Consider the following 56644-nt stretch of genomic DNA (forward strand, 5'->3'; position numbering starts at 1 on the left):
CTCTCATCTTCGGTGTCTGGTGTCTGGTCGTCGTCGCCGTGGCTCACATGGTACCCGTACCAAGACCGGCCACAGGGGAGTTTTTCAACGGCCTGTTAAAGGCTTCGAGCTGTGCCGTGTTGTCTTTGTAAATCTTGAACGTGATGCGGTCGAAATTGAACATCCCCCGCCGCACGTTGAGGTCTTGCGCCCACCAGTTCGGATCCCGCACATAGGTGATGTCGCGCCCAAAGTTCACTCGCCCGATCCGATAAGGCCCCGAGGTGATGGGCTCGTCGAGCACGATCTGGTCGAACGGCTTGCGCTGGCCATTGACCACCCCCCACTGACGGCTGAACACCGGCAGGCTGCCCACGATCAGGGGGAGTTCGGCATTGGCGCGATGGAAGTCGAAACGCACGACGCGCTCTCCCAGCACCCGCACGCCCTTGACCTCGCTGAAATAAGTGCGAAACTGCGGCGCGGCCTGCGGGCTGATGAGCGTCTCGAAAGAATGGCGCACATCCTCGGCCAGCACCGGGTCACCATTGTGAAACCGGGCCTTGGGGTTGAGCCGGAAAGTGACCGAGAGGCCATCGGCCGCCACACTCACGTCCTCGGCCAGCAGGCCATAAGCGGTGGTGGGCTCGTCCATGGTTCCCGTCAGCAAGGTCTCGAACATGAGGCCCGTGATGTTGGGCGGCGCGGTGCCCTTCAGGGTGAAGGGGTTGTATTTGTCGAAGTTGCTGATGCGGGTGGGCGAGACCAGCGAAATCTCCCCACCCTTGGGCGCATCCGGGTTGACATAGGCGAAGTGGGCAAAGCCGGGCGGGTACTTGATGTCACCGAACTGGGCATAGGCGTGCGCGGCCCAGGCCGAGGGCCCTGCCAGAGCCAGCCCGCACAGCATCCCGATCCGCCACAGGAATGACAGCCAACGCATGCGACAATTCTGCACGACATTCACAGGAGAAATGACCCATGGGATTTCTGGCAGGCAAAAAGTTGCTCATCACCGGCGTGCTGTCCAACCGCTCCATCGCCTACGGCATTGCCAAGGCTTGCCGCGCGCAAGGCGCGGAGTTGGCCTTCAGCTACGTGGGGGAGCGCTTCAAGGACCGCATCACCGAATTTGCCGCCGACTTCAACTCCAATCTCGTTTTCGAATGCGATGTCAGCGATGATGCGCAAATCGAGCGATTGTTCCGCGAGCTCTCGGCCCATTGGCCCACGTTCGACGGCTTCGTGCACAGCATCGGCTATGCGCCGCGCGAAGCCATTGCTGGCGATTTCCTCGATGGCCTCAGCCGCGAGGCGTTCCGCATCGCTCACGACATCAGCGCCTACAGCTTCCCGGCCATGGCCAAGGCGGCCCTGCCCTACCTCAACGACAACGCCTCCCTGCTGACGCTGACCTACCTCGGCGCCGTGCGCACCGTGCCCAACTACAACACCATGGGGCTGGCCAAAGCATCGCTGGAAGCCTCGGTGCGCTACCTGGCCGAATCCCTCGGCAGCAAGCAGCGCGGCCTGCGCGTCAACGGCATCTCCGCCGGCCCCATCAAGACGCTGGCCGCCAGCGGCATCAAGGGCTTCGGCAAAATCCTCAGCGTGGTGGCGGAAAACTCCCCCATCCGCCGCAACGTCACCATCGATGACGTGGGCAACGTGGCCGCCTTTCTGCTGAGCGATCTGGCCGCGGGCGTCAGCGCCGAAATCACCTATGTGGACGGGGGCTTCAGCCAGGTGGTCGGCGGCATTGCCGAGCCGGCCGAGGCTTGAGCAGCCGAACAGGCCCGCGCCACGCCTCACAGGGGGGCCAGGTACATCTTGGCCTTCTCTAGCCGGTAAGTCCAGGGCAGCTTCGCATTCTTCCAGCCATTGACGACCCTCTGCCCCTTGTGCTCGCCGTCTCGGGCCACATCGCCCTCGAAGCCGTCGATCACGGTATAGGCCTGGGCAAAGCCCATGTCTGCCAGCAAGCCGCTGGCCGCGTTGCTGCGCACGCCAGAGCGGCAGATCAGGATCACGGGGTCGTTCTTGGTGAGCCCTTTGGCCTGTAGGCGCTCCTCGATGTCGCGGACGAAACGGGGATTGGCCTGCAAGACGTATTCATTGTTCTGGTCGCTCCACTCCCAAAACTCCGGGAAGTCCAGCAAAGGCACCAAAAAGTCCACGGCGCTGGCCATGCCGACGAACATGGCTTCGGCGCGGCTTCGGATGTCGATCATCAGCACCCGATCGCCCAATTGCGCCTTCATGGCCGCGGCTTCCACGGCCGTGAGGTGCAGGCCCGAGGAAGACCGCTTGTTGGCGGGCACCTGATCCACGTCGATGCCCCAGGCCCCGGCGGCCATGACCAGCGCAACGGCCACGCCCCCGATGCAGCGCCCTGCGCTCAGCCAGCGTCGGCGTTTCATTTCAGCCCTCCGAGATAGGTGGCGACGGCCTGCAACTCCATGTCCGACACGCGGCTGGCCACCAAATGCATGATGGTGTTGTCGTTGGCCCGCTCCCCGCTGCGGAAGGCCATCACTTGCTTGATGAGGTACTGCGGATGCTGGCCGGCCAAGCGGGGCAGTTCTGCCGTGCCGCGGGCGCCGGTCCCGTGGCAGGTCACACACGCGGGCAAGGCGGTATGCGGGTTGCCCCGGTCGTAAACGAATTGCCCCACTTGCGCCAGTTGGGCATCGGTCACCAGGGTCACGCTCGGCGTGAGGCTCTGGTAGTACAAGCCCAGGGCATACATCTGCTCTGCCGTCAAGGCTTGGGCTTTATCCCCCATCACAGTGCTTTTGCGCTTGCCTTCGGAAAAGTCCTTGAGTTGCTTGAACAGGTAGCTGGCATTCTGTCCTGCCAGGCGGGGAAAGTCAGGGGCCACGCTTTGGCCTTGATCGCCATGGCAAACGGCGCACCGCTGCTGCGCGATGGCCTCGGCGGCGGCCACCTGAGCGGCCCACATCGGAGGCACGGCGGCTTGAGCCCAGGCCGACATGCTGCTGAAAAACAGCACATGCAGGGCCAGCAAAGGCCGCGTGCATGTGCGCAGGGTAAACCGCAGGAGCGTGAACATCGGGACTCCACGAATACAACCCGATCGATTCTGACCAAGTACCCCAATGGGTATGTTGATCTGCATCAACCTTGTTGCATCCCGGGGGCGCAGGCGCGCGCATCGTCGGTTCGCGGCTAACGTCGCCAGAAACCTTGGTGCGGCTCGCTGGCTTCGTCGATGAGCGCCGGCCCCACGCACTCGATCGGGTGCGGGGAGGCGGCAAACACGTCTCGGCAGGAGAGTTCAGCGTCACGCTGCTCCGGACGTTCGCCACGGAACACCCGCAGCCGCTGGGCATCGATGCCGAAAACGACGCGCCCGATATGGCTCCAGAAAATCGCGCCAGCGCACATCACGCAGGGCTCTGCCGATGAATAGAGCGTCGCGGTGGCCAGCGCTTCGCGGCTGTGGTGCGGGCTCACCACCCGGATGGCGTTGACCTCTGCATGCGCGGTGCAGTCCCCGGTCTCGCCGTTGCTATTGGCCACGGCGGCCAAGACCTGCCCAGTAGCCGACACGATCACCGCGCCAAAGGGCCGATTGCCACGCGCTCTGGCCACGCGGGACATGTCAATGGCCATGCGCAGATAGCGGCCATCCTCCGCAGACAGCGGGACTTGAGGGGGCAGCGCCACCGCGTTCATGCGCTCACCTTGCGGCTGGCAGCAGCGGGCAAGTGGCTGCGGTCAAACAAGGTATCTGCACTCGGCCGGCTCTTGAGTCCGAACATCTCCACCACCTGCTCCACCTGCTGTTCCAACGTGGTGCGCACCACATCGCCCAACCCGTGCGCGGCGGTGTCACGCGCGGCCACGTATTCGGCCGTCAGGCGCCAGCGCTCCAGTTCGATGCGCTCATCCAGAATGGGCTCGCGCTGGCGTGTGGCCGCAATCGCTGGCAGCGGGTCGGCCAGGGTATCCACAATCGCCCGGTTGGTGGCCCGCAAGAAAGCGGCCACCACCTGCGGCTGCTGTGTGAGCAGGGCTTGACTGGCCAAAATGGCATTGCCATAGAGGTTGACGCCGGCATCGGTGTAGCGCAGCACGCTGAGCAACTGGGGATTCATGCGGGCAAAGAGCGAGACGGCCGAATCGTGGAAATAAGTGGCCGCGTCCACATCGCCACGCACCATCACGTTGTCGCGCGCGCTGAAATCGGTCGTTACCCACTGGAAGAAGTCCGGACCCACCCGCAGTTGGTTGGCCACGATCGGCCAAGCCCGGCGCGTGGCTTCGACCGCCGCTGCGGCCACCCGCTTGCCTTGGAGGCTGGCAAAGTCCTGGGTGATGCCGCGGTCCTTGCGGCCGATGATGGCAAATGGCGCGCGGTTGTAATACTGATACACCGCTTGCACCACAGGTGGGTTGGCGGACTGGAACTCAATGAGTGAATTGATGTCACCCAACCCCATCTGGTACACGCCACTGGCAATCCGCGTGATCGACGCCACTGAGCCGGCGCCCACATCGATGCTCACGTCCAGTCCCTCTTCACGGTAGTAGCCGCGCTGCAGCGCCAGAAAGAAGGGGGAGGTCTGGCCGGTCACGCGAAAGTCCAGCGTGAATTTCAGGGGCGTGAGGCGCCCGCTGGCATGCGCGTGAACACCCGGCAGCGCCAGGGCGGCGGCCGTTGCAGCCAGGGAGGAAGACAACAGGAATTGACGGCGTTGCATGGATAAGCTCCGGAAGAGAAAACACTCGGCGAATGCCCATGCAACCCATAGGCTGCACAGGGCCCTCAGAGCAATTTCCGGGCTGCCGTGATGACGGCGGCTGAACGCTTCTACTCCGTGTCCTCACCATTCAAGAACCGTGCCAACCCTTGCCGCACGCCAGCCACTGCGCCCTCAGCCTACGCCATGGCATAGGGTTTGCTAGGATTATGGTGAGAGTAGAAGCGTTCAGCCGTCGTACCGATGGCGGGAAATTGCTCTTGCGATGTGTCTTTCCACCATTTCAGGAGCATTTCCATGCATGCCGCGAACGACTACACCCTTGAAGAACTGCGCAAAGAGGCCCGGCTGGGCCAGGCCGGCACCGAAACGCTGGCACGCACCGTGCCCGTGATCGATCTGTCGGACTTTGAGGCCCGCCGCGCCGAAATCACCGATCAACTCTGGCGCGCTGCCGTCGAGGTGGGGTTTTTCCAGCTGCGCAACCACGGCATTCCCTTGGCACAAGTGCGCCACGCATTTGCCATGAGCGAGCGCTTCTTCGCCCTCCCGCAGGCCGTCAAGGCCCAATACCCCTTGCGCCGCAATGCCGGCTGGGAAAGCCTGACGCAGGTGCGCCCTTCGGCGGGGGTGCCCGATCAGAAAGAAAGCTACCAGATCACGCGCCCGCGCATGGCCGGCCTGTATCCCTCCGAGGACGAACTGCCCGGCTTCGTGGACACCATGCTGGCTTTCGAGCAGGCCAGTTGGCAGGTGGGCATGCAGGTGCTGTCCTGCTTTGCCGAGCGGCTGGGCCTGGGGCGGGACTTTTTCACCCAGGCCCACCACCCCGCCAGCGACACCTACCAGTGCACTTTGCGGCTGCTGCACTACTACGCCATCCCCGAATCGGTGCAAGACCGCCTCGATTATGTGCGGGGCGGTGCGCACACCGATTTCAACTGCCTGACGCTGCTGTACCAGCGCGAAGGTCAGGGCGGGCTTCAGGTCTGTCCGGGCAAAGATTACGACGCCCCCGAATGGACGCCCGTGCCCCCCGATGAAGGCCTGATCACCTGCAACATCGGTGACATGCTCATGCGATGGAGCGATGACCGGCTGCTGAGCAACTTCCACCGGGTTCGCAACCCGCTGCCTGGGGAATACATGGGCCCGCGCTTCAGCATCGCCTTTTTCTGCCAGGCCAACACCGATGTGGTCATCGAATCGCCCGAAGGCAAATACCCGCCCATCACCGCCGGCGATTATGTGGCCGAGCGCATGAAGGCCAATTACGCCAGCCACGGGCGCTAAACGCCACGCCGGGGGGCTGAGAGACAGGCGCTTCCATCCCCACTGGAGTGGAGCGCCCCAAGCCCCCGGACCGTTGCCCATCCGGGGGCCAGACCCTCCCTCGTCGGGCGGTCAGCGCTTTTGCGGCGGCAAGTCCGTGCAAGACCCGTGCGCCACCTCCGCCGCCATGCCGATGCTCTCGCCCAGCGTGGGGTGCGGGTGGATGGTCTTGCCGATGTCCACCGCGTCGGCGCCCATCTCGATGGCCAGCGCGATCTCGCCAATCATGTCGCCGGCGTGGGTACCCACGATGCCGCCGCCCAGGATCTTGCCGTAGCCATGTGCCTCGGGGCGATCGTCGAACAGCAGCTTGGTAAAGCCTTCGTCGCGGCCATTGGCAATGGCGCGGCCCGAAGCGGTCCAGGGGAACAGGCCTTTCTTGACCTTGATGCCCTGCGCCTTGGCTTGCTCCTCGGTCAGGCCCACCCAGGCCACCTCGGGGTCGGTGTAGGCCACACTGGGAATGACCCGCGCATTGAACGCACTGCGGGCCAGGGTGGCATCCCCCAGCAGCTCGCCAGCGATCACCTCGGCCGCCACGTGCGCCTCGTGCACCGCTTTGTGCGCCAGCATGGGCTGGCCGACGATGTCGCCGATGGCAAAGATGTGCGGCACGTTGGTGCGCATCTGCACATCGACGTCGATGAATCCCCGGTCGGTCACGGCCACGCCGGCTTTTTCCGCAGCGATCTTCTTGCCGTTGGGCGTGCGGCCTACGGCTTGCAGCACCAGGTCGTACAGGCCTTCGCTCTTGGTGCCATCCAGCCCCTCGAACTGCACCTTGATGCCTTCGGGCGTGGCCTGCGCACCCACGGTCTTGGTCTTGAGCATGATGTTGTCGAAGCGGCCCTTGTTCATCTTCTCCCAGACCTTGACCAGATCGCGGTCGGCGCCCTGCATCAGGCCGTCCATCATTTCCACCACGTCCAGGCGTGCGCCCAGCGTGGAGTACACGGTGCCCATCTCCAGCCCGATGATGCCGCCGCCGATGATGAGCATTTTCTTCGGCACGCTCGGCAGCGCCAGGGCGCCCGTGCTGTCCACGATGCGCGGATCGTCGGGCAGAAACGGCAGCCGCACGGCCTGCGAGCCCGCCGCGATGATGCACCGCTTGAACGCCACCACTGTCTTGCTGCCGGTCTTGTCCTGGCCGGTGCCGGTGGTTTCCTCCACTTCGACGTGGTTGGGGCCCACGAAGGCCCCGTAACCACGCACCACCGTGACCTTGCGCATCTTGGCCATGGCGGCCAGCCCGCCCGTGAGCTTGCCGATGACCTTTTCCTTGTGGCCGCGCAGCTTGTCGATGTTGACGCTGGGAGCGCCAAAATCGACACCCAGATCGGCCATGTGGCTGACCTCGTCCATCACGGCGGCCACGTGCAGCAGCGCCTTGGAGGGGATGCAGCCCACGTTCAGGCACACGCCGCCCAGCGTGGCGTAGCGCTCCACGATCACCACCTTCAGGCCCAGATCGGCGGCGCGGAAAGCGGCGGAGTAGCCGCCCGGCCCCCCGCCCAGCACCAGCACATCGCACTCCAGGTCGGCGCTGCCGCTGAAGCTGGCCGCCGCCGGCGCCATCGGGGACGCCACCACGGGCGCAGCGGACGAGTCCGGGGCCGCCACCGGAGCCACGGCGGGCGCGGAAGCCGGGGCCGCAGTGGCCGGTGCCGAGGAGGGAGCCGCCGCAGCCGACTCACCGGCCACTTCCAGCGACAGAATCACCGACCCCTCGCTGACCTTGTCGCCCAGCTTGACTTTGAGTTCCTTCACCACACCCGCGTGGCTGGACGGGATCTCCATCGACGCCTTGTCGGACTCCACCGTGATGAGCGACTGATCCACCTGGACCGTGTCGCCCGGCTTGACCAGCAGTTCGATGACCGCCACGTCCTTGAAGTCGCCAATGTCGGGAACCTGGATGTCCATCAGTGCCATGTTCATGCCCCCTTCACAGCAACACGCGGCGGAAGTCCGCCAGAATCTGGCCCAGATAGGCGTTGAAGCGCGCAGCGGCCGCGCCGTCGATCACGCGGTGGTCCCACGTCAGCGACAACGGCAACATCAGGCGCGGCACGAACTGCTTGCCGTCCCACTTGGGCTCCATCTGGCTCTTGCACACCCCCAGAATGGCCACCTCCGGCGCGTTGATGATGGGCGTGAAATAACGCCCGCCAATGCCGCCCAGGCTGGAAATGGTGAAGGTCGCGCCGCTCATGTCGGCGGGGCCCAGCTTGCCTTCGCGCGCCTTCTTGGCCAGTTCGGCCATCTCCTGGCTGATCTGCAGGATGCCCTTCTGGTCGGCATGCTTGATCACGGGCACCACCAGGCCATTGGGCGTGTCGGCGGCAAAGCCGATGTGCCAGTAGTGCTTGACAATCAGCGCATCGCCGTCCAGCGAGCTGTTGAACTCCGGGAATTTCTTGAGCGCGGCCACACAGGCTTTGATGAGGAAGGCCAGCATCGTGACCTTGATGCCGCTTTTCTCGTGCTCCTTGTTGAGTTGCACCCGGAAGGCTTCGAGCTCGGTGATGTCGGCATCGTCGTGGTTGGTGACGGCCGGAATCATCACGGCGTTGCGCATCAGGTTGGCACCGCTGATCTTCTTGATGCGGCCCAGTTCCTTGCGCTCGATGGGGCCGAACTTGGCAAAGTCCACCTTGGGCCAGGGCAGCAGATCCAGCCCAACGCCGGTGCCGGCGGCAGGCGCCGGCGCTTGGGCGGCCTGGGCCTGCGTCTGCAAGGTGCCCGCCATGACGGCTTTGGTGAAGGCCTGCACATCCTCCAGCGTGATGCGCCCCTTGGGCCCCGAGCCTTTGACCTCGGCCAGCGGCACGCCCAGTTCCCGGGCGAATTTGCGCACCGACGGAGAAGCATGCGGCAGACCGAGCGCCGGGGCCGATGCGGGCTGATGCGGCGCGGCCGGCGACGAGGCAGCGGCAGGCGCCACCATGGGTACCGGCGCTTCAGCCGGTGTGGGCGCAGGCGCAGGAGCAGGCACCGCAGCGGCCACCGGTTCGGCCACGACGGGGGCCGCCACCGGCGCGGGAGCGGGCTCGGGGGCAGCTGCTGTGGCGGCACCTTCGGCCTCCAGCGTCAGCACCACCGAACCCTCGCTGACCTTGTCGCCGAGTTGCACTTTCAACTCCTTGACCACGCCGGCATGGCTGGAGGGAATCTCCATCGACGCCTTGTCGCTTTCCACCGTGATCAGCGACTGATCCACCGCCACCCGGTCGCCGGGCTTGACCAGCAACTCGATCACCGCCACGTCTTTGAAATCCCCGATGTCCGGGACCTTCACATCGATCAATGCCATTTATCGTCTCCAGGCCATCAGGCGTACAAGGGGTTGAGCTTTTCGGTGTCGATGCCGTACTTGGCGATGGCCTCGGCCACCTTGGCCACCGGCACGGTGCCTTCTTCGGCCAGGGCCTTGAGCGCGGCGACCACAATGTAGTGGCGGTTGACCTCGAAGTGCTGGCGCAACTTGCTGCGGAAGTCGCTGCGGCCAAAACCGTCGGTGCCCAACACCTTGTAGCTGCGCCCCTTGGGGATGAAGGCGCGAATCTGATCGGCATAGGCCTTCATGTAGTCGGTCGAGGCCACCACAGGGCCGGCGTGCTTGTCCAACTGCTGGGTGACGAAGGGCACACGCGGCGGCTCGGTCGGGTGCAGCAGGTTCCAGCGCTCACAGTCCTGCCCCTCGCGGGCCAGCTCGTTGAAGCTCGGGCAGCTCCACACATTGGCGGCCACGCCCCAGTCTTTCTCCAGCAGTTCCTGCGCAAACAGGCTTTCGCGCAGGATGGAGCCGGAGCCGAGCAACTGCACCCGCGGCGTGAGCTTCGCGCCTTCCTTGAACAGGTACATCCCTTTGATGATCTGCTCCTCCGTGCCCGGGGTCAGGCCCGGCATGGCGTAGTTCTCGTTGAGCAGGGTGATGTAGAAGAAGACGTTGTCCTGCTTTTCCACCATGCGCTTCAAGCCATGGTGGATGATGACCGCCACCTCGTGCGCGAAGGTGGGGTCGTAGCTGATGCAGTTGGGAATGGTGCCCGCCAGGATGTGGCTGTGGCCGTCCTCGTGCTGCAGCCCCTCGCCGTTGAGCGTGGTGCGGCCACTCGTGCCGCCCAGCAAAAAGCCGCGCGCCTGCATGTCGCCCGCCGCCCAGGCCAAATCCCCGATGCGCTGGAAGCCGAACATCGAGTAGTAGATGTAGAACGGCACCATGATGCGGTTGTTGGTGCTGTACGACGTGGCCGCCGCGATCCAACTGGCCATGCCGCCCGCCTCGTTGATGCCCTCTTGCAGAATCTGGCCGGCCTTGTCCTCGCGGTAGTACATCACCTGGTCTTTGTCCACCGGGGTATAGAGCTGGCCTTTCGGGTTGTAGATGCCGATCTGGCGGAACAGTCCCTCCATGCCGAAGGTGCGGGCCTCGTCCACCAGGATGGGCACGACGCGCGGGCCCAGGGCCTGGTCGCGCAGCAGTTGCGTCAGGAAGCGCACATAAGCCTGGGTGGTGGAGATTTCGCGCCCTTCGGGCGTCGGCTCCAGCACGGCCTTGAACGTTTCCAGCGACGGCACGGTGAACTGCTCGTCGCTCTTGACCCGGCGCTTGGGCAAATAGCCACCCAACGCCTTGCGCCGCTCGTGCAGGTACTTCATCTCCGGCGTGTCATCGGCCGGCTTATAGAACGGGATCTTCGGCAGCTCGCTGTCGGGGATGGGGATGTTGAAGCGGTCGCGGAAGTAGCGGATGTCCTCGTCGGAGAGCTTTTTGGTCTGGTGCGCGGTGTTCTTGCCTTCGCCCGCGCGGCCCATGCCATAGCCCTTGACCGTCTTGACCAGCAGCACCGTCGGCTGGCCGGTGGTGTTGTGGTGCGCGCGGTGGAAGGCGGCATACACCTTCTGCGCATCGTGGCCACCGCGGCGCAGCGCCCAGATGTCCTCGTCGCTCATCTTGGCCACCAGTTCCAGGGCTTTGGGGTCGCGGCCAAAGAAATGCTTGCGCACGAAAGCGCCATCGTTGGCTTTGAACGCCTGATAGTCGCCATCGAGCGTGTCGAGCATGATCTTGCGCAGAGCGCCGTCCTTGTCACGGGCCAGCAGCGGGTCCCAGTTGCTGCCCCACAGCAGTTTGATCACGTTCCAGCCGGAACCGCGGAACTCGCCCTCCAGTTCCTGGATGATCTTGCCGTTGCCGCGCACCGGGCCGTCGAGCCGCTGCAGGTTGCAGTTGACGACGAAGATCAGGTTGTCCAACCCCTCTCGCGCCGCCAGGCCGATGGCACCCAGGCTCTCAGGCTCGTCCATCTCGCCGTCGCCGCAGAACACCCACACCTTGCGCTGGCTGGTGTCGGCGATCCCACGCGCGTGCAGATACTTCAGAAAGCGCGCCTGATAGATGGCCATCAGCGGCCCCAGCCCCATCGACACGGTGGGGAACTGCCAGAACTCCGGCATCAGCTTGGGGTGCGGATAGCTGGACAAGCCCTTGCCGTCCACCTCCTGGCGGAAGTGGAGCAACTGCTCCTCGCTCAGCCGCCCTTCTAGAAAGGCGCGGGCGTAGATGCCCGGAGCACTGTGGCCTTGGATGTAGATCAAGTCCCCGCCATGCGTGCCGCCCTGGTCGGTGTCGTCGGCGTGCCAAAAGTGGTTGAAGCCACAGGCAAACATGTGCGCCAGCGACTGGAAGGAGCTGATGTGCCCGCCCAGGTCGCCACCGTCGGGCGGGTTGAGCCGGTTGGCCTTGACCACCATGGCCATCGCGTTCCAGCGCATGTAGGCGCGCAGGCGGCCTTCGATTTCCAGGTTGCCGGGGCTGCGCTCCTCCTCATCGGGCTCCAGCGTGTTCACGTAGCCCGTGGTGGCGGAAAACGGCATGTCGATGCTGTGCTCGCGGGCTTCTTCCAGCAACTGTTCGAGCAGGTAATGGGCCCGTTGCGGCCCTTCTTTTTCGATCACCGCAATGAGGGCATCCAGCCACTCACGGGTTTCCTGATGGTCGATGTCGGGCGCGCTGAGCACGTTGTTGACAGTGGGCTGCATGGACATGCGATGTCTCCTCGATGGTGGAACGAAGGTTAAAGCGACTGCGCCGCTGTGTCAGCAAGTTTCGCACAGAAATTCCTCATTTTCAACATACAGTTTTTAATTTCTTAATATGAAATAAAAGAGAGGCGAAAAATCAGGGTTATCCCATAGACTTGCAAGCATGAATGCCCCCTCTTCTTCCGCGCCTCGTCGCGGCTTTGTGACGCCCTTGCAATGGTGGCGACGCTGGTGGCGCGGTTTGAGCCCGAGCCGCCAGGACCGGCTCGTCAGCATCGGGCCGCTGCTGTCGGTGTTGCTGTTTCTGGCCGCCATCGTCGCCGCGTTGACCTACTTCACCCTGGAGGAAGCCGACCGCGAACAAGAGGCCGTGACCCGCGACGTGGAATACGCCCAGCAGCGCCTGCGTCTGCGCCTGATCGAGCGGCAGGAACAACTGATGCGCATCGCGCGCGACATCTCCAACCTCGACATCGAGGAGATGGAGTTCAATTTCCAGGCCGAAACCCTGGTCGTGCAATACCCGGAGTTGCTGGCCATCACCTGGCTCAACGCCCGCCGGGAAGTCGTCACCGCCTACGCCTCGCCCAGCGCGCCCGAGGCGCTGAACCGCCCCAGCGGCCAGACCCTGCCGGCCGATACCGCCGACGGCCTGTTCGAGCTGGTCCGCGACCTGCGCCAGCCGCTGTACAGCCGCCCGCAATCCATCGACGGCCGGGAAAAAACCGTCGTGTTGTTGGTGCCGCTCAATGAACAAGGCCGCTTCAGTGGCGCGGTGATGGCCGAATATTCGATCGATGGGCTGCTGCGCTTTGGCGTGCCGACGGAGGTGATGGCACGTTATGCCGTGGCATTGCTGGACGAGCAGCAGCAGGTGCTGGCCGGCTCGGTTCACGTCCCCCAGGCCACCGGCCTGCGCCGCTTGCCATGGGCCGCCAAGCCGCATCGCTACGCCATGCCCGTGGCCCCCATCGGCAACAGCCTCATCATTCAGGCCGTGGGCTACCGCACCAGCCGCGACAGCATGGGCGAAGCCTTCTTCTGGGTGGTGGGGGCCCTGAGCGCGCTGACGGTGTGGATGCTGCTGGCCAATCTTCGGCACAGCCGGCGGCGCCTGCAGGCGCAACGCGCCCTCCAGGTGGAGACCAACTTTCGTCGCGCCATGGAGAACTCCATGCTGACGGGCATGCGCGCCCTCGACATGCAAGGCCGCATCACCTATGTCAATCCTGCTTTTTGCTCGATGACCGGCTGGACCGAGGAAGATCTGATCGGCGCCGTGGCCCCCTTCCCTTACTGGCCCGAATCCGACATCGACACCCTTTCCGCCCGACTGGAGGACGAACTGCACGGACGCACCACGCCGGGCGGATTCGAGGTGCCCGTCAAGCGCAAAAACGGCAGCATCTTCTATGCGCGGATGTATGTCTCGCCGCTGATCGACGGTCAAGGCAAGCAAACCGGCTGGATGACCTCGATGACCGACATCACCGAGCCCAAGCGCATCCGCGAGGAACTGACCGCCTCCTACGAACGTTTCACCACCGTGCTCGACAGCCTGGACGAAGCGATTTCCGTGGCCCCCTTGAGCAGCGCGGAACTGCTGTTTGCCAACCGGATGTACCAGACTTGGTTCGGCAGCAGCGGGCGCGGCCACCGCAAGCTGGTGGAATTGTCGTCCTCCCTACCGGCCAGCCCACTGAGCACCGATAACCAGGACCAGGTGGACGTATTGGCGGGCCTGCCCACCGATGCTTTGTTCGAAGCCGCCGCCGACAGCGCCGAAGTGTATGTGCCCGAACTCCACAAATGGCTGGAGGTGCGCACCCGCTACCTGACCTGGGTGGACGGACGCCTGGCGCAGATGGTGATTGCCACCGACATCACCGTGCGGCGCCAGGCCGAAGAACAAGCCGCCCTGCAACAGGAACGCGCCGAAGCCGCCAGCCGGCTCATCACCATGGGAGAAATGGCCTCCAGCGTGGCGCACGAACTCAACCAGCCGCTGACAGCGATCAGCAACTACAGCAGCGGCATGATCTCGCGCCTCAAGCGCCAGCAGATCACGCCAGAAGAACTGCTTGGTGCGCTGGAAAAAACCGCTCGACAGGCCCAACGCGCCGGCCAGATCATCCAGCGCATCCGGGCCTTCGTCAAACGCAGCGAGCCCAACCCCACGCTGTCGGACGTGGCGCAGATGGTCAACAACGCCACCGAACTGGCCGACATCGAACTGCGCCGCCACATGATCCGCCTCAACACCTACGTGGCCGCGCGCCTGCCCAAGCTGATGGTGGATCCCATCCTCATCGAGCAGGTGCTCATCAACCTCCTCAAAAACGCGGGCGAAGCCATCGTGCAGGCACAGCGCCCCTCCACCCAGCGCCATGTCGAACTGACGGTGACCCCCCGCAAAATCGAAGGCAACGACGCCGTCGAATTCACCGTGAAGGACACGGGGCTGGGCATCCCCCCGGAAAAGCTCGAGCGCATCTACGAAGCGTTCTACAGCACCAAGGCCGAGGGCATGGGCATCGGCCTGAAGCTGTGTCGATCCATCGTCGAATCCCATCACGGCAGGCTGCAGGCGCGAAACCTCTACAATGGGACCGAAATCACGGGATGCGAATTCAGTTTCTGGATTCCCGTGAGCACCGTGGTCAATACGTGACAACCCGTAGGCCCCTGCCCTGGGGCCAGACAACGAGAAAGAGTGAGATGAGCCTGATTCCGAAACGTGGCACGGTTTATGTGGTGGATGACGACGAGGCAGTGCGGGACTCGCTGCAATGGCTCCTCGAAGGCAAGGACTACCGGGTGCGATGCTTCGAATCGGCCGAAGCCTTCCTCAGCCGCTACGACCCGCGGGAGGTGGCCTGCCTGATTGCCGACATCCGCATGGGCGGCATGAGCGGCATGGATCTGCAAGACCGGCTCATCGAGCGCCACTCCCCACTGCCCATCGTCTTCATCACCGGCCACGGCGATGTGCCCATGGCGGTGGCCTCCATGAAGAAAGGGGCGTTGGACTTCATCCAGAAGCCCTTCAAGGAAGAGCAGCTCGTTCAACTCGTCGAGCGTATGCTCGAAACCGCGCGTGAAGTCTTTGCCGAACACCAGCAAGCTGCCACCCGTGAGGCGCTGCTGAGCAAGCTCACCACCCGTGAATCCCAAGTGCTGGAGCGCATCGTCGCTGGCCGGCTGAACAAGCAAATCGCCGACGACCTGGGCATCAGCATCAAAACGGTGGAAGCCCACCGCGCCAACATCATGGAAAAACTGGGGGCCAACACCGTGGCCGATCTGCTCAAGATCGCCCTGGCCCCCACGGCCAAAGCCTGACCCCTACCCCGACGCTCCGTTTCTACGCCATGTCCGCCCAACTCATCGACGGCAACGCGCTGTCGCGCCAACTGCGCACCGAACTTTCCCAACGTGTCTCGGCCCTCAAGGTGCGCGGCGTCACGCCCGGTCTGGCCGTCATCCTGGTGGGCGACGACCCGGCCAGCCAAGTCTATGTGCGCAACAAGGTCAAAGCGTGCGAAGACATCGGCATGCACTCCGTGCTGGAACGCTACGCGGCCAGCTACACCGAAGCCGCTTTGCTGCAACGCATCGCCGCCCTCAATCAAGACCCGAGCATCCACGGCATTCTGGTGCAGCTGCCCCTGCCGCCCCACATCGACGCGCACAAAGTCATCGAGGCCATCAGCCCCGCGAAAGACGTGGACGGCTTTCACGTGGCCAGCGCCGGCGCGCTGATGGTGGGCCAGCCGGGCTTTTGGCCCTGCACGCCCCACGGGTGCATGAAGATGCTGGAGCACATCGGCTACGACCTGCGTGGCAAGCACGCCACGGTCATTGGCCGCAGCAACATCGTGGGCAAGCCCATGGCGCTGATGCTGCTGCACAAAGACGCCACCGTCACCATCTGCCACTCGCGCACGGCCAACCTCAAAGCCCTGACCCTGCAAGCCGACGTCATCGTCGCTGCCGTGGGCAAGCGCAACGTCCTGACGGCCGACATGGTCAAGCCAGGCGCGGTGGTCATCGACGTGGGCATGAACCGCAATGAGGCTGGCAAGCTCTGCGGCGATGTGGACTTCGAGGGCGTCAAGCAGGTGGCCGGCTGGATCACGCCGGTGCCGGGTGGCGTCGGCCCCATGACCATCACCATGCTGCTGGTCAATACCGTGGAGTCCGCCGAGCGGGTGACTGGCTGAACGTGGCCAGTCCCGCCGCTCAGGCGGCCGGCGGCTCGGTGCGGCGGGCAAACCACCACAGCACCCGCAGGGCGCACACCCACTGCAGCAGCACCAGCAGGCTACCCAGGCTGTGCCACAGGCGCAGATCGGCCCCCGTGCTGCGCGCGGTGAGGATGCGCTCTGCCACCCCGTGCTCCTGCACCATGGCCGCGAGCGCGGCCAGCAACAGCCAAGGCAGCAACGCCCAACGGGCCGTGACTTCGGCGCTTTTGAGGCGCTGCAAGCGCCCCCACATCAGCAGACTCAGCGCCAGCACCACGGTGGCCCAGGCCTGCACCTGAAACAGCTTGGCCGCATACGGCCCGGCCAGCGCCGGGTTGCCGATCACCCCAAACGCCATGGGAACGGCCAAAAAGCTCAGCGCGCTCATGCCGCCCCACCACAGGGCGGCCAAGAACAGCGGCCAGCGCTCGAAAAACGCCTGCATCGCCCAGCCCGGCTCACTCGTAGCGCACGGCCACGATCTCGAAGCGCTTGACCCCGCCCGGAGCCTGCACTTCGGCCACGTCACCCTCTTCCTTGCCGATCAGGGCACGGGCAATCGGGCTGGAAATGTTGATCAGGCCCAGCTTGAGATCGGCCTCGTCCTCGCCCACGATCTGGTAAGTCACGCTTTCGCCGGTGGTTTCTTCCTCCAGCTCGACCGTGGCGCCAAACACCACCTTGCCACCGGCATCCACCTCGGCCGGGTCGATGATCTGGGCCACCGAGAGCTTGCTCTCGATCTCAGCGATGCGGCCCTCGATGAAGCCCTGGCGTTCCTTGGCGGCGTCGTAGTCGGCGTTTTCGCTCAGGTCGCCTTGCGCGCGGGCTTCGGCAATCGCGTTGATGACGGCCGGGCGATCGACGGTTTTGAGACGGTGCAGTTCCTCCTTCAGTTTGTCGGCACCGCGCTTGGTCACGGGAATGGTGGGCATTTGTCCTTCTCCAAAAGCAAACCGCCGATCGTTCCCAATCGGCGGCGTCTGTGGGTGATTATGCCTCAATCGAGGCCACCCCTGTCTGCGTCGCAGACCGGGGAAAGCCCCGATTGAAATCCGCTTCAGGCGAGCAGTTCGGCGTGCATCTCTTGCACCGACATCACGCCCAGCTGATCGAGGCATTTCATGCCCTCGACCGCGGCCTCGGCGCCCGAAATGGTGGTGAAGGTCGTCACGCGGTTGAGCAGCGCCGAGGTGCGGATGTAACGCGAGTCGGCAATGGCGTTGCGGCGCTCTTCCACCGTGTTGATGACCATGGCAATCTCGCCGTTCTTGATCATGTCCACGATGTTGGGGCGCCCCTCGGCCACTTTGTTGACCACTTCACAGGGCACGCCAGCGGCTTCGATGGCCGCGGCGGTGCCACGGGTGGCCACCAGGTCGAAGCCCATGGCCACCAAATCGCGGGCCACGACCACCGCACGGGCTTTGTCGGATGGCTTGACCGAGAGAAACACTTTTTTCACCGGGTCGCTCGGGCGCGGCAGGCGGGTGCCCGCGCCCAGTTGGCTCTTGACAAACGCCTCGCCGAAGGTGCGGCCCACGCCCATCACTTCGCCGGTGGACTTCATCTCGGGCCCCAGGATGGTGTCCACACCCGGGAACTTGACGAAGGGGAACACCGCCTCCTTCACGCTGAAATACGGTGGCGTGACTTCGCGGGTGATGCCCTGCTGCGCCAGCGTCTGGCCCGCCATGCAGCGGGCGGCCACCTTGGCCAGCTGGATGCCGGTGGCCTTGGACACGAAGGGCACGGTGCGGCTGGCGCGGGGGTTGACCTCCAGCACGTAGATGACGTCTTTCTTGACGCCGTCCTCCTCCACCTCCTGGATGGCGAACTGCACGTTCATCAGCCCCACCACATTGAGTGCCTGGGCCATGGCGGCGGCCTGCCGCTTGAGTTCATCCACCGTGGCTTGGCCGAGGTAGTACGGCGGCAGGGAGCACGCCGAATCGCCCGAGTGCACGCCGGCCTGCTCGATGTGTTCCATGACGCCGCCAATGAGCACTTGACCGGCGGCATCGCGGATGCAATCGACGTCGCATTCGATGGCGTCATTGAGGAAGCGATCCAGCAGCACCGGCGAGTCGTTGCTCACCTTCACGGCTTCGCGCATGTAGCGCTCCAAGTCGCGCGGCTCATGCACGATTTCCATGGCGCGGCCGCCCAACACATAGCTGGGCCGCACCACCAGCGGGTAGCCCAGCTCGGCGGCTTTGTCCATGGCCTCGGCTTCGGTGCGGGCGGTGGCATTGGGCGGCTGGCGCAGCCCCAGTTCGTGCAGCAGTTTTTGGAAGCGCTCGCGGTCTTCGGCGGCATCGATCATGTCGGGGCTGGTGCCGATGATGGGCACGCCGTTGGCCTCCAAACCCAACGCCAGCTTCAGCGGCGTCTGGCCGCCGTATTGCACGATCACGCCCAGCGGTTTTTCCACCGCGACGATTTCCAGCACGTCCTCCAGCGTCAGAGGCTCGAAGTATAGGCGGTCGGAGGTGTCGTAGTCGGTGGAGACCGTCTCGGGGTTGCAGTTGACCATGATGGTCTCGAAGCCGTCCTCGCGCATGGCCAGGGCCGCATGCACGCAGCAGTAGTCGAATTCGATGCCTTGGCCAATGCGGTTGGGGCCGCCGCCGAGGACCATGATCTTTTGCCGGTCGGACGGCTGGGCCTCGCACTCCTCCTCGTAGGTGGAGTACATGTAGGCGGTGTGGGTGGCGAATTCGGCCGCGCACGTGTCCACCCGTTTGTACACCGGTCGCACGCCCAAGGCGTGGCGGCGCTGGCGCACGGCCTGCTCCGTGGTTTTGAGCAGCTTGGCCAGGCGCCGGTCGGAAAAGCCCTTGCGCTTGAGGGTGCGCAGTTCTTCGGCGCTGAGCGCCAACAGGGCCGCGTCGCCACCCTGGGGCGCTTTGTCCGCAGTGAGCTTGTCCAGTTCCAACTCGATCTTGACGATGTCTTCGATCTGCACCAAGAACCACTTGTCGATCTTGGTGAAATGATGCACCTCATCGACCGTCCAGCCCGCGGCAAAGGCGTCGCCCACGTACCAGATGCGCTCGGGGCCCGGCTCACCCAGCTCGCGCTCCAGGGTCTCGCGGTCCTGGGTTTTCTCGTTCATGCCATCGACGCCGACTTCCAGCCCGCGCAGCGCCTTCTGGAAGCTTTCCTGGAAGGTGCGCCCCATGGCCATGACTTCGCCGACGGACTTCATCTGCGTGGTCAGCCGGTTGTCGGCAGCGGGGAACTTCTCGAACGCGAAGCGCGGAATCTTGGTGACGACGTAGTCGATGCTGGGCTCGAAGCTGGCCGGCGTGGCCCCGCCGGTGATCTCGTTCTTGAGCTCATCGAGCGTGTAGCCCACGGCCAGCTTGGCCGCCACCTTGGCGATGGGAAAGCCCGTGGCCTTGGAGGCCAGCGCCGAAGAGCGGCTCACACGCGGGTTCATCTCGATGACGATCATGCGCCCGTCTTTCGGGTTGATCGCGAACTGCACGTTGGAGCCGCCGGTGTCCACCCCGATCTCGCGCAGCACGGCCAAGCTGGCGTTGCGCATGATCTGGTATTCCTTGTCGGTCAGCGTCTGCGCCGGCGCCACGGTGATGGAGTCGCCGGTGTGCACGCCCATGGGGTCGAGGTTTTCGATCGAGCAGACGATGATGCAGTTGTCCTTGCGGTCGCGCACCACCTCCATCTCGAACTCTTTCCAGCCCACGAGCGATTCTTCGATCAGCAGCTCGTTGGTGGGCGAGGCCTCCAGACCGCGCTTGCAGATGGTCTCGAACTCCTCCGGGTTATAGGCAATGCCGCCGCCCGTGCCGCCCAGCGTGAAGCTGGGGCGGATCACCGTGGGAAAACCCACGTGCTTCTGCACCGCCCAGGCCTCTTCCATGCTGTGGGCAATGCCCGATCGGGCCGAGCCCAGACCAATGCGGGTCATGGCCTCTTTGAACTTTTGCCGGTCCTCGGCCTTGTCGATCGCCTCGGGCGTGGCGCCGATGAGTTCGCACTTGTATTTGTGCAGCACGCCGTTGCGCCACAGATCGAGGGCGCAGTTCAGGGCCGTCTGGCCGCCCATGGTCGGCAGGATGGCGTCGGGCCGTTCCTTGGCAATGATTTTTTCCACCGTCTGCCAGGTGATGGGCTCGATGTAGGTCACATCGGCGGTGGCCGGGTCGGTCATGATCGTCGCCGGGTTGCTGTTGATCAGAATGACCTTGTAGCCCTCTTCGCGCAGGGCCTTGCAGGCCTGCACGCCGGAATAGTCGAACTCGCACGCCTGGCCGATGACGATGGGCCCGGCGCCGATGATGAGGATGCTCTTGATGTCAGTACGCTTAGGCATTAGTGTTTACCTTCCATCAAGGCGATGAAACGGTCGAACAGATAGGCGATGTCGTGCGGCCCGGGCGACGCCTCCGGGTGCCCCTGAAAGCAAAACGCCGGGCGATCGGTGCGCTCCAACCCCTGCAAAGTGCCGTCGAACAGGCTGACGTGCGTGGGACGCAGATTCGCGGGCAGCGATGCCATGTCCACCGCAAAGCCGTGGTTCTGGCTGGTGATGCTCACCCGCCCCGTGTCCAGGTCTTTGACCGGGTGGTTGGCCCCATGGTGGCCATGAGCCATCTTGAAGGTTTTGGCGCCACTGGCCAGCGCCATGATCTGGTGCCCCAGGCAAATGCCGAACACCGGCTTGCCACTTTCGATCAGCGCGCGGGCGGCGGCAATCGCGTAATCGCAAGGCTGCGGATCGCCCGGCCCGTTGGACAGGAAAATGCCATCCGGCTCATAGGCCAGCGCCTCGGCGGCGGGTGTCTGCGCCGGCACCACCGTGACTTTGCAGCCCCGCTCGGCCAGCATGCGCAAGATGTTTTTCTTCACCCCGAAGTCGTAGGCCACCACATGAAAACGCGGCGCGGTCTGCTCGCCATAGCCAGGAGTGCCGTCTTCGCGGGCCAGTTTCCACTCGGTTTGCGTCCAGACATAGGGCTGGCGCGTGCTGACGACCTTGGCCAAGTCCTGTCCGGCCATGCTGGGAGCATTGCGCGCGGCTTGCAGCGCCTGCGCCTTGACCGCCTCCGTGACCGCCTGCCCCAACGGCAGGGCGACGATGGCGCCGTTTTGCGAACCCTTCTCGCGCAGCAGCCGGGTGAGCTTGCGGGTATCGATGCCGGCAATGGCCACCGTGCCTTCGCGCTGGAGGTATTCGCTCAGCGTCATCTGGGCACGGAAGTTGGAGGCGATCAGAGGCAGGTCTTTGATGATCAGGCCAGCGGCGTGGACGGCATCGGCCTCCACGTCCTCGTCATTGACGCCGTAGTTGCCGATGTGCGGATACGTGAGGGTCACGATCTGCTGACGGTAACTGGGGTCGGTGAGGATTTCCTGGTAACCGGTGATGGCGGTATTGAACACCACCTCGCCGACGGTCTGACCCGCGGCGCCGATGGACACACCGGTAAAGACCGTGCCGTCTGCGAGAGCGAGGATGGCTTTTGCAAAGACGGGAAACACGGGTGCACTCCAGTTGTGGACGCACCTGCCCCCAGACAGAAAAGGGGGTTTCAACGGGGAACCGGCCTGAGGCCAGCGGCAGATGCGTTTGGTTAGGGTAAACCTTCGCATTATAGCCGAGGCACCCTCACCCCAGGCGCCCCAGCCCCTCGACCCGGACGATCATCCATCGCCGCAGGGCATTCACACACGACCAGGCAATTGCAATCAGACCACTCGCCGATGCTTCGGCCCCTGAAAGCAAAAAACCTGCAAGCCGGCTGACTTGCAGGTGATGAATGTGGTGGGTGATACATGGATCGAACATGTGACCCCTGCCGTGTGAAGGCAGTGCTCTACCGCTGAGCTAATCACCCTGAACGGAAGCTGGCATTATATACTGGATTTTCGCCACAGCCGCCCACCCACCCCGGTCAAGGACGGGAGGCGTTTTCCGGGGCGCCGAAGGCGCTGACGGCACTGGCGTGCAGGCAAATGGCGGCAGCGGCGGCCACGTTGAGCGACTCCTCCCCGCCTGGCTGGACGATGCGAATCAGACCATGCGCACGCGCCATCAATGCCTCGGCCACACCCTGCCCTTCGTGCCCCATGAGCCAGGCACAGGGCCAGGGCAACGGGGCCTGATGCAGCCATTGCCCTTGGTGGGAGCTGGTGGCCAGCAGGGGCACTTGCAGGTCATCCAGCGCAGCCACATCCACGCCTTCGACCAGATGCAGCGCGAAATGCGCCCCCATGCCCGCACGCAGGACTTTGGGGGCCCACAGGGCCGCCGTGCCGCGCAAGGCCAGCACCTGCCGAAAACCGAAAGCCGCGGCACTGCGCAAAATGGAGCCCACATTGCCGGGATCTTGCACGCGATCCAGCACCACGGTGGGCAAGTCGGGCTGCACGCTCCGCGTGGCGGGCAGGCGGTACAGACAGGCCACGAGCGGCGGGGATTCCAACCCGCTGATCCAGGCCATCAGGCGCGCAGGCACCACGACGCGGCGCACGCCAGGGGCCAGCGCCCAACCTTCGGCCAGGGACTGGTGGCCTTCTGTCAGCACCACCGCCTCGGGCTGCTGCCCGCGGGTCAACAAGGCACGGCACAAATGGTCCCCCTCCAACCACACTTGGCCGGTCTTACGGTACGCGGTGCTGTCTTGGGCCAGTGCCCGGCACTGCCGGGTCCAGGGGTTGTCACGGGAGGCAATGAAGTCTTCGCGCATGGCGGCAAGGAATAATCATGCCGCGCCAGCAGCCCATCCGGCGGCAGGCTCGGGCGTCGCGGCTGCGGCGGCTTGGGTCACTGGCGCAAAGCTGCGGCGGTGGGCAGGACAAGGCCCCCAGCGGTGCAAGGCCGCCAGGTGCTGGGCGGTGCCGTAGCCTTTGTGTCGGTCGAAGCCATAGTCGGGATATTGCGCGTGCAGTTCGTCCATGAGCCGATCGCGCGTCACTTTGGCCAGAATGGACGCGGCCGAAATCGCCTGCACCCGGGCATCGCCTTGCACGATGGCCTCCGCCCTCATGGGCAGGACGGGCAGCCGGTTGCCATCGACCAGCACCAGTTGCGGCTTCAGACGCAGCCCCTCGACCGCACGACGCATGGCCAGCAGAGTGGCTTGCAGGATGTTGAGGCGATCGATCTCCTCCACCGACGCCTGGGCCACGCAGCAGCACAGGGCCTGGGCCCGGATCTGGTCAAACAGCTGCTCGCGCCGGACCGCGCTGAGTTTTTTGGAATCGGCCAGCCCCGGGATGGGTTGGGCGTCGTCGAGCATCACGGCCGCGGCCACCACCGGGCCAGCCAGCGGCCCGCGGCCGGCCTCGTCCACGCCAGCCACCAGGGTGGCGCACACTGGGGGCAACCAGTCGAGCGGCTGCTGAACGAACATGGGGCGCTCAGCCAAGGACTTGGGCAATCGCATCGGTGGCCAGTTGGGCGGTGGGGCGGTTGAGGGTGTCGTGCAAAGCCGCAAAGCGTTGTTGCAAGGATTGCACCCGCTGCGCGGTCGCGTCATCGTCTGCCAGCCAGGCCAGGGTGGCCTCGGCCAGAGCCGCGGGCGTGGCCGCGTCCTGCAGCAGTTCGGGCACCACGAATTCTTGCGCCAGGATGTTGGGCAGCCCGACCCAGGGCTGGAGCATCTTGCGCTGGTGCAGCTTCCACGACAGCCAGTTCATGTGATAGGCAATCACCATGGGGCGCTTGAACAGGGCCGCCTCCAGGGTGGCGGTGCCACTGGCAATCAACGTCACGTCGCACGCCGCCAGCGCGGCATGCGATTGGCCTTGCAGCACGCGGACCACATCGCTGAGCGCGGCTTGGCGCACGTGGCGCTCGATCTCGGCCTGCAAAGCCGGCACCGCCGGCAGCACGAAGGCCAGCTCGGGCCGGGCTTGGCGCATGCGCTGCACCGCCGCCAGGAAGCGCGGCAACACATGCGCGATTTCCGCCCGACGGCTGCCGGGCAGCACGGCCACGACGGGCCCGTCGGCCGGCAAGTCGAGCGCGGCACGGGCGGCCGCCTGGTCGGGGTGGCGGGGAATCAGCGGGGCCAGCGGATGCCCCACGTAAGTGGCGGCGATGCCATGACGCTGAAACAGGGCCGGCTCGAAAGGAAAGATGCACAACACGTGATCCACGTGGCGGCGAATGACCTCGATGCGCTCAGGCCGCCAGGCCCATACCGCGGGCGCGACGAAGTGCACGGTGGCCACGCCGGCGGCACGCAAATCGCCTTCGAGGCTGAGGTTGAAATCCGGCGCGTCCACTCCCACGAACACCCGCGGCGGGGCAGCCAGCAGCCGGTCGCGCAGCTGCCGCCGGATGCCGACGATCTCGCGGTAGTGCCGCAACACCTCGACGTAGCCGCGCACCGCCAGCTTGTCGCTGGGCCACCAGGCGTCAAAACCTTGGGCCTGCATGTGTGGGCCGCCAATGCCGGCCGCTTGCCAGTCGGGCCAGCGCTGCCGCAAGCCCGCCAGCAACTGGGCGGCCAGCATGTCGCCCGAGGCCTCGCCCGCCACCATGGCCACGTCACACCGGGCGCCAGACATGGAGGCCGGCGGCATCACCGCACGATGCCCCGCTCGGGGTGAGCGCTTTGCAGGAAGTCCAGCATCAGGGCCACATCCGGCTGCGCCTGCGGGAAGCGCTGCGGCAACTCGGCAATGCGCTGCTGGGCTTGGGCCAAAGTCAGGTTGTCGCGGTACAGCGCTTTGTGCATGGCCTTGACGGCGGCCACGCGCTCGGCCGCGAAACCGCGTCGGCGCAACCCCTCGAAGTTCATCGAACGGGCCTGCGCAGGCTGGCCTTGAGCCATCACGAAAGGGGGCACGTCGGCAAACAGCAGAGAGCACATGGCCGTCATGGCATGGGCGCCAATGCGCACGAACTGGTGCACCACGGTGTACCCGCCCAAGATGACCCAATCCCCCACCTGCACGTGCCCGGCCAGCTGGGCATTGTTGGCAAAGATGGTGTGGTCGCCCACCAGGCAATCATGCGCCAGGTGGGTGTAGGCCATCATCCAGTTGTCGTTGCCCAACCGGGTCACGCCGCCGCCTTGCACGGTTCCGATGTGGTAGGTGCTGTATTCGCGGATGGTGTTGCGGTCGCCAATGATGAGCTCGCAAGGCTCGCCCCGGTATTTTTTGTCCTGGCTGGCCAAGCCCAACGAGACAAACGGGTAGATGTGGTTGTCGCGCCCGATGGTGGTGTGCCCCTCGATGACGCAGTGCGCTGCGATGCGCGTGCCCTCGCCCACCCGGACGTGAGGGCCGATCACGGTATAGGGCCCCACGCTGACGGCGTCACCCAGTTCGGCCCGAGGGTCCACCAAGGCGGTGGGATGAATGTCTGCCATGCCCGTGAGCGCCTTCAGGCGATGGTACGCATGGTGCACATGAGCTCGGCTTCGCAAGCCACCTCGTCGCCCACGCGGGTCACGCCTTTGAACTTGAAGATGCCGGCCTTCATGCGCTCCAGCGTCACGTCCATGACCAGTTGGTCCCCCGGCTCCACCGGACGCTTGAACCGCGCGCCGTCGATGCCGGCAAAGTAGTACACCGTCTTGTCATCGGGCGTCACGCCCAGGGTGTCGAAGGCCAGCAACGCCGCCGTCTGCGCCATGGCTTCGAGCATCAGCACGCCCGGAAACACCGGCCGATGCGGAAAGTGCCCCGTGAACTGCGGCTCGTTCATGCTGACGTTTTTCAGCGCCTTGATGGACTTGCCTTTGTCTACCTCAAGCACCCGATCCACCAGCAGGAAGGGGTAACGGTGCGGCAGTTGTTTGAGAATTTGGTGAATGTCCATCATGATCGGTTTTCCAAAGCTTTGAGCCGTTCGCGCAGCCGGTGCAACTGGCGCAGCGTGGCCGCGTTCTTTTCCCAGCTCTTATTGTCGTCGATGGGGAAAACGCCGCTGTACTGCCCCGGCTGCAGGATCGAGCGCATCACCACCGACGCGGCAGAGATGTGGACATGATCGGCCAGCGTCAAATGGCCCAGGATGACCGCGCCGCCCCCCACCGTGCAATGCGCGCCGATGCGAGCGCTGCCGGCCACGCCCACGCAACCAGCCATGGCCGTGTGGCGCCCGATGTGGACGTTGTGGCCGATCTGGATCAGGTTGTCGAGCTTGACGCCGTCCTCGATGACGGTGTCGTCCAGGGCGCCGCGGTCGATGCAGGTGTTGGCGCCGATTTCCACATCGTCGCCGATCTGGACCGCGCCCAACTGCTCGATTTTCACCCACTGCCCTTGGTGTGGGGCAAAGCCAAAGCCGTCGGCGCCAATCACCACCCCGGCATGCACAATGCAGCGCCGCCCCAGCACACAGTCATGGCCCAGCACGACATGGGCCGCCAGGCGGGTGCCCGCCCCGACACGCGCACGGCGCTGCACCACGCCGTGGGCCCCGATGACGGCGCCGTCACCGATCTCGGCCTCGGCCTCGATCACGGCGAAAGGCCCCACCTCCACCCCGACGCCCAGACGGGCACGCGGATCCACCCAGGCCGAGGGATGAATGGCCGGCGCATCGACGGCTTGGCGCTGCCGCGCCCGCCACCATTGGGTCAGGCGGGCGAAATAGAGATAAGGGTCATCGGCCACGATGCAGGCCCCGCGGGCCCGAGCCGGCTCCGCCAGGGCCGGCGGCACGATCAACGCGCCCGCCTGGGTGCTGGCCAACTGGCTGGCATAGCGGGCATGCGAGATGAAGGACACGTCCTGCGGACCCGCTTTCGCCAACGACGCAATGCGGTGTATCGGCAGGGCAGCATCACCATGCAAAACGCCGCCCAAGGCGGCGTGGATGTCGGCCAGCGTGGTGGTCACGAGCGCAGTCAGAGCCTTTTAGCGGCCATTGTTCAAGCCGTTGATCACGCGGTCGGTGATGTCGTGCTTGGGATTGATGTACACCGCTTCCTGGATGATGAGGTCGTACTTTTCGGCTTCGGCAATCTGTCGAATGACCCGGTTGGCACGCTCCAGCACCTGCTGAAGCTCCTCGTTCTTGCGCAGGTTCAGATCCTCCTGGAACTCGCGGCTGCGGCGCTGGAAGTCACGGTCCATGTCCACGAGCTGGCGCTGGCGCTGCGTGCGCTGCGACTCAGACAGGGTGGGCGCCTCGCGCTCGAATTTTTCCGAAGCGGCCCGCAACTGGTTGCGTAGATTTTCGAGTTCCCGCTCGCGCCGGGAAAACTCCTGTTCCAGCTTGGCTTGGGCCGCCTTGGCCGCGGCGGAGTCGCGGAAAATGCGATCGGTATTGACAAACCCGATCTTGAATTCCTGCGCCATGGCGGTGGCTGCCGCCACGCTCAGCACCAGCACCGTCAGACCACGGCGAATCACATCACGAGAAATCGATTTCATCAGAAAGAAGTTCCAATCTGGAATTGAATGCTTTGAGGCTTGTCGTTGGCGAACTTGCGCACCGGCCGGGCATAGGCGATTCTAAGCGGCCCCACGGGCGAAATCCAACTGATGCCGATGCCGGCCGAGGCCCGCAGGTCGGACAGCTTGCTGCTGTTCTGGAAGTCGTCAGAGACGTTGCCGATGTCGAAGAAACCGAACATGCGCAATGTGCGGTCGTTGCCCGCGCCGGGGAAGGGGGTGATGATTTCGGTGTTGAGCAGCACCATGCGCGAGCCACCGATGTAGGAAATGGTGTTCGGGTCGTTCACCAATCCGCTGCGCCCACCCAGCGTGCCTTGCTCGAAGCCGCGCACCGAGCCCAAGCCACCGCCGTAGAAGTTCTTGAACAGCGGGAACGGCTTGCCGCCCAGCCCCTTGCCCCAGCCCGCCTCGGCATTGAAGGCCAGAGTGTATTGCTTGGACAAGGGGATGTACTGCTGGAACTGCCCGCTGAACTTGGTGTAACGGGTGTCGCCAGCCACGCCGAGTTCGCCATTGAAGCGCATCAGGCGGCCCTGGGTGGGCACGAGCGCGCTGTCGCGCGTATCGCGGGCCCAGCCCACGGTCAGGGGGATGGAAGTGGCCGAACGGCCAAAATCATCGATGAACTGCTGGTAAGCCAGCGGCAGCCCATTGCCGGGCTCGATGCGGGTCTGCTCGGCACCGATGCCGAAGAAAACGGTATCCGTCTCGGTGAACGGCACGCCGAAACGGATGCTGGCCCCCGGCGTGACGAGGCGGTAATCCCCTTCCTGTTCCGACAGCGGCCGGGTGGTGCGGTAATACAGGTCGAGCGAGCGGGAGATCCCGTCGGCGGTGAAGTACGGATTCACCGTGCTGAGCACGAACTGCTTGTTGAACTTGCTGGTGTTGAGGTTGAGGCCCAGGTAGTTCCCGCTGCCGAACACGTTTTCCTGCTGGATGCCGGCGACGAACGAGAGCTTTTCGGACTGGGAGTAGCCGGCGCCGATGGACAGGTTGCCGGTGGGCTTTTCCTCTACCCGCACGACCAGATCCACCTGATCGGGAGCGTCGGGCACTTCCTGGGTATCGATGGTGACTTGGGTGAAAAAGCCCAGACGGTCCACCCGGTCGCGGGACAGGCGGATGCGGTCACTGTCGTACCAGGAGGCTTCCAGCTGACGGAATTCGCGCCGGATCACTTCGTCGCGGGTGCGGTTGTTGCCCTCGACGTTGATGCGGCGCACATAGGCCCGCCGCGACGGCTCAGCCCGCAGCACCAGCGCCACCTGCGATTGCTCGCGGTCGATCTCGGGCTGAACGTCCACCCGGGCGAAGGCAAAGCCGAAGCTGCCAAAGTAGTCGGTGAAGGCGCGAACGGTCTCGGCCACATCCTCGGCGTTGTAGGCCTGCCCGGCGCGGATGCGCACGAGCGACTGGAACTCCTCCTCCTTGCCCAGGAAATCCCCTTCCAGTCGCACCCCCGAGACCACGTAGCGCTTGCCTTCGGTGATGTTGATGGTGATGGCCATCTCGTCCTTGCCGGGAGTGATGGACACCTGGGTGGAGTCGATGCTGAACTCCAGAAAGCCGCGGGTGAGGTAGAACGAGCGCAGCGTCTCCAGGTCGGCGTTGAGCTTGGCGCGGGAGTAGCGGTCGGACTTGGTGTACCAGCTCAGCCAACCGCCGGTGTTGAGGTCGAACAGGCCGCGCAGCGTGGACTCGCTGAACGCTTGATTGCCGACGATGCGGATGTCCCGGATCTTGGCCACATCGCCTTCGACCACGCTGAAGTTCAGATTCACGCGGTTGCGCTCGATCGGCGTGACCGTGGTGGTGACGGTGGCCGCATACATGCTGCGGTTGAGGTACTGGCGCTTGAGTTCCTGCTCGGCCCGGTCGGCCAGGGCGCGGTCGAAGGGCCGGCCTTCGGTCAGGCCCACATCGCGCAGGGCGCGGCGCAGCACGTCGTTGTCGAACTCGCGCACCCCCGAGAAGGTGATGTCGGCCACGGTGGGGCGCTCTTCCACGATCACCACCAGCACATCGCCATCGATTTGCAGGCGCACATCGGAAAACAGGCCCAGCCCGAACAGGGCGCGGATGGCGGCCGAGCCTTGCTCATCGGAATACGTGTCGCCCACGCGGAACGGCAAGGAGGCAAACACCGTGCCCGGCTCGACCCGTTGCAGGCCCTCGACGCGGATGTCCCGCAGCGTGAACGGATCGACGGCCCAGGCCGGCAGCGCCGCCAGTGTGGAGATCAGCACGCCCCAGGCGACGCGGCGCAAGCGCGAATGCTTGTGTTTCATGAAAAGCAGGAATTTCAGCCCAGCAAGCGGGCGACGTCGTTGAACATGGCCAGTGACATGAGCCCCAGCAACACCACCATTCCGCCGCGTTGCAGGCGCTCCATCCACACGTCCGACACGGGACGCCCGGTCACTGCCTCCCACAGATAATACATCAGGTGCCCACCGTCGAGGACGGGCAGCGGCAGCAGGTTGAGCACCCCGAGGCTGACGCTGATGAGCGCCAGAAACAGGATGTAGGCGGTCAGCCCCATGCTGGCCGACTTGCCAGCGTAGTCGGCAATCGTCAACGGCCCGCTCAGGTTCTTCAGCGACGCCTCCCCCACCAGCATGCGGTAGAGCATGCGCAGCGACAGCGCCGCGACCTCCCAGGTGCGCTCGACGCCTTTCCACAGCCCCTCCCACACGCCGGATGAGACGGTGACCATCTCTGGCGCCGCGCCGATATAGGCCCCCACGCGCCCGACCCAGGCATCGCCCACCCGCTCGGGGCGCGGCGTCACCTCGATCTCCAGCAGGCGGCCTTCGCGCTCGACCTGCCAACGCTGCGTTTGGGCCTGACCTTGCGCGCTCACCGCCTCGCGGATGCGCATGCGCAAATCCTGGCCGTCCGGCACCGGCCGGTCATCCACGCGCAGCACCAGGTCGCCCGGGCGCAGCCCTGCGGCTTCGGCCGCACCGCCTGGCAACAACTCCCCCACGACCGGCGCCGTCCAGGGCGCGACCACCCCGATGCGTTGCAACAACGCCGCGTCCGCATCGCGCACCGACAATTCGGTCAGCGGCAGCCACACTTCGCGGGAAGGCTGGTCGGGTCCATCGGCCACCCAGAGGCGCACGTCCTGCTGGGTCAAGGCCGCGCGAGTGAGTTGCCAGCGCAGCGTCTCGAAAGACGCCACCGTCACCGGTGCCTGGGCCCCGACGCCCATCGACAGCACCCACTCGCCCCCGCGCACCCCGGCCCGCTCGGCCAGCGAGGCCGGCGGCGGGCTGGACAGCACGGCGCGGGGCTCTTGCACCCCTATCCAAGACACCAGCGCATACAGCAGCACCGCCAAAAGCAGGTTGGCCAGCGGCCCGGCCGCCACGATGGCGGTGCGTGCCCATAGCGGTTGGTGGTTGAAAGCCCGGTGCCGCTCCTCGGCGGCCACAGGACCTTCGCGCTCGTCGAGCATGCGCACGTAGCCGCCCAGCGGCAACGCGCCGATGACGAACTCCGTGCCGCTGCGCGGAGACTGCCAGCGCCACAGCGGCTTGCCAAAGCCGATGGAAAAGCGCAGCACCTTCACGCCGCAAGCCACCGCCACGCGATAGTGGCCGTACTCGTGCACCGCGATCAGCAGCCCCAGGGCCACCACAAAGGCCAGCACCGTCATCATGGATCGACACTCATCTCATTGCTGCCACCGCCGGACCTGCTGCGCTGCCTGCGCACGCGCCTCGGCGTCCAGCGCCATCAGGTCTTCCAGACCATCGAGCTTTGGAGGGCGCAGTCGGCTCAAAGTTGCCTCATTGACGGCGTGAATGCGGTCAAAGCGCAAGCGTCCCTCCAGAAACGCCTCCACCGCCACCTCGTTGGCGGCATTGAGCACGGCCGTGGCACCGGGCGCCTCGCCCAGCGCCTGCCAGGCCAGGAACAGGCCGGGAAAGCGCGCGCGCTCCGGGGCCTCGAACGTCAGCGCCCCCAAGGTCCGGAAATCGAGCGGCTCGGCGCCGGAGGCCATACGGTCTGGCCAGCTCAGCCCGTAGGCAATGGGCACCCGCATGTCGGGCGTGCCCAGTTGCGCCACCACGGAGCGGTCGCGGTATTGCACCATCGAATGGATGACGCTTTGCGGATGGATCACCACCTCGATGCATTCGGGCGCGAAGCCAAACAGGTAATGCGCCTCGATGACCTCCAGCGCCTTGTTCATCATGGTGGCCGAATCCACGGAAATCTTGCGCCCCATCACCCAGTTGGGGTGCGCGCACGCTTGCTGCGGCGTCACGGCCGACAGGTGCTCAGGCGCCCAGGTGCGAAAGGGGCCGCCGGATGCGGTCAGAATCAGCTTTTCCACCCGATCTGGCCAGGTCTGGGCATCTTCGGGCAGCGACTGGAAAACGGCGGAGTGCTCGCTGTCGATGGGCAGCAATCGGCCGCCGCCTTGGTGGACGGCCCGCATGAACCAGTCGCCCCCGACCACCAGCGCTTCTTTATTGGCCAGCAGCAGTTTTTTGCCCGCGCGGGCAGCCGCGGCGCAAGGCGCCAGACCGGCAGCGCCCACGATGGCGGCCATCACAGCGTCCACCTCGGGGGCGGTGGCCACGTCGCACAAAGCCTGCGGCCCGCTCAACACTTCGGTCTCCTGGACCCCGAGGGCATGGAGCGCCTCGCGTAAGGCCTGCTCGTGGGCCGGGCCAATCACCGCATAGCGGGGCCGGAATTGCCGACACTGCCGTGCCAGCACATCCACTTGGCGCGAGGCCGTCAGCGCAAACACGCGAAACCGCTGTGGATGGCGAGCCACCACATCCAGCGTGTTGGTACCGATGGAGCCGGTGGACCCCAGCACGGTCAGCCACTGCACAGTCATCCCCAGATCCTCAAGCCGTCACGACCCACATGGCCAAGGGCAACACGGGAAGCAAAGCATCCACCCGGTCGAGCACGCCGCCATGCCCGGGCAGCAACCGGCTGGAATCCTTCGCGCCGGCGCTGCGCTTGACCAGGGACTCCACCAAATCCCCCACCACGCTCATCGCCACCAGCAGCACCAACAACACCGGGGCCAGCACCGGCCCCCAGCGCCACAAGGCCGTATAGAGGTGGGCCGGCCCATCGGCCGGGGCCAACGCCAGCCAGGCCACAGCCAGAAGCAGCACCCCCACCGCGCCGCTGTATGCGCCTTCCCAGCTCTTGCCCGGGCTGATGGCCGGCGCCAGCTTGCGGCGCCCGAAGGCTTTGCCGCCGAAATACGCCGCGATGTCGGCCACCCAAACCAGCAGCAGTATGCTCAGCAGCATGGCCACACCAGCCACCCGCGCCTGAGCCATCGCCCACCAGGCCACGCCAATCAGCACCCAGCCCAGCCCCAGGCGCAAGGCGCGCGGCACCTGCGGCCAGCCTGCCACACCACGGTACAGCAACCACGGTGCCAGCAGCAGCCACAGCCCGGCTGCCCAGGGCCACAGCCAGCGGCTGTCGGCATCCAGCCCAAAATGCCACCAGATCAGCGCCAGCACGCCGCCCAGCAACGCACCGGCCACACGCGCTTGTCCCTCGGCGCAGCCATTGAGCCGCCCCCATTCCCAGCCCGCGCCCACGATCAACAGCAGCGTCAGGGCGCAAAACGGCTCGGGCGAAGGATAGAACAGCGCCGGCAGCAACAGCGCCAGCAGCACCACGGCGGTGATCACACGTTGCTTGAGCATCGCCGCGGCCTCAGACCGTCTCCTGGCGGGCAGACGCCACCTGTTCGGCCGTGCGCCCAAACCGCCGCTGGCGACGGGCATAGTCATCCAGCGCCTGAAAGTAGGCCTCGCGACTGAAGGCTGGCCACAGCGCGTCGGAAAAATACAGTTCGCTGTAGGCCATCTGCCAGATCAGGAAGTTGCTGATGCGCTGCTCGCAACCGGTGCGAATGACCAGATCGGGGTCGGGCACATGCGCCAGCACCAGCGAGGCCGACAGCGACGCCTCGGTGATCGGCTCGCCACGCTGCGCCAGCGCCTGCGCCGCCTGCACGATGTCCCAGCGGCCACCGTAGTTGAAGCAGACATTGAGCACCAGCCGGTCGTTGCTGGCGGTCTGGGCCTCGGCGGCCTCCAGGCTGCGCCGCAAGGTGGCCGCCAGCGCCTGCCGGTCGCCAGGAAAGTGCAGCCGCACCCCTGCCCGCAGCAATTCGGGCACTTCCCGGTCCAAAGCCCGGGCCAGCAGCCCCATCAGCCCCGAGACCTCATCGGCCGGCCGACGCCAGTTCTCCGAGGAAAAGGCAAAAACCGTCAGCACGCGCACGCCGGCTTCGATGCTCCAACGCACGACTTCGCGCAGCTTGTCCAGCCCTTGCCGGTGGCCGGCCAGCCGCGGCAGCATTCGCTGCTGCGCCCAGCGACCGTTGCCATCCATGACGATGGCCACATGGTGAGGCACCGAATCGGTGCGGGAATCGACACCCATGAAACGGACCACGCCGACCTGTCGGTCAGATGGCCATGATGTCCTGCTCTTTGGCCGCGACGATCTTGTCCACTTCGGCAATCATGCGGTCGGTCAGCTTTTGAATGTCGTCCTGGGCGCGGCGCTCATCGTCTTCGGACGCCAACTTGTCCTTGACCAGCTTCTTGACCTGCTCGTTGGCGTCGCGGCGCAGGTTGCGGATCGCGATTTTGGCCTGCTCGCCCTCGTTCTTGACCACCTTGGTCAGTTCGCGGCGGCGCTCCTCGGTCATGGGCGGAATCGGCACCCGGATCAAATCGCCCTGGGACGCGGGATTCAGCCCCAGGTCCGATTCGCGGATGGCTTTCTCGATTTTGGCACCCATGCCTTTTTCCCACGGCGCCACGCCGATGGTGCGGGCATCCAGCAGCGACAGATTGGCCACTTGCGACAGGGGCAGCATGGACCCGTAGTACTCCACGTGCACGGTATCCAGCAAAGCCGGGTTGGCGCGCCCGGTGCGCACCTTGGCCAGATTGGCCTTGAGCGCCTCCAGCGAGGCATTCATCTTGTGTTCGGCGTTTTTCTTGATGTCTGGAATCTGCATGGTCTCAACCTCTTGGCAGCGCCGCACGGCACGGGCGCTGCGGCTTGTTCGGGGCAACCCCTGAGCATACACCGTGTGAAGCTCAGACGTGCACCAGCGTCCCTTCGTCCTCACCCATCACCACGCGGCGCAGCGCCCCGGGCTTGAAGATGCTGAACACGCGAACCGGCAGGTTCTGGTCGCGGCACAGGGCAAAGGCGGTGGCGTCCATCACCTGGAGCTGCCGGGCCATGGCCTCGTCGAAGCTGATGGACTGATAGCGCTTGGCGCTGGCATCCTTCTTCGGATCGGCGGTATACACCCCATCGACCTTGGTGGCCTTGAGCACGATTTCGGCGCCAATCTCTGCACCACGCAGCGCAGCGGCCGTGTCGGTGGTGAAGAAGGGATTGCCGGTGCCGGCCGCGAAAATCACCACCTTGCCCTCCTCCAGATATTGCAGGGCCTTGGGGCGCACGTAAGGCTCGACCACCTGCTCGATGGCAATCGCCGACATGACCCGGGCCGTGACCCCGGCGCGCTCCATCGCATCGCCCAGCGCCAGCGAGTTCATGACGGTGGCCAACATGCCCATGTAGTCGGCCGTGGCCCGATCCATGCCGACCGAACCACCCGCCACGCCGCGGAAGATGTTGCCGCCACCAATGACGATCGCCACCTGCACCCCGAGGCGCGTGACCTCCGCCACTTCCTCGACGATGCGCACGATGGTGGCGCGGTTGATGCCGAAAGCGTCGTCGCCCATCAGGGCTTCGCCGGAGAGTTTCAAGAGGATGCGTTGGTGGGCTGGCATAAGCGGGGCGTGCGGTGTGTGGTGCGGTGATTGTAGGGGCTTGGGTGTGACAACGGCCGACCCTCTGCAGGGCCGGCCGTGTCCATGTGGGCCAACGTCAGGGCCCGCGCCGATGGTCGGCACAGACCCCACGCGGGCGATCAGGCGCTCTTGGCCGCGGCCACCTGGGCAGCCACTTCGGCGGCGAAGTCGTCCTGCTTCTTCTCGATGCCTTCGCCCACCACGTAGAGCGTGAAGCCCTTGACGGTGGTGTTGGCCGATTTCAGATAGGCGCCCACGGTCTGCTTGCCGTCGGCGGCCTTGACGAACACCTGATCCAGCAGCGCAACCTCTTTGAGGTATTTCTGCACGGAGCCTTCCACCATCTTGGCCACGATGTCGGCCGGCTTGCCGGACTCGGCGGCTTTCTGCTCGGCCACGGAACGCTCCTTGGCAATCAGGTCGGCCGGCACGTCGGCGCCCGAGAGGGCCACGGGCTTCATGGCGGCGATGTGCATCGCGGTGTCTTTGGCGGCCGCAGCGTCACCGTCGAACTCCACCATCACGCCGATGCGCACGCCATGCAGGTAAGCCGCCAGTTGGCCACCGCCACTGTAGCGCTTGAAGCGGCGAATGGTCATGTTTTCGCCGATCTTGCCGATCAGGCCCTTGCGCACCTCTTCCACGGTGGGACCAAAGCCTTCCATGGACAGGGGCAGCTCGGACAGCGCGGCCACGTCGGCCGGGTTGTGCTTGACGATCAGCGAGGCCACCTGGTTGCAGAAAGCCAGGAACAGATCGTTTTTGGACACAAAGTCGGTTTCGCAGTTGACTTCCACCAGCGCGCCGGTGTTGCCTTCGATGCAGGACGCGACCACGCCTTCGGCGGTGATGCGGCTGGCGGCCTTGCCGGCTTTGTTGCCCAGCTTGACGCGCAGGATCTCCTCGGCTTTTTCCATGTTGCCTTCGGCCTCGGTCAGGGCCTTCTTGCACTCCATCATGGGGGCGTCGGTCTTGGCGCGCAGTTCGGCGACCATGCTTGCGGTGATTGCAGCCATTGTGTTCTCCAGTTCAGGCCCCTGGGGGCCAGATTGCGATGTCTTGATGAAAGCCCGGTGACAAAAAAGGGGCTCAGCGCCCCTTGTGAACCACGGGCAGCCAGCCTCAGGCGGGGTCCTTGACCTCGACGAACTCGTCGGCGGCAGCGGTCTGCGCGGCTTGCACCACGTTGTTGACGGCGTTGGCGCGGCCTTCCAGGATGGCGTCGGCAATGCCGCGGGCGTACAGCGCCACGGCTTTGGCCGAGTCATCGTTGCCAGGGATGACATAGTCGATGCCAACGGGCGAGTGGTTGGTATCCACCACACCGATCAGGGGAATGCCCAGCTTCTGCGCCTCGGCGACGGCAATCTTGTGGTAGCCCACATCGATCACGAAAATGGCATCCGGCAAGGCGTTCATGTCTTGAATGCCGCCGATGTCCTTCTCCAGCTTTTCGAGCTGGCGGTTGAAGTTGAGCTGCTCCTTCTTGGACATGTTCTCCAGGCCGGCTTCTTTTTGGGCCTGCATGTCTTTGAGGCGCTTGATAGAGGTCTTGACGGTCTTGAAATTGGTCAGCATGCCGCCGAGCCAGCGCTGCTCGACATAAGGCACGCCAGCGCGACGGGCCTCCTGCGCCACGATGTCACGCGACTGGCGCTTGGTGCCCACCATCAGCACGGTGCCGCCATTGGCCGTCAACTGGCGCACGAATTTGCAAGCCTCCTCGAACATCGGGAGGGTTTTTTCCAGATTGACGATGTGAATCTTGTTGCGATGACCGAAGATGTAGGGGGCCATCTTGGGGTTCCAGAAGCGGGTCTGGTGACCGAAGTGGACACCGGCTTCCAGCATTTCGCGCATGGAAATGGACATGGTATTGCTTTCCAAAGGTTAGGGCTTAAATCCAGCCCAGATTGCCGCCACAATGCATGCACTGGCGCCAACACCCGGACGGACTGGTTTGCGATTTTTTGTTTGGCCAGCCGCCCGACCCGAAGCCAGCCGACGGCAAAACCTAAAAATTATAGCACCCATGTCATTGCGACGCATCGCCCACCAGCCCTCACCTCACGCGCCGCTGCACGACGTTGCCGCCACGCGTGCCTGGGAAGCCCGGGCGCAAGACAGGCTGCCCCCACATGCCTTGATGCAGCGGGCCGGCGAAGCCGTCTATCGACTGGGCGCGGCCATCGCGCCGCATGCGCGGCGGGTCTGGGTGGTGTGCGGGGGCGGCAACAACGGGGGCGATGGCCTGCTGGCCGCCGTGCGATGGCAGCAGCGCTTGCAGCCCATCGGCGGCGAAGTCGCCGTGACCTGGCTGGGCAGCGAAGACCGCCTGCCACCCGATGCCCGCCACGCACTGGGCGTGGCCCGCGGCAGCGGCCTGCGCTGGACGGACGAGCCGCCGCCACAAACCGATCTGGCCATCGATGCGCTGTTTGGCATCGGCCTGCGCCGCCCCCCCCATGGCGAGGCGCTGCGCTGGATCGCGCATTTGCAGGAGCGATCCGGCCCCGTGCTCTGCGTCGATCTGCCCAGCGGGCTGGACGCCGACCGGGGCGAATGGCTGGCCCCGACCCCGCTACAAGCCAACCCGCAGCGGCACACGCTGGCACTGCTCACCCTCAAGCCCGGCCTGTTCACCGGCCAAGGGCGTGAGGCCGCCGGGCACCTGTGGTTCGACGATCTGGACACCTCCTTGCCCGACGCCGAAGCGCCCCCACCCGCCGCCTGGCTGCATGGTCAGACGGTCCTGGCCGAGGCTCCCCGGCGCTGGCAGCACGGCGCGCATAAAGGCCGGCACGGGAACCTGCTCATCGTGGGCGGGCAGTTGCCCGATGCGCGTCAACCCGGCATGACCGGCGCCGCAGTGCTGGCCGCTCGCGCGGGCTTGCACGCGGGCGCCGGGCGGGTATATGTCGGGCTGCTGCCCGGGCCGGATGCCACGGGCGCGGCATGGCCCGCTTTCGATCCCCTGCAACCAGAACTCATGCTGCGCAGCGCCACGCAGTTACGGGATCTCGCCCGGGAACCCGACAGCGTCAGCGTGTGCGGCTGCGGTGGCGGCCAAGCGCTGGCCGCCGTGTTGCCGGACTTGCTGACACACAGCCCCCGGCTCGTGCTGGATGCCGACGCCCTCAACGCCATCGCCCGCGAGCCACGGTGGCAGCAGGCGCTGGCCCGTCGCGCCGAAGCGGGCTTGCACACCGTGCTGACGCCACATCCCCTGGAAGCGGCCCGTCTGCTGGGCACCGACACGATGCAGGTGCAACGCGACCGCCTCCGGGCCGCGCAGACACTCGCCGATACATGGCGCTGCGTGGTGGTGCTCAAAGGCTCGGGCAGCATCACCGCGGCACCGGGTCTGCCGCCGCGCATCAACGCCAGCGGCAACGGACTGCTGGCCACGGCCGGCACGGGTGACGTGCTGGCGGGCTTGATCGGGGCGCGGCTCTGCCTCGCGCCAACCCGTTCACCCATCGACCCGGCCGCGCTGCAAGCCCTGGTCGCCGATGCCGTCTATGCCCACGGGCGCGTGGCCGACACCTGGCCCGCCAACCGCCTCACCCTGTGCGCCGGTGACATGCCGGCCTGCCTCGGCCAAGGCGGATCAAGCGATCACCAGCAGGCCGACCTGCAACAGAATGATGAGCACCAGCACTGACAGATCCACCCCGCCCACCAAGGGAATGACGCGACGGATCGGCGCCAACACGGGATCGAGCAGGCGCGACAGCACGTTCTGGATCGGTGAATGCGGCTGAATCCATGACAGCACGGCATAGACCAGGGCCAGCAGCATCAGGCCCTGCAACACCGTGCGAATCAGAAACATCACCGCCAGAAAGGGCACCGTGATCACGAAGCCCAGGTTCTGCACCCCAGCCAGATGCCCCCCAGAGAAAGCGTGGAGGATGGCCGAGTAAGCCAAGGCCAGCATCACCGCCGCCAGAAAGCTGCCCCAGTCGGTATTGGCCTGCGCCCAGGCACGGGGCAGCGTCTTGCGCAGGGGTTGGACGATCCAGTCCGTGATGGCCATGACGAAGAGCCCGGGCTGCTGCGTCATGCGCATGCGGCGCGTGTTCATCCAGCCCCGGAGGAGCGCCGCGCCCACCAAGAAGAAAAACAGCGTATTGAGCAGAAACAGCAGAACATGCATCTCAGCGCTTGCCTTTTTTCGATTTGCCGCCCCCTCGCACAGACCGGGGCGCATCGGAGGAAGCGATCCGCTTGGAACCCGCTTTGGCGCCTGGGGCCCGCTTCTGCGGGTATTGTGCCCCACCTTGGGCGGACTTGGCTCGCCCGGCGCGGGCACGGCTGGGGCCATCGGGCTCGTCGCCATGCTTGTCGCGCAAGGCACGCGCCAGCACCTCCTCGTCCGGGCGAACGAGCCGGAAATCCACCCGGCGCCCGTCCAGATCGACCCGGCTGACCTGCACATGCACCTTGGAGCCCAAGGTGTAGCGGATGCCGGTGCGCTCACCGCGCAGTTCCTGCCGGGCCTCATCGTAGCGAAAATATTCGCCACCGAGTTCCGTGATGTGAACCAGGCCCTCCACGTAGAGACTGTCCAGCGTCACGAACAGGCCGAAGCTGGTGACGGCGGTGACGATGCCGCTGAACTCCTCGCCCAGGCGCTCGCGCATGTATTTGCACTTGAGCCAGGCTTCCACGTCACGGCTGGCCTCGTCGGCGCGGCGTTCGTTGGCGCTGCAGTGGAGTCCGGCGGCCTCCCAGCCCAGCATTTCGGCGTGAGCGCGGCCGCTAGCCACCTTGCTCCGATGGGCCTGTTCGGCCGCGGAAGGCCCCTTGGCTGCCAGACGCTTGGAGAGCTTGGCATGGGCTTCGCCGGGCGTCGGCAAAGCCGGCAGGTGGTATTTGCGTTCCTGGAGGATGGCTTTGATCACCCGGTGCACGAGCAGATCGGGGTAACGCCGGATGGGGCTGGTGAAATGGGTGTAGGCCTCGAACGCCAACCCGAAATGGCCGCTGTTGTGCGGCGTGTAGATGGCTTGTTGCATGGAGCGCAGCAGCATCTGGTGGATCTGCTGGGCATCAGGCCTGTCCTCGGTGGCGTGGGCGAGTTGCTGGAAGTCCTTGGGTCGAGGCTCGTCGGGCAGGGACTGGGACACCCCCAGGGCCTTGAGGTACTGGCGCAAGACTTCCAGTTTCTCGGGCGTGGGGCCTTCATGCACCCGGAACAGGCCGAAGTGTCGGCTCTGCGCGATGAATTCGGCCGCGCACACATTGGCCGCCAGCATCGCTTCTTCGATGAGCTTGTGGGCGTCGTTGCGCGTGCGCGGCACGATGCGCTCGATGCGCCCCGCCTCGTCACAGACGATCTGCGTCTCCACCGTCTCGAAATCCACCGCGCCCCGCCGCTCACGCGCCGCCAGCAGCGCGCGATAGACATCGTGCAGGTTGAGCAGGTGCGGCACCAGGGCTTGGCGTTGCTGCGCCTCGGGCCCGCGGGTGTTCTGCAAAATGGCGGCCACCTCGGTGTAGGTCAGGCGGCCATGGCTGAACATCACGCCAGGGTAGAACTGGTAGGCGTGAATGTCGCCCTTGGCATTGATGAGCATATCGCAGACCATGCACAGGCGCTCGACCTCGGGGTTGAGCGAGCACAGCCCGTTGGAGAGCTTTTCCGGCAGCATGGGGATGACGCGGCGCGGAAAATACACGCTCGTGGCCCGGTCATAGGCGTCCACATCGAGCGCCGAGCCGGTTTCCACATAGTGGCTCACGTCCGCGATGGCCACCACGAGCCGCCAGCCTTTGCCCCGCCCCACCCGAGCCGGCTCGCAATAGACGGCGTCATCGAAATCACGCGCATCCTCGCCATCGATGGTGACCAGGGGCACATCCGTCAGATCCACGCGGCCACGCTTATCGGATGGGCGCACCTTGTCGGGCAGCGCGCGTGCCTGCGCCAGCGCCGCCTCGGAAAACTCGTGCGGCACCCCGTACTTGCGCACCGCGATCTCGATTTCCATGCCCGGGTCGTCGATGTCGCCCAACACCTCCTTGACCCGCCCCACCGGCTGGCCATAGAGCGCCGGCGGCTCGGTCAATTCCACCACGACCACCTGGCCGGGCTTGGCCGAACCCGTGGCCCCACGCGGGATGAGGACATCCTGACCGTAGCGCTTGTCTTCGGGGGCCACCAGCCACACGCCGCTTTCTTGCAGCAGCCGGCCGATGATGGGGGCGCTGGAGCGTTCGATGATTTCGGTCACCCGCCCCTCGGGCCGCCCACGCCGGTCGTATCGAACGACGCGGGCCTTGACCCGGTCCTTGTGCAAGACGGCCCGCATTTCGTTGGGGGGCAGGTAGAGGTCGGGCTGTCCGTCGTCACGGACCACGAAGCCGTGCCCGTCGCGATGGCCATGCACCACGCCTTCAAATTCGGACAACAGCAGATTCTGGTTTTTTTCTTTCACTCAAAAGCCTGGAAACTCGCCAACAAGGCATCAGACATGCTATACTTTCAGCTTATCTGAAAGCCCAGGTGGCGGAATTGGTAGACGCACTAGTTTCAGGTACTAGCGCCGCGAGGCGTGGAGGTTCGAGTCCTCTCTTGGGCACCAATCATAAAGAGTAAAGCCTGCAGATTTCATGTCTGCGGGCTTTTTTCTTGGGTTACGCACCTTGCGCTGCACACAGCGCTTGCCACCCGCGCGAGTGATGTTTGCCATGACCAACCCCCAAAAGACGGGGCAGATCGTGCTATAGTAGCGGTCTTCCTGAAAGCCCAGGTGGCGGAATTGGTAGACGCACTAGTTTCAGGTACTAGCGCCGCGAGGCGTGGAGGTTCGAGTCCTCTCCTGGGCACCAGATGATCGAGGCCTGCATTGCAGGCCTTTGTCGTTTTCAGACCGGCAGACCCACGAGGTCGTGTCCTTCGGCGGCCACGATGCGGGCCTTGATGAAGTCGCCGACCTTGTAGGTCTTGCTCGCTTTTTCTGGCGGCAGCAGGCGAACCACGCCGTCGATCTCGGGCGCATCGGCGTAGCTGCGGCCCAGCCCGCCCTTCTTGCCCAGGCCGTTGGCCTGGTCCACCAGCACTTGCATGGTGGCTCCCACGCGGCGTGCCAGCCGCTGGGCCGACACCTGCTCGGCCACCGCCATGAAGCGTACCTGGCGCTCCTGCCGCACCGCATCGGGCAATGCACCGGGCAGCGCATTGGCCGCCGCCCCCTCCACCGGGGAGTAAGCAAAGCAGCCGGCGCGGTCGATCTGCGCCTCGCGCACAAAGTCCAGCAGGTGCAGGAACTCGTCCTCCGTTTCCCCGGGAAAGCCGGCGATAAAGGTGCTGCGCACCACGATTTCCGGGCACAGTTCGCGCCAGCGCTGGATGCGCTCCAGGTTCTTCTCGCCGCTGGCCGGCCGCTTCATGCGGCGCAGCACCTCGGGGTGGCTGTGCTGAAAAGGCACGTCCAGGTACGGCAGCACCAGGCCTTCGGCCATCAGCGGAACGATCTCGTCCACATGCGGATAGGGATACACGTAGTGCAAACGCACCCAAGCGCCGTGCGCCCGCGCCAGCTCGCCCAAGGCGCGAACCAGGTCGAACATCCGGGTCTTGACGGGCTTACCATCCCAGAAGCCGGTGCGGTACCTCACGTCCACGCCGTAGGCCGACGTGTCTTGACTGACCACCAGCAGTTCCTTGACGCCCGCTTCGAACAGCTTGCGGGCTTCGGTCAGCACATCGCCCACCGGCCGGCTGACCAGATCGCCCCGCATGGACGGGATGATGCAGAAGGTGCATCGATGGTTGCAACCCTCGCTGATCTTGAGGTAGGCGTAGTGGCGCGGGGTGAGCTTGATGCCTTGCGGGGGCACGAGATCGACGAATGGATCGTGCGGCTTGGGCAGGTGGCGGTGGACCGCTTCCATCACCTCGTGGGTGGCGTGCGGCCCGGTGACGGCAAGCACCGACGGGTGGATGCTGCGCACCATGTTCTGTCCGGCATCGTCTTGTCGGGCCCCCAGGCAGCCGGTCACGATCACCTTGCCGTTTTCGGCCAACGCTTCGCCGATCGTGTCCAGGCTTTCCTTGACCGCTTCGTCAATGAAGCCGCACGTGTTCACGATGACCAGATCGGCGCCTTCGAAAGTCTTGCTGGTCTGATAGCCCTCGGCGCTGAGTTGCGTGAGGATGAGTTCGGAGTCCGTCAGGGCCTTGGGACAGCCCAGGCTGACGAAGCCCACCTTGGGGGCGGCGGGCGTGGCAGGGGTGATGGTGTCGCTCATGGGCCCCGATTGTCTCAGGTCGGCGCCCCGCGCTCCAGCGCCTGCGACGAGTTCTCAGTTGCGCTTGACGCCCATGGCCTCCCACATCTTTTCCTGCATCTGGGCAAAGGCGTTCATGCCCGGCATCACCTGGGCCTGCATCCCCATGAATTGCTGCCAGAGCTCCGGTGTCCATCCTTTGGACGGGTCGGTCATGGATTTCTGAAAGTCCATGAAGAGTTGCAGGTTCTTTTCGAGGTAGGAGCCCATGTAGCCCTGCATGGCATGGCCGTAGAAGCGGATGATGTTGGCCAGCATGCTTTCAGAAAACAATGGCACGCCGGCGGTTTCTTCCTCCAGGATGATCTGCAACAGTATGCTGCGGGTGAGGTCGTCGCCCGTCTTGGCATCTCGAACGACGAAAGGCTCACCCCGCATCACCAGCGCCTTGACTTCGGCCAGCGTGATGTAGGAGGACGAATCGGTGTCGTAGAGGCGGCGGTTGGGGTATTTTTTGATGACGCGAACGGACTTGCCGGGGGCGGCCGCTGCCTCGGCCTCTGGTTTCTGCACGGGGCCAACTCCTGTGTGAACGGGCAAGCGATACGGCGACTGCCCATGGAATCGATGATGGTGGCTCACATTGTAGAAGCCTGCCCAGACAGAGCGCAGCAGGATTTACCCTTTGCCCACCTGTTCGGCCTGCGCCCACGCCCCCGGCGCAGACCGTTAAGATTCATCACTTTCCACCACGACAGGTTCCCCCCTATGAAACGACTCGAAGGAAAAATCGGCCTGATCACCGGCGCCGGTCAAGGCATAGGCGAAGCCACAGCCCTGAAATTCGCGACCGAAGGGGCCACGGTAATCGTCTGCGATGTGCGCCAGCCGGCGGTCGATGCGGTGGCGCGACGCTGCGAGGCCCTGGGCGCGACGGCGCTGGGTTGCGTGATGGACGTGACCCAGCGCCCCATGGTGGACGCGGTCGTGCGGCAGGTGCTGGAACGCTTTGGCCGCATCGACGTGCTGGTCAACAACGCCGGCATCACCCAGGATGCGCGTCTGCAAAAAATGACCCAGGAGCAATTTGACCGCGTCATCGACGTCAACTTGCGGGGCGTGTTCCATTGCAGCCAGGCGGTCGCCGACATCATGGTCGCCCAAGGCAGCGGGGTGATTCTCAACGCCTCCAGCGTGGTGGGCATCTATGGCAATTTTGGCCAGACGAACTATGCCGCCACCAAGTTCGGCGTCATCGGTTTTACCAAGACCTGGAGCCGAGAACTCGGCCCCAAAGGGGTGCGGGTCAATGCCGTGGCGCCGGGTTTCGTGGACACGCCGATCCTGCGCACCATCCCGCAGAAAGTGCTGCAAGAGATGGAGCACAAAGTGCCTTTGAAGCGGTTGGGCAAGCCCGAGGAAGTGGCCAATGTGTATGCCTTCCTCGCCAGCGACGAGGCCAGCTACATCAATGGCGCGGTCATCGAAGTCTGCGGCGGGATGACGGTCTGAGCGATGCAGCCTGATGCGCCGAACCGGCCCGCTTCGCGCTGGGATCTGTTTCTGTCGTTCTCGGCCATTGCCCTGCAAGGGTTTGGCGGCGTGATTGCCATCATCCAGCGGGAACTGGTCGAGAAAAAACGCTGGCTGACACCGACGCAGTTTATCGAGGACTGGGCCGTGGCCCAGACGCTGCCTGGCCCCAACGTGGTGAACCTGTCGTTGATGATCGGCGGAAGACACTTCGGACTCAGCGGAGCACTGGCTGCCCTGGCCGGCATGCTGACGGCACCGCTGCTGGTGGTGCTGATCATGGCGATTGCCTTTTCCACGGTGGCCGACGCGCCCACGGCGCAAGGCGCTCTGCGCGGAATGGGCGCTGTGGCAGCCGGGCTGATCATGGCCACCGGCTTGCGGCTCGTGGGAAGCTTGCGGGGCAACGTCATGGGCATGTCGGCATGCATCGCCCTGGCCGCTGCCACTTTCGTCGCCATTGCCTGGCTGCGGGTGCCACTGGCATGGGTACTGCTGGTGCTCGGCGGGCTGGGCTGCGTATGGGCGTGGCGTCGGCTCGGCCGGCAGGAGTGGCGATCGTGAGCATCACGCTGCTGCCTGGCGACTGGCTGAATCTGTTTCTGCATTTCACGGTGCTGTCATTGCTGGCCGTGGGGGGCGCCATCACCACAGCGCCTGAAATGCACCGCTATCTGGTCAGCCAGCAGCAATGGCTGACAGATGCCCAGTTCACTGCCTCCATCGCGCTGGCACAAGCAGCTCCCGGCCCCAATCTGCTGTTCGTGGCGCTACTGGGCTGGAACGTGGGCCTCAATGCGGCGGGGGGTGCTGCCGCTGGGGCGACCGCCTGGGGTTGGGGAATGGCAGGGGTGGTGGTGGCCATGACGGCCATCCTGATCCCCTCGTCCACGTTGACCTATGTGGTCACGCAATGGGCTCACCGCAACCGCGAGCGCCGCGGCGTGAAAGCGTTCAAGCAGGGAATGGCGCCCGTGGTGATTGCCTTGCTGCTGGCCACCGGCTGGCTGCTGAGCGCTGCCCACCCCTCACCGACCGAGCATTGGCGGCTGTGGCTGCTGACGGCGCTGACCACGCTGATCGTCTGGAAAACCCGGGTACATCTGTTGGCACTCATCGCTGCTGGAGGCATGCTAGGGGCCATAGGGGTGGTGTGAACCCGTCAGGAGCGCTGGCGCAGGGCCTCGTACAGGCAAACCGCGCTGGCCACCGACACGTTGAGGCTCTCCACCGCGCCGCGCATGGGGATGCTGACCAATTCGTCGCAGGTTTTGCGCGTGAGCTGACGCATCCCCGGCCCTTCGGCCCCGAGCACCAGCGCCACCGGACCCCGGAGATCGACCTGGTACAGCGTCTTGGGCGCGTCATCGCTGGTGCCAATGACCCAGATGTGGCGCTCCTTGAGTTCGTTGAGGGTGCGCGCCAGATTGGTGACCATGAAGTAAGGCACCGTCTCGGCAGCGCCACTGGCCACCTTGGCCACGGTGGCGTTGATGCCGCAGGCATGGTCTTTGGGCGCAATCACGGCATGCGCGCCAGCGCCATCGGCCACACGCAGGCAAGCGCCGAGGTTGTGCGGATCGGTCACGCCGTCGAGCACGAGCAGCAAAGGCGCCTCTGTGCCCTGCTCCAGTTGGTCCAGCAAGTCGTCGAGGGAACGGGCCTGGGCCACCGGTTGCACGCGTGCCGCCACCCCCTGATGCCCATGGCTGCCGGCCAGTTTGGCAATGCGCAGACCGTCGGCCTCGATGAGCCGGGCGCCGGCTTCCTTGGCGCGTTCGATGAATTGCCGCATCCGCGCGTCGCGTCGGTTCGGGTCGATGTAGATTTCGATGATGGAGTCCGGTGCCGTCTTGAGGCGCACGCCCACGGCATGAAAGCCGAACAAAACTTTAGGGGAAGACATCCCCGGATTATCAGGCCTCGACGGCTTGGACTTCGCGCGCCCGTCCCGCCTCGATGGTGATGCGTCGCTCACAGCGCTGGGCGATCGAGCGGTCGTGCGTGACCAGCACGAGCGTGGTGCCCTGCTCGCGGTTGAGGTCGAACATCAGTTCCATGACCTTCTCGCCAGTGGCAAAGTCCAGGCTGCCGGTGGGCTCATCGGCCAGCAACACGGCCGGCCGCACCACGAAAGCCCGCGCCAATGCCACGCGCTGCTGCTCCCCGCCGGAAAGCACCTTGGGGTAATGGCCCAGCCGTTCACCCAGGCCCACCCGCTGCAGCATCTGGGTGGCAGCCTCTCGGGCATCGCGCCGCCCCGCCAGTTCCAGGGGCAGCATCACGTTTTCCAGCGCGGTGAGGTTCCCCAGCAATTGGAAGCTCTGGAAAACGAAACCCACCTTTTGCGCACGCACGGCGGCGCGTTGGTCTTCGTCGAGTGCGAAAATGTCTTGCCCATCGATGTGAACCGTTCCGCGTGTCGGCGTATCCAACCCCGCGACGATGGACAGCAGCGTGCTCTTGCCCGAGCCGGAAGCGCCCACGATGGCCACCGTCTCGCCCCGGCGCAACTCGAAATCGATGTCGCGCAGAATGTCCAGCGTCCCGGTGGCGTCGGTCACCGACTTGAACACATGCTGTACCGCAATGATCACATCCGACATGAAAACGCCCATGCAATTGAACAGACGACACTTTAACGCGATCGCCGTGGCCGCTGCCGTGGCGGGGTCTTGGCCGGCGCTGGCGCAGTCGCGCGAAGCCGTGGTGTTGATCGTGGGCGATTCCTTGAGTGCCGAGTATGGGTTGCGCCGGGGCAGCGGCTGGGTGGCCCTGCTGGAACAAAGGCTGCAGGCCGAAGGGCGATCGGTGCGCGTCGTCAATGCCAGCATCAGCGGCGACACCACCTCGGGCGGACGGTCGCGTCTGCCCGCGCTGCTGCGCACGCATCGCCCGGATGTGGTGGTGATCGAACTCGGGGGCAACGACGCCCTGCGCGGCCTGCCGCTGGACATGACGCGCGACAACCTGCGCACCATGGTGCAGGCCAGCCGCCAGGCCGGCTCCCGGGTGCTGCTCGTGGGCATGGAGATGCCCCCCAATTACGGCGCCCGTTATGCCGAGGAATTCCGACAGGTCTTTGTCGATGTGGCCCGCAGCGAAAACGTCCCACTCGTGCCCTTCTTCCTCAAGGGCGTGGCCGACGGCCCCGACCCGGTGGCCCTGTTCCAGCCCGACCGCATCCACCCCAACGAGGCGGCACAGCCCATCATGCTGGACAATGTATGGCCACGCTTGCGCGAACTGCTGCCCAAAGGCTGACCCGACTCCATGCCCGTTGCCACGCTGCCCGCCCACGCGGTCGCTGACCGCCTGCCCGACTTCGACACCATCATCGACGCCCGCACCGAAGCCGAATTCGCCGAAGACCATGTGCCCGGCGCGGTGAACTGGCCCACGCTGAACAACGAGGAGCGCATCCTCATCGGCACGATGTACAAGCAGGTCAACGCGTTCGAGGCCAAGAAGCGGGGCGCGGCGCTGTCGGCGCGCAACATCGCGGCCCACATCGAACGCGAGGTGATCGACAAGCCCAAGGGCTGGAAGCCGCTGGTGTACTGCTGGCGGGGCGGCAACCGCAGCGGCGCGTTGGCCACCATCCTGGGCGCCATCGGCTTTCAGGTCACGCTGATCGAAGGTGGCTACAAGGCCTGGCGCAATGCCCTGCTCGCCGAACTGCCCTCGCTGGCCCAACGGCTGCAGTATCGGGTGGTGTGCGGCCCCACCGGCTCGGGCAAAACCCGGCTGCTGCAAGCCCTCGCCCGCCAGGGCCAGCAGGTGCTGGACCTCGAGGCCCTGGCCTGCCACCGCAGTTCCGTCCTGGGGCTGGTGCCTGGCCAGCGCCAGCCCAGCCAGAAGCATTTCGACACACGCATCTGGCACGCCCTGCGCAGCTTCGACCCGCAACGGCCGGTCTATGTGGAAAGCGAAAGCAAGAAGGTGGGCAATCTGCGTGTGCCTGACGCCCTGATGGACGCCATGCGCGCCAGCCCTTGCCTGGATCTGCAACTGGCCGACGAGGAACGCGTCGCCCTGCTGATGGAAGACTATGACCACTTCCTGCGCGACAGCGGTTTTTTCTGCGAGCGGCTGGACACGCTCGTGGCCTTGCGCGGCCGGGAAACCATCCAAGCCTGGAAGGCCATGGTGCAGAGCGGCCGCAGCGCCGAAGTGGTGCGGGCCTTGCTGCAAACGCATTACGACCCGGTGTACGCCGCCTCCATCCGGCGCCATTTCGTCCAGTACCCGCAGGCGCGGCCCTGCCGCTTGCCTGACCGCTCGCCAGCGGCGCTCGACGCCCTGGCCCGCGCCATCGTGGCGGCTCAGGCCAGCGCCTGCAGCGCCTGAGCCAGATCGGCCCGAAGGTCCTCCACCGCTTCCAGGCCCACGGCAAAGCGCACCAGGCGCGGCGCGTGCGGCCAGGACATGGTGCGCATGGCAGGCACGTCGTAAGGCACGCACAGGCTGATTGGCCCTGCCCAGCTGTAGCCCAGACGGAACAGCCGCAGCCGGTCACAAAACGCATCCACCTGCGCGGCCGTGACCTGGGGCTGAAACACCACGCTGAACAGACAAGCCGCCGCGCGAGCCTGGCGGCGCCAATGCTCATGGCCTGGCGAATCGGGCAAGGCCGGATGGAACACCCGTGCCACCGCGGGCTGGGTGGCCATCCACGCAGCCAGCGCGCGGGTGCTGGCGTCTTGGGCATGGTAGCGCAGTTCCACGCTGGGCAAGCCACGCAGCACCAGTTCGGCGTCGTTCGCCCCCACACCCAGGCCCAGCCGCATGTGCGTCAGGAGCAGGCGGCGATGCAGCGCCTCGTCACGCGTGACCACCGCGCCCATGAGCACGTCGGCGCCACCGCTTGGGTATTTGGTCAGCGCCTGCATGGAAATGTCCACCCCGGCCTCGAACGGGGCAAAGGCAATGCCTGCCCCCCAGGTATTGTCCAGCGCGGTCAGGATACGCTGCGGCCCCTGGCCGTGCCCCAGCCGCGCATTGGCCTGGCGCACCACCTCCACCAAGGCCGCCAGATCGGGGTATTCCAGGGTCACAGACCCCGGGACTTCCAGCCAGACCAGACGGGTCTGTTCGTGAATGCGGGCCGCCAGATCGGCCGGATTCATCGGATCGTAATAAACGTGCCGAATGCCCCAGGCGGCCAGTTCGGCTTCGGCAAAGGCCTTGCCCGGCCCGTAGGCGTTGTCGGGGATGAGCAGTTCGTCCCCCGCGCGCAGCAGCGCCATGTCCACCAGGGCAATCGCGGCCAAGCCACTTGGCGCCAGCACGCAGTGCCGCCCCCCCTCCAGGGTGGCGATGCGCTCCTCCAGCGTGAAGGTGGTCGGCGTGCCGTGCAGGCCGTAGGTGTAAGCGGATTTGTCCTTCCAGTCGCGCTGGCGCATGGCCGCGACGGTCGGGAAAATGACGGTCGAGGCCTTGTGCACTCCCGGCGCCGCCGACTCAAACTCGGCCGGCGGGCGGTAAGGGTGGTGAATCAGCTCGGTGGGCAAGCTCATGGGCAAAGGCGCTCACACCTTCCATTTGGCCAGCAGTTGCGCGGGCCGCAGGTTGTCGTAACCTTCGAACGGCTGATGGATCCACGGATTGGTGGGTAGGAACTCCACCGAATAATCCGGCGTGAACACCGAGACGGCCTTGGTCCAGATCACGGCGCTGCGCAACTCGGTGATCGGGGGGTAATTGTTTTTCAACAGGTCGATCACGGCCCGCAGCGTGTGGCCGGAATCGGCCAGGTCATCCACCAGCAGGACGCGGCCAGCAATCTCGCCCTTGGGTGTGGTGATGTAGCGGGCGATGTCCAGCTTGCCTTGTACCGTCCCGGCCTCGGCCCGGTAGGAGCTGGTGGACATGATGGCCAGCGGTTTGTCGAAGATGCGGCTGAGGATGTCACCCGGGCGCATGCCCCCCCGCGCCAGACACAGAATGGTGTCGAATTCCCACCCCGACTGGTACACCTTGATCGCCAGCTTCTCGATCAGGTTGTGGTATTCGTCGTAGGACACGTAGAGGTGTTTGCCGTCTTCGGTCAGCATCGCGGTCTCCAGGCTCTGAGGTGGGTGGACAGTGGACATACGGCGCTCAGGCCGCGAAGGGATGATGCAGCAGGATGGTGTGATCTCGGTCCGGGCTGGTCGAGACGACGTGGATCGGCACGCCGGTGACCGCCTCGATGCGGCTGAGGTATTTCTGCGCATTCGCCGGCAGATCCTCGTAGCGGGTCACGCCCACCGACGACTCGGCCCAGCCGGGCAAGGTTTCATAGATCGGCTCGCAACGCGCGATCTCATCGGCCCCCAGGGGCAGGATGTCGATGATCTCGCCGTCCAGCCGATAGCCCACGCAGAGCTGCAGTTCGGGCAGGCCGTCGAGGACGTCGAGCTTGGTGATGCACAAGCCGCTCAAGCCATTGACCTGGGCCGAGCGCTTGAGCAGCGCGGCGTCGAACCACCCACAGCGGCGCGCGCGACCGGTCGTGGTGCCTTTTTCGGCGCCCACGGTGGCCATGTGCCAGCCGGGCGTGCCTTCGGTTTCCCAATCCAGCTCGGTCGGGAACGGGCCGCCACCGACACGGGTGCAGTAGGCTTTGGTGATGCCCAGCACATAGTGCAGCAGTTGCGGCCCCACGCCGGCACCGGCGGCGGCGTTGCCGGCCACGCAGTTGCTGGAAGTGACGAAGGGATAGGTGCCGTGGTCGATGTCGAGCAAGGTACCCTGCGCGCCTTCGAATAGCAGATTGACCCCGGCTTTGTGCGCCTCGTTGAGCTCTCGCGAGACGTCGGCGATCATGGGCTTGAGCAATTCGGCGTGCTGCATGGCCTGGGCCTGCACCGCCTCCATGTGCACCTTGCCGTTGACGATGAAGGCCGACAGCGGCTGATCCTTGAGCCAGCTCACGGCGGCCCAGTCCACCTGCGCGGCACCCAGCAACGCGAGCTGCTGGTTGTAGTAATCGACCAGTTCCTGCAACTTGGCCGCGAAACGCTCGGGGTGCTTGAGGTCTTGCACCCGCAAGGCGCGGCGGGCCACTTTGTCTTCATAGGCCGGGCCGATGCCGCGGCCGGTGGTGCCGATCTTGGCCGCGCCCGCCTTTTCCTTGGCCACCTCGCGTGCCACGTCCAGCGCGGCGTGAAAGGGCAGGATGAGCGGACAGCCTTCGCTCACCCGCAGGCGCGAGCGGACTTCGACACCTGCCTTCTCCAGGCCAGCGATTTCCTCCAGCAGCTTGCCCGCCGACAGCACCACGCCGTTGCCGATGTAGCACTTCACGCCAGCACGCATGATGCCGCTGGGGATGAGGTGCAGCGCCGTCTTGACCCCGTTGATGACCAGCGTGTGCCCGGCATTGTGCCCCCCTTGGAAGCGGACCACACCGCCAGCGATTTCGGTCAGCCAGTCCACCAGCTTGCCCTTGCCTTCGTCGCCCCACTGGGTGCCCACGACGACCACATTGCGCCCAGGCTGGGCCTTGAAGTTGTTCACGTTCATGTTTCTCGGTTCCAACAGGGAGGTCTTAGGCCGCCAGCGGCTGCAGGACCCACTGGCCGTCGCGCTCCACGAGCGCACGGTCGCATTCGAATTCATCCACCTCGTGCTCATGGCCCGGGAGCACGCAAACCACCGTCTGCCCCTGGGCACGCAATGCGGCAATTGCGGCGCGCAGCGCGGGCGCGCTGCCCCAAGGGGCCCGGATGGCCTTCTGCAATGCCGGCCTGGGCAGAGCCGCCACGAGTTCCTTCAAGTCCAGGCTGAAACCAGCGGCGGGCCGGCGCCGGCCAAACACGGCCCCGACTTCGTCGTAGCGCCCGCCACGCACCAATTCGGTCGGCGTCTGTGACGCATCCCCGGCGCCAAACAGCGAAAACCGCATGCCGGTGTAGTAGGCGTAGCCTCGCAGATCGGCCAGATCGAAAGACACCTCTGCGCCCTCCACGTGCCCAGCGAGCCAGCGCAGATCGGCCAGCGCCCGATGCAGGGCATCGGAGGCGGGCAGCACGCGCAGCGCTTCATCGAGCACCGCTTCATCGCCATACAAGCGGGTCAACCCCAGCAATGCCTGGCGCACGCCAGAAGGCAGGCCATGGCTTTCGGCCTGCAGCGTCGCCACGTCTTTGGCGGCCAGGGCGGCATGGATGCGCGACACCCGGGCAGGCTCCAGAGCATGCCCTCCCAGCACGGCATCGACGATGCGCACATCGCCCAGATCCAGCACCAGACGCCCAATGCCCGCGGCCCGCAGCGAGGCAATCGCCAGCTCGATGATCTCCAGATCGGCCTCGCGACCGGCGTGGCCATAAAGCTCCGCCCCCAGTTGCAGGGGCTCGCGCGTGCCGTGAGGCCGATCGATGCGGGTGCGGGCCACCGGGCCGCAGTAGCACAAGCGGGTGACGCCCGCGCGGTTGAGCAGATGGGCATCGATGCGGGCCACCTGGGGCGTGGTATCGGCACGCAGACCCAGCGAACGGCCCGAGAGCTGGTCCACCAGCTTGAAGGTCTGCAGATCCAGCGCCTCGCCCGTGCCGGTGAGCAGGGAGTCCAGATGCTCGACCAGCGGAGGAATGACCAGCTCGTAGCCGTGCGTACGCGCGGTGTCGAGCAGCGCGCGACGCAGGTCTTCGATGTGCCGGGCCTCGGAAGGCAAAACATCGGCGAATTGATCCGGCAGGACCCAGGCGGACATGGACAAGGCGAGGCTGTTAAAAACCGGATTTTACCGGCAGGAACACACCGGCCCGCCACCTGGGCGGGCCATCAGACGGTTTTGACGGCTTCAGCGTCCGCCCGGCGTGCTGCCGCGCATGGCGCGGAAGAACTCGGAAGACGGATCCATCACCAGCACATCGTTCTTGCTGTTGAAGCTGGCGCGATAGGCCTCCAGGCTGCGATAGAACTGGGCAAACGCCGGGTCGCGGCCAAAGGCATCGTTGTACAGGCGGGCGGCCTCGGCATCGCCCTCACCTTTGATCTTCTGCGCATCGCGGAAAGCGGTCGAGACAATGATTTCGCGCTGGCGGTCGGCGTCGGCACGGATCTTCTCCCCTTCGGCAAAGCCGGTGGAGCGCAACTCATTGGCCACGCGCTTGCGCTCCGCTTCCATGCGTTCGAACACCGAGCGCGTGATGGTTTCGGCATAGTCGATCCGGGTGATCCGGACATCGACCACATCCATGCCCCAGGGGCGTTCGGCGCCACGCACGGCGGCCAGCACCTCGCGCTTCACATCGGCCATGAGCTCTTCGCGGCGGGTGGACAGCAGTTCGCGCACGGTGCGCTTGTTGACTTCCTGTTGGAAGGAGTTGCGCACCACCCGGTTGAGCTGGATGGCACCGGCGCGCTCGTCCAGACCGACGTTGCGGATGTAGGCCGACGGGTCGGAGATGCGCCAACGCACGAACCAGTCGATCACGACGCGTTGCCGCTCGGCAGTGATCATGGGTTCGGTGTCGGAACTCTCCAGAGTCAGCAGCCGCTTGTCCACATAGGTCACGTTCTGGAATGGCGGAGGCAGCTTGAAGTTGAGCCCCGGCTCGGTGACGACGCGCTGGATCTGGCCCAGCTGATAGACCACGCCGAACTGGCGCTGATCCACCACGAAAAGCATGGAACTGGCGATGACCACCACCAGCAGCAGGGAGGAAATGACGAGTCCGATCTTGTTCATGATGTGTGTGCCTCCCGGTGGTCAGCGCGTCTCGCGGCTGCGCGAGCGCAGGTCGTCCCGGGCGCGGGCGTCATTGGGCAGCAGCGGCGCGGTGCTGGAGCCGCTGGCGGCGCCACTGGCCGCAGCGGGCGTGCTTGCCGGAGCGCCGGCCTGCTGCATGATCTTGTCCAGAGGCAGGTACAGGAGGTTGGAGTTCTGCCGGGTGTCGATCATGACCTTGGTCACGTTGCTGTAAATCTCCTGCATCGCTTCCAGGTAGAGGCGCTCGCGCGTGACCTGCGGCGCCTTGGCGTATTCGGCCTGCAGCAAGCGGAAGCGCTGCGCATCACCTTGGGCCTGCGCCACCACGCGGGCTTTGTAACCTTCGGCTTCCTCGATCAAACGGGAGGCGGTACCGCGGGCACGGGGGATGACGTCGTTGGCATACGCTTCGGCCTCGTTCTTGGCGCGTTCGCGCTCCTGACCGGCCTTGAGCACGTCGTCGAAGGCGGCCTGCACCTGCTCGGGCGGACGCACGCCACCTTGCTGGAGGTTGATGCCCACCACCTCGATGCCGACACCGTAGCGGTCGAGGATGTTTTGCATCAGGGTACGCACGCGCGGGGCGATCTGGTCGCGCTCATCCACCAGGGCGGCATCCATGCGCATGTTGCCCACGACTTCGCGCACGGCGGTCTCGGCGGCGCGCAGCACGGCGGCATCCGGGTCGCGGCTGTTGAACAGGTAGGCGCGCGCATCGTTGAGGCGGTATTGCACCGCAAACTTGATTTCGACGATGTTTTCGTCCTGGGTCAGCATGGCCGAATCGCGCAGACCCGTGGCGCGAACGATGGAGTCGCGCCCCACATCCACGGAACGGATCTGGGTCACGAACACGGCTTCGTGGCGCTGAATCGGGTACGGCAAGCGCCAGTTGAAGCCCGCCCCCACGGTGCTGTGGTATTTGCCGAACTGGGTGATGACGGCCTGCTGACCTTCCTGGACGATGAAGAAGCCCGTGCCCAGCCAGATCAGCACTGCCACGCCGGCGATGAGCCCGGCCCCAATGCCGGTGCTCTTGGGGTCGGGCTTGAAAGGCGGCAGACCGCCGCCGGAACCGTTGCCCATGCCACCGCGCCCGCCCCCGCGCCCCCCGCTGCCGAACAGGCCGCTGAGCTTGCGATTGAAATCGCGCCACAGCTCATCGAGGTCGGGCGGCCCTTGATTGGGGCCCTGGGGGCGTTGGGAAAACGGGCGCTGCTCGGGGTCGTCCCGGCGCTCCTGGTCGTCCGGGCTGGCGTCGCGGCCACGCTCCCGCGAGCCGTCCTCGTCACGGCCCCAACGGGGGTCGTTCAGATTGAACATGCCTTTCACGCGGCTCCACAATGGCAGGCGTCGAGGCAACGGATGAATGTTCATGGGTGGGTGTCGTGAAGGTGTCGAATGGGGATATTGTGCCGAATCAAAACGACGCATCTTCCAGAGTCGCATTTTCCGCAGGGGTTTGCGCCGCCAGCCGCTGGGCCAGCAGGCCACGCAAGGCATCGAGGCCTTCACCCGTGTGGGCACTGACGAAGATACGAGGCCACACCTTGCCCTGGAGTTCCATCGAATCGACTGCTTGCAACGGGC

The 56644-nt window shown here is 65.3% G+C and carries 51 protein-coding genes, 3 tRNA genes and 1 pseudogene (1 of these 55 cut by a window edge); 13 read left to right on the forward strand and 42 right to left on the reverse strand.

The genetic code is table 11. The features are described from left to right. Positions 1–100: 100 nt before the first annotated feature. A pseudogene (locus DFR43_RS05270) lies at positions 101–889 on the reverse strand (ABC transporter substrate-binding protein); the annotation flags it as partial. A gap of 71 nt (positions 890–960) precedes the next feature. Between DFR43_RS05270 and fabI the strand changes: the two are divergent. Further along, positions 961–1761 (forward strand): enoyl-ACP reductase FabI, encoded by an 801-nt coding sequence (gene fabI, locus DFR43_RS05275; RefSeq protein WP_133596365.1) that lies wholly within the window; start codon positions 961–963, stop codon positions 1759–1761. Positions 1762–1787: 26 nt separating this feature from the next. Here fabI and DFR43_RS05280 read toward each other — a convergent pair whose 3' ends face one another. The 4 genes from DFR43_RS05280 to DFR43_RS05295 all read right to left on the reverse strand — a co-directional run bounded on the left by DFR43_RS05280 (position 1788) and on the right by DFR43_RS05295 (position 4706). Next, positions 1788–2399, reverse strand: coding sequence for a rhodanese-like domain-containing protein (locus DFR43_RS05280; protein ID WP_133596367.1), 612 nt, complete (start codon positions 2397–2399; stop codon positions 1788–1790). Further along, the gene (locus DFR43_RS05285; RefSeq protein ID WP_164499706.1) at positions 2396–3052 is read right to left on the reverse strand and encodes a c-type cytochrome; all 657 of its coding nucleotides are present in this window, start codon (positions 3050–3052) and stop codon (positions 2396–2398) included. The genes DFR43_RS05280 and DFR43_RS05285 overlap by 4 nt, the downstream gene beginning before the upstream one ends. A gap of 116 nt (positions 3053–3168) precedes the next feature. Next, entirely contained in the window at positions 3169–3678 is a 510-nt protein-coding gene (locus DFR43_RS05290; RefSeq protein WP_133596372.1) for a nucleoside deaminase, read from the reverse strand. Then, positions 3675–4706: an ABC transporter substrate-binding protein gene (locus DFR43_RS05295; RefSeq protein ID WP_133596374.1), complete on the reverse strand. Its 1032-nt coding sequence runs from the start codon at positions 4704–4706 to the stop codon at positions 3675–3677. Before DFR43_RS05295 ends, DFR43_RS05290 begins: the two co-directional genes overlap by 4 nt. A 297-nt stretch (positions 4707–5003) precedes the next feature. Here DFR43_RS05295 and DFR43_RS05300 point away from each other — a divergent pair, with 297 nt between their 5' ends. Further along, on the forward strand, positions 5004–5999 hold the full coding sequence (locus DFR43_RS05300; protein WP_133596376.1) for an isopenicillin N synthase family dioxygenase: 996 nt from the start codon (positions 5004–5006) through the stop codon (positions 5997–5999). Positions 6000–6110: 111 nt separating this feature from the next. On the opposite strand, the gene lpdA is transcribed toward DFR43_RS05300, so the two are convergent. From lpdA to aceE, 3 genes are read right to left on the reverse strand one after another with little or no spacing between them, the layout of a single operon-like run. Then, entirely contained in the window at positions 6111–7973 is a 1863-nt protein-coding gene (gene lpdA / locus DFR43_RS05305; protein ID WP_133596720.1) for a dihydrolipoyl dehydrogenase, read from the reverse strand. A gap of 13 nt (positions 7974–7986) precedes the next feature. After that, positions 7987–9354 (reverse strand): dihydrolipoyllysine-residue acetyltransferase, encoded by a 1368-nt coding sequence (gene aceF / locus DFR43_RS05310; RefSeq protein WP_133596378.1) that lies wholly within the window; start codon positions 9352–9354, stop codon positions 7987–7989. Between the two features lie 17 nt (positions 9355–9371). After that, positions 9372–12092, reverse strand: coding sequence for a pyruvate dehydrogenase (acetyl-transferring), homodimeric type (aceE, locus tag DFR43_RS05315; RefSeq protein ID WP_133596380.1), 2721 nt, complete (start codon positions 12090–12092; stop codon positions 9372–9374). A 160-nt stretch (positions 12093–12252) separates the two neighbouring features. Here aceE and DFR43_RS05320 point away from each other — a divergent pair, with 160 nt between their 5' ends. Genes DFR43_RS05320 through folD form a run of 3 tightly spaced genes read left to right on the forward strand, consistent with a single transcriptional unit; the run spans position 12253 to position 16312 of the window. Continuing rightward, positions 12253–14760 carry a PAS domain-containing sensor histidine kinase gene (locus DFR43_RS05320; RefSeq protein WP_133596382.1) on the forward strand — a complete coding sequence of 836 codons (2508 nt, stop codon included), beginning with the start codon at positions 12253–12255 and terminating at the stop codon, positions 14758–14760. 47 nt (positions 14761–14807) lie between these two features. Beyond that, complete coding sequence (locus DFR43_RS05325; RefSeq protein ID WP_133596384.1) at positions 14808–15431, forward strand: response regulator transcription factor; 624 nt, start codon at positions 14808–14810, stop codon at positions 15429–15431. 29 nt (positions 15432–15460) lie between these two features. Then, positions 15461–16312, forward strand: a complete 852-nt coding sequence (gene folD / locus DFR43_RS05330) for a bifunctional methylenetetrahydrofolate dehydrogenase/methenyltetrahydrofolate cyclohydrolase FolD (RefSeq protein WP_133596386.1) — start codon at positions 15461–15463, stop codon at positions 16310–16312. A gap of 19 nt (positions 16313–16331) precedes the next feature. Here folD and DFR43_RS05335 read toward each other — a convergent pair whose 3' ends face one another. The 21 genes from DFR43_RS05335 to rpsB all read right to left on the reverse strand — a co-directional run bounded on the left by DFR43_RS05335 (position 16332) and on the right by rpsB (position 37452). After that, positions 16332–16781: a DUF4149 domain-containing protein gene (locus tag DFR43_RS05335; protein ID WP_133596388.1), complete on the reverse strand. Its 450-nt coding sequence runs from the start codon at positions 16779–16781 to the stop codon at positions 16332–16334. A gap of 13 nt (positions 16782–16794) precedes the next feature. Continuing rightward, the gene (gene greA, locus DFR43_RS05340; RefSeq protein WP_133596391.1) at positions 16795–17271 is read right to left on the reverse strand and encodes a transcription elongation factor GreA; all 477 of its coding nucleotides are present in this window, start codon (positions 17269–17271) and stop codon (positions 16795–16797) included. 125 nt (positions 17272–17396) lie between these two features. Then, the gene (carB, locus tag DFR43_RS05345; protein ID WP_133596393.1) at positions 17397–20678 is read right to left on the reverse strand and encodes a carbamoyl-phosphate synthase large subunit; all 3282 of its coding nucleotides are present in this window, start codon (positions 20676–20678) and stop codon (positions 17397–17399) included. Next, a complete protein-coding gene (gene carA / locus DFR43_RS05350; RefSeq protein WP_245988841.1) occupies positions 20678–21847 on the reverse strand; it encodes a glutamine-hydrolyzing carbamoyl-phosphate synthase small subunit in 1170 nt (389 codons plus the stop codon). Before carA ends, carB begins: the two co-directional genes overlap by 1 nt. A 281-nt stretch (positions 21848–22128) precedes the next feature. After that, positions 22129–22203: transfer RNA gene (locus DFR43_RS05355), tRNA-Val, on the reverse strand. Between the two features lie 57 nt (positions 22204–22260). Further along, positions 22261–23055 carry a TrmH family RNA methyltransferase gene (locus DFR43_RS05360; protein ID WP_133596397.1) on the reverse strand — a complete coding sequence of 265 codons (795 nt, stop codon included), beginning with the start codon at positions 23053–23055 and terminating at the stop codon, positions 22261–22263. A 15-nt stretch (positions 23056–23070) separates the two neighbouring features. Then, positions 23071–23754 (reverse strand): ribonuclease HII, encoded by a 684-nt coding sequence (gene rnhB, locus DFR43_RS05365; protein WP_133596399.1) that lies wholly within the window; start codon positions 23752–23754, stop codon positions 23071–23073. Beyond that, on the reverse strand, positions 23729–24883 hold the full coding sequence (lpxB, locus tag DFR43_RS05370; protein WP_245988842.1) for a lipid-A-disaccharide synthase: 1155 nt from the start codon (positions 24881–24883) through the stop codon (positions 23729–23731). The genes rnhB and lpxB overlap by 26 nt, the downstream gene beginning before the upstream one ends. A 14-nt stretch (positions 24884–24897) precedes the next feature. Beyond that, the gene (gene lpxA / locus DFR43_RS05375; RefSeq protein WP_133596401.1) at positions 24898–25692 is read right to left on the reverse strand and encodes an acyl-ACP--UDP-N-acetylglucosamine O-acyltransferase; all 795 of its coding nucleotides are present in this window, start codon (positions 25690–25692) and stop codon (positions 24898–24900) included. Between the two features lie 14 nt (positions 25693–25706). Continuing rightward, positions 25707–26147 (reverse strand): 3-hydroxyacyl-ACP dehydratase FabZ, encoded by a 441-nt coding sequence (gene fabZ, locus DFR43_RS05380; RefSeq protein WP_133596405.1) that lies wholly within the window; start codon positions 26145–26147, stop codon positions 25707–25709. Next, the gene (gene lpxD, locus DFR43_RS05385) at positions 26144–27169 is read right to left on the reverse strand and encodes a UDP-3-O-(3-hydroxymyristoyl)glucosamine N-acyltransferase (RefSeq protein WP_133596408.1); all 1026 of its coding nucleotides are present in this window, start codon (positions 27167–27169) and stop codon (positions 26144–26146) included. Before lpxD ends, fabZ begins: the two co-directional genes overlap by 4 nt. A gap of 18 nt (positions 27170–27187) precedes the next feature. Then, positions 27188–27706, reverse strand: coding sequence for an OmpH/Skp family outer membrane protein (locus tag DFR43_RS05390; protein ID WP_133596410.1), 519 nt, complete (start codon positions 27704–27706; stop codon positions 27188–27190). Continuing rightward, on the reverse strand, positions 27706–30021 hold the full coding sequence (gene bamA / locus DFR43_RS05395) for an outer membrane protein assembly factor BamA (RefSeq protein WP_133596413.1): 2316 nt from the start codon (positions 30019–30021) through the stop codon (positions 27706–27708). Before bamA ends, DFR43_RS05390 begins: the two co-directional genes overlap by 1 nt. A 14-nt stretch (positions 30022–30035) precedes the next feature. Further along, a complete protein-coding gene (rseP, locus tag DFR43_RS05400; RefSeq protein WP_133596415.1) occupies positions 30036–31400 on the reverse strand; it encodes an RIP metalloprotease RseP in 1365 nt (454 codons plus the stop codon). 15 nt (positions 31401–31415) lie between these two features. Further along, the gene (gene dxr, locus DFR43_RS05405; protein ID WP_133596417.1) at positions 31416–32597 is read right to left on the reverse strand and encodes a 1-deoxy-D-xylulose-5-phosphate reductoisomerase; all 1182 of its coding nucleotides are present in this window, start codon (positions 32595–32597) and stop codon (positions 31416–31418) included. 10 nt (positions 32598–32607) lie between these two features. Then, a complete protein-coding gene (locus tag DFR43_RS05410; RefSeq protein ID WP_133596419.1) occupies positions 32608–33435 on the reverse strand; it encodes a phosphatidate cytidylyltransferase in 828 nt (275 codons plus the stop codon). 10 nt (positions 33436–33445) lie between these two features. Continuing rightward, positions 33446–34180, reverse strand: a complete 735-nt coding sequence (uppS, locus tag DFR43_RS05415) for a polyprenyl diphosphate synthase (protein ID WP_133596421.1) — start codon at positions 34178–34180, stop codon at positions 33446–33448. A 25-nt stretch (positions 34181–34205) separates the two neighbouring features. After that, the gene (frr, locus tag DFR43_RS05420) at positions 34206–34766 is read right to left on the reverse strand and encodes a ribosome recycling factor (protein ID WP_133596423.1); all 561 of its coding nucleotides are present in this window, start codon (positions 34764–34766) and stop codon (positions 34206–34208) included. 82 nt (positions 34767–34848) lie between these two features. After that, on the reverse strand, positions 34849–35559 hold the full coding sequence (gene pyrH, locus DFR43_RS05425; protein WP_133596425.1) for a UMP kinase: 711 nt from the start codon (positions 35557–35559) through the stop codon (positions 34849–34851). 140 nt (positions 35560–35699) lie between these two features. Continuing rightward, positions 35700–36596: a translation elongation factor Ts gene (gene tsf, locus DFR43_RS05430; protein ID WP_133596428.1), complete on the reverse strand. Its 897-nt coding sequence runs from the start codon at positions 36594–36596 to the stop codon at positions 35700–35702. Between the two features lie 106 nt (positions 36597–36702). Then, positions 36703–37452 (reverse strand): 30S ribosomal protein S2, encoded by a 750-nt coding sequence (gene rpsB / locus DFR43_RS05435; RefSeq protein WP_133596430.1) that lies wholly within the window; start codon positions 37450–37452, stop codon positions 36703–36705. A gap of 160 nt (positions 37453–37612) precedes the next feature. Between rpsB and DFR43_RS05440 the strand changes: the two genes are divergently transcribed. Then, complete coding sequence (locus DFR43_RS05440; protein WP_133596432.1) at positions 37613–39244, forward strand: NAD(P)H-hydrate dehydratase; 1632 nt, start codon at positions 37613–37615, stop codon at positions 39242–39244. Here the strand turns inward: DFR43_RS05440 and DFR43_RS05445 are convergent. Both DFR43_RS05445 and rnr read right to left on the reverse strand, forming a co-directional pair. Further along, entirely contained in the window at positions 39191–39739 is a 549-nt protein-coding gene (locus tag DFR43_RS05445) for a YggT family protein (protein WP_133596434.1), read from the reverse strand. The two genes, DFR43_RS05440 and DFR43_RS05445, sit on opposite strands and share 54 nt — an antisense overlap. Before the next feature lies 1 nt (position 39740). Next, a complete protein-coding gene (gene rnr / locus DFR43_RS05450; RefSeq protein WP_211338610.1) occupies positions 39741–41999 on the reverse strand; it encodes a ribonuclease R in 2259 nt (752 codons plus the stop codon). A gap of 86 nt (positions 42000–42085) precedes the next feature. On the opposite strand from rnr, the gene DFR43_RS05455 reads away from it, so the two are divergent. Beyond that, positions 42086–42170 (forward strand) — tRNA-Leu (locus DFR43_RS05455). A gap of 162 nt (positions 42171–42332) precedes the next feature. Then, positions 42333–42417 (forward strand) — tRNA-Leu (locus tag DFR43_RS05460). 36 nt (positions 42418–42453) lie between these two features. On the opposite strand, the gene rimO is transcribed toward DFR43_RS05460, so the two are convergent. After that, positions 42454–43839: a 30S ribosomal protein S12 methylthiotransferase RimO gene (gene rimO, locus DFR43_RS05465; RefSeq protein WP_133596440.1), complete on the reverse strand. Its 1386-nt coding sequence runs from the start codon at positions 43837–43839 to the stop codon at positions 42454–42456. Between the two features lie 54 nt (positions 43840–43893). Continuing rightward, entirely contained in the window at positions 43894–44391 is a 498-nt protein-coding gene (gene phaR / locus DFR43_RS05470) for a polyhydroxyalkanoate synthesis repressor PhaR (RefSeq protein WP_133596450.1), read from the reverse strand. A gap of 195 nt (positions 44392–44586) precedes the next feature. Here phaR and fabG point away from each other — a divergent pair, with 195 nt between their 5' ends. The 3 genes from fabG to DFR43_RS05485 are packed head-to-tail and all read left to right on the forward strand — an operon-like array spanning position 44587 to position 46508. Further along, positions 44587–45330: a 3-oxoacyl-ACP reductase FabG gene (gene fabG, locus DFR43_RS05475; RefSeq protein WP_133596453.1), complete on the forward strand. Its 744-nt coding sequence runs from the start codon at positions 44587–44589 to the stop codon at positions 45328–45330. Between the two features lie 3 nt (positions 45331–45333). Beyond that, on the forward strand, positions 45334–45915 hold the full coding sequence (locus DFR43_RS05480; protein WP_133596455.1) for a chromate transporter: 582 nt from the start codon (positions 45334–45336) through the stop codon (positions 45913–45915). After that, complete coding sequence (locus DFR43_RS05485) at positions 45873–46508, forward strand: chromate transporter (protein ID WP_133596457.1); 636 nt, start codon at positions 45873–45875, stop codon at positions 46506–46508. The genes DFR43_RS05480 and DFR43_RS05485 overlap by 43 nt, the downstream gene beginning before the upstream one ends. Positions 46509–46513: 5 nt before the next feature. On the opposite strand, the gene rlmB is transcribed toward DFR43_RS05485, so the two are convergent. Together rlmB and DFR43_RS05495 are read right to left on the reverse strand one after the other, a co-directional pair. Then, complete coding sequence (gene rlmB / locus DFR43_RS05490; protein WP_133596459.1) at positions 46514–47257, reverse strand: 23S rRNA (guanosine(2251)-2'-O)-methyltransferase RlmB; 744 nt, start codon at positions 47255–47257, stop codon at positions 46514–46516. Between the two features lie 10 nt (positions 47258–47267). Next, a complete protein-coding gene (locus tag DFR43_RS05495; RefSeq protein ID WP_133596462.1) occupies positions 47268–47957 on the reverse strand; it encodes an ABC transporter ATP-binding protein in 690 nt (229 codons plus the stop codon). Positions 47958–47967: 10 nt separating this feature from the next. Here DFR43_RS05495 and DFR43_RS05500 point away from each other — a divergent pair, with 10 nt between their 5' ends. Further along, positions 47968–48615: an arylesterase gene (locus DFR43_RS05500; RefSeq protein ID WP_245988843.1), complete on the forward strand. Its 648-nt coding sequence runs from the start codon at positions 47968–47970 to the stop codon at positions 48613–48615. Between the two features lie 9 nt (positions 48616–48624). Next, entirely contained in the window at positions 48625–49701 is a 1077-nt protein-coding gene (gene mnmH, locus DFR43_RS05505; RefSeq protein ID WP_133596466.1) for a tRNA 2-selenouridine(34) synthase MnmH, read from the forward strand. Here mnmH and DFR43_RS05510 read toward each other — a convergent pair. The 7 genes from DFR43_RS05510 to hflX form a co-directional block, all read right to left on the reverse strand. Beyond that, positions 49677–50870, reverse strand: a complete 1194-nt coding sequence (locus DFR43_RS05510; RefSeq protein WP_133596468.1) for a PLP-dependent transferase — start codon at positions 50868–50870, stop codon at positions 49677–49679. The genes mnmH and DFR43_RS05510 overlap by 25 nt on opposite strands. A 12-nt stretch (positions 50871–50882) precedes the next feature. Continuing rightward, positions 50883–51407: a phosphoribosyltransferase gene (locus tag DFR43_RS05515; protein ID WP_133596724.1), complete on the reverse strand. Its 525-nt coding sequence runs from the start codon at positions 51405–51407 to the stop codon at positions 50883–50885. 46 nt (positions 51408–51453) lie between these two features. After that, entirely contained in the window at positions 51454–52860 is a 1407-nt protein-coding gene (locus DFR43_RS05520) for an adenylosuccinate synthase (RefSeq protein ID WP_133596470.1), read from the reverse strand. 25 nt (positions 52861–52885) lie between these two features. Beyond that, on the reverse strand, positions 52886–54052 hold the full coding sequence (locus tag DFR43_RS05525; protein ID WP_133596472.1) for an ATP phosphoribosyltransferase regulatory subunit: 1167 nt from the start codon (positions 54050–54052) through the stop codon (positions 52886–52888). 90 nt (positions 54053–54142) lie between these two features. After that, entirely contained in the window at positions 54143–55033 is an 891-nt protein-coding gene (hflC, locus tag DFR43_RS05530; protein WP_133596474.1) for a protease modulator HflC, read from the reverse strand. 21 nt (positions 55034–55054) lie between these two features. After that, a complete protein-coding gene (hflK, locus tag DFR43_RS05535; RefSeq protein WP_133596476.1) occupies positions 55055–56431 on the reverse strand; it encodes an FtsH protease activity modulator HflK in 1377 nt (458 codons plus the stop codon). Between the two features lie 43 nt (positions 56432–56474). Beyond that, on the reverse strand, positions 56475–56644 hold the end of the coding sequence (gene hflX / locus DFR43_RS05540; RefSeq protein ID WP_133596478.1) for a GTPase HflX. It continues 991 nt past the right edge of the window; the window shows 170 of its 1161 coding nt (coding positions 992–1161); the start codon falls outside the window, past its right edge — the gene reads right to left on this strand; its stop codon occupies positions 56475–56477.

This window comes from Tepidicella xavieri, from assembly GCF_004363315.1.
In the GTDB taxonomy this organism is placed as follows: Bacteria; Pseudomonadota; Gammaproteobacteria; order Burkholderiales; family Burkholderiaceae_C; genus Tepidicella; species Tepidicella xavieri.

Bases quoted from the DNA above. Each gene is read 5' to 3' on its own strand.
- hflC (WP_133596474.1), bottom strand. From the start codon at position 55,033: ATGAACAAGATCGGACTCGTCATTTCCTCCCTGCTGCTGGTGGTGGTC.
- DFR43_RS05520 (WP_133596470.1), bottom strand. From the start codon at position 52,860: ATGAACGTGAACAACTTCAAGGCCCAGCCTGGGCGCAATGTGGTCGTC.
- uppS (WP_133596421.1), bottom strand. From the start codon at position 34,180: ATGGGTGTCGATTCCCGCACCGATTCGGTGCCTCACCATGTGGCCATC.
- DFR43_RS05515 (WP_133596724.1), bottom strand. From the start codon at position 51,407: ATGCTGACCGAAGACGGCAAACACCTCTACGTGTCCTACGACGAATAC.
- bamA (WP_133596413.1), bottom strand. From the start codon at position 30,021: ATGAAACACAAGCATTCGCGCTTGCGCCGCGTCGCCTGGGGCGTGCTG.
- fabZ (WP_133596405.1), bottom strand. From the start codon at position 26,147: ATGATGGACATTCACCAAATTCTCAAACAACTGCCGCACCGTTACCCC.
- frr (WP_133596423.1), bottom strand. From the start codon at position 34,766: ATGCAGATTCCAGACATCAAGAAAAACGCCGAACACAAGATGAATGCC.
- DFR43_RS05410 (WP_133596419.1), bottom strand. From the start codon at position 33,435: ATGCTCAAGCAACGTGTGATCACCGCCGTGGTGCTGCTGGCGCTGTTG.
- DFR43_RS05280 (WP_133596367.1), bottom strand. From the start codon at position 2,399: ATGAAACGCCGACGCTGGCTGAGCGCAGGGCGCTGCATCGGGGGCGTG.
- DFR43_RS05300 (WP_133596376.1), top strand. From the start codon at position 5,004: ATGCATGCCGCGAACGACTACACCCTTGAAGAACTGCGCAAAGAGGCC.
- DFR43_RS05495 (WP_133596462.1), bottom strand. From the start codon at position 47,957: ATGTCGGATGTGATCATTGCGGTACAGCATGTGTTCAAGTCGGTGACC.
- DFR43_RS05285 (WP_164499706.1), bottom strand. From the start codon at position 3,052: ATGTTCACGCTCCTGCGGTTTACCCTGCGCACATGCACGCGGCCTTTG.
- greA (WP_133596391.1), bottom strand. From the start codon at position 17,271: ATGCCCACCATTCCCGTGACCAAGCGCGGTGCCGACAAACTGAAGGAG.
- aceE (WP_133596380.1), bottom strand. From the start codon at position 12,092: ATGTCCATGCAGCCCACTGTCAACAACGTGCTCAGCGCGCCCGACATC.
- rimO (WP_133596440.1), bottom strand. From the start codon at position 43,839: ATGAGCGACACCATCACCCCTGCCACGCCCGCCGCCCCCAAGGTGGGC.
- DFR43_RS05510 (WP_133596468.1), bottom strand. From the start codon at position 50,870: ATGAGCTTGCCCACCGAGCTGATTCACCACCCTTACCGCCCGCCGGCC.
- folD (WP_133596386.1), top strand. From the start codon at position 15,461: ATGTCCGCCCAACTCATCGACGGCAACGCGCTGTCGCGCCAACTGCGC.
- DFR43_RS05440 (WP_133596432.1), top strand. From the start codon at position 37,613: ATGTCATTGCGACGCATCGCCCACCAGCCCTCACCTCACGCGCCGCTG.
- lpxA (WP_133596401.1), bottom strand. From the start codon at position 25,692: ATGGCAGACATTCATCCCACCGCCTTGGTGGACCCTCGGGCCGAACTG.
- DFR43_RS05485 (WP_133596457.1), top strand. From the start codon at position 45,873: ATGGGCGTGGCGTCGGCTCGGCCGGCAGGAGTGGCGATCGTGAGCATC.
- pyrH (WP_133596425.1), bottom strand. From the start codon at position 35,559: ATGCCAGCCCACCAACGCATCCTCTTGAAACTCTCCGGCGAAGCCCTG.
- rpsB (WP_133596430.1), bottom strand. From the start codon at position 37,452: ATGTCCATTTCCATGCGCGAAATGCTGGAAGCCGGTGTCCACTTCGGT.
- dxr (WP_133596417.1), bottom strand. From the start codon at position 32,597: ATGACTGTGCAGTGGCTGACCGTGCTGGGGTCCACCGGCTCCATCGGT.
- DFR43_RS05290 (WP_133596372.1), bottom strand. From the start codon at position 3,678: ATGAACGCGGTGGCGCTGCCCCCTCAAGTCCCGCTGTCTGCGGAGGAT.
- DFR43_RS05500 (WP_245988843.1), top strand. From the start codon at position 47,968: ATGCAATTGAACAGACGACACTTTAACGCGATCGCCGTGGCCGCTGCC.
- tsf (WP_133596428.1), bottom strand. From the start codon at position 36,596: ATGGCTGCAATCACCGCAAGCATGGTCGCCGAACTGCGCGCCAAGACC.
- rseP (WP_133596415.1), bottom strand. From the start codon at position 31,400: ATGATGACGGTGCTGGCCTTTGTGGTGGCCCTGGGGCTGCTGATCGCG.
- carB (WP_133596393.1), bottom strand. From the start codon at position 20,678: ATGCCTAAGCGTACTGACATCAAGAGCATCCTCATCATCGGCGCCGGG.
- lpxB (WP_245988842.1), bottom strand. From the start codon at position 24,883: ATGTCTGGCGCCCGGTGTGACGTGGCCATGGTGGCGGGCGAGGCCTCG.
- lpdA (WP_133596720.1), bottom strand. From the start codon at position 7,973: ATGGCACTGATGGACATCCAGGTTCCCGACATTGGCGACTTCAAGGAC.
- DFR43_RS05360 (WP_133596397.1), bottom strand. From the start codon at position 23,055: ATGCGCGAAGACTTCATTGCCTCCCGTGACAACCCCTGGACCCGGCAG.
- DFR43_RS05390 (WP_133596410.1), bottom strand. From the start codon at position 27,706: ATGAAATCGATTTCTCGTGATGTGATTCGCCGTGGTCTGACGGTGCTG.
- DFR43_RS05525 (WP_133596472.1), bottom strand. From the start codon at position 54,052: ATGTCCGCCTGGGTCCTGCCGGATCAATTCGCCGATGTTTTGCCTTCC.
- rlmB (WP_133596459.1), bottom strand. From the start codon at position 47,257: ATGTCTTCCCCTAAAGTTTTGTTCGGCTTTCATGCCGTGGGCGTGCGC.
- DFR43_RS05480 (WP_133596455.1), top strand. From the start codon at position 45,334: ATGCAGCCTGATGCGCCGAACCGGCCCGCTTCGCGCTGGGATCTGTTT.
- DFR43_RS05335 (WP_133596388.1), bottom strand. From the start codon at position 16,781: ATGCAGGCGTTTTTCGAGCGCTGGCCGCTGTTCTTGGCCGCCCTGTGG.
- aceF (WP_133596378.1), bottom strand. From the start codon at position 9,354: ATGGCATTGATCGATGTGAAGGTCCCGGACATCGGGGATTTCAAAGAC.
- fabI (WP_133596365.1), top strand. From the start codon at position 961: ATGGGATTTCTGGCAGGCAAAAAGTTGCTCATCACCGGCGTGCTGTCC.
- fabG (WP_133596453.1), top strand. From the start codon at position 44,587: ATGAAACGACTCGAAGGAAAAATCGGCCTGATCACCGGCGCCGGTCAA.
- rnhB (WP_133596399.1), bottom strand. From the start codon at position 23,754: ATGCGATTGCCCAAGTCCTTGGCTGAGCGCCCCATGTTCGTTCAGCAG.
- DFR43_RS05325 (WP_133596384.1), top strand. From the start codon at position 14,808: ATGAGCCTGATTCCGAAACGTGGCACGGTTTATGTGGTGGATGACGAC.
- DFR43_RS05295 (WP_133596374.1), bottom strand. From the start codon at position 4,706: ATGCAACGCCGTCAATTCCTGTTGTCTTCCTCCCTGGCTGCAACGGCC.
- DFR43_RS05445 (WP_133596434.1), bottom strand. From the start codon at position 39,739: ATGCATGTTCTGCTGTTTCTGCTCAATACGCTGTTTTTCTTCTTGGTG.
- hflK (WP_133596476.1), bottom strand. From the start codon at position 56,431: ATGAACATTCATCCGTTGCCTCGACGCCTGCCATTGTGGAGCCGCGTG.
- mnmH (WP_133596466.1), top strand. From the start codon at position 48,625: ATGCCCGTTGCCACGCTGCCCGCCCACGCGGTCGCTGACCGCCTGCCC.
- DFR43_RS05320 (WP_133596382.1), top strand. From the start codon at position 12,253: ATGAATGCCCCCTCTTCTTCCGCGCCTCGTCGCGGCTTTGTGACGCCC.